At 63.4% G+C, this 55,689-nt stretch carries 52 protein-coding genes (1 of these 52 only partly in view); 23 read left to right on the top strand and 29 right to left on the bottom strand.

Going from position 1 to position 55,689, the window contains the following annotated elements:
• The 6 genes from nth to metG all read right to left on the bottom strand — a co-directional run.
• On the bottom strand, window positions 1-554 hold the 5' portion of the coding sequence (gene nth, locus ACNQPL_RS23980) for an endonuclease III (protein WP_346614425.1). It extends 85 nt beyond the left edge of the window; the window shows 554 of its 639 coding nt (coding positions 1-554); the start codon lies at window positions 552-554; the stop codon falls past the left edge of the window.
• Between the two features lie 4 nt (window positions 555-558).
• Window positions 559-1,083: an Rnf-Nqr domain containing protein gene (locus ACNQPL_RS23975; protein WP_416468078.1), complete on the bottom strand. Its 525-nt coding sequence runs from the start codon at window positions 1,081-1,083 to the stop codon at window positions 559-561.
• Window positions 1,076-1,678, bottom strand: coding sequence for an RnfABCDGE type electron transport complex subunit G (locus ACNQPL_RS23970; RefSeq protein WP_416468077.1), 603 nt, complete (start codon window positions 1,676-1,678; stop codon window positions 1,076-1,078). The genes ACNQPL_RS23975 and ACNQPL_RS23970 overlap by 8 nt, the downstream gene beginning before the upstream one ends.
• Window positions 1,675-2,649: an RnfABCDGE type electron transport complex subunit D gene (locus ACNQPL_RS23965; RefSeq protein WP_416468076.1), complete on the bottom strand. Its 975-nt coding sequence runs from the start codon at window positions 2,647-2,649 to the stop codon at window positions 1,675-1,677. The genes ACNQPL_RS23970 and ACNQPL_RS23965 overlap by 4 nt, the downstream gene beginning before the upstream one ends.
• A 9-nt stretch (window positions 2,650-2,658) precedes the next feature.
• Complete coding sequence (locus tag ACNQPL_RS23960) at window positions 2,659-3,207, bottom strand: Rnf-Nqr domain containing protein (RefSeq protein ID WP_346614421.1); 549 nt, start codon at window positions 3,205-3,207, stop codon at window positions 2,659-2,661.
• 90 nt (window positions 3,208-3,297) lie between these two features.
• On the bottom strand, window positions 3,298-5,343 hold the full coding sequence (gene metG / locus ACNQPL_RS23955) for a methionine--tRNA ligase (protein WP_346614420.1): 2,046 nt from the start codon (window positions 5,341-5,343) through the stop codon (window positions 3,298-3,300).
• Window positions 5,344-5,499: 156 nt separating this feature from the next.
• Between metG and apbC the strand changes: the two genes are divergently transcribed.
• Window positions 5,500-6,594, top strand: coding sequence for an iron-sulfur cluster carrier protein ApbC (gene apbC / locus ACNQPL_RS23950; protein WP_346614419.1), 1,095 nt, complete (start codon window positions 5,500-5,502; stop codon window positions 6,592-6,594).
• 197 nt (window positions 6,595-6,791) lie between these two features.
• Here apbC and ACNQPL_RS23945 read toward each other — a convergent pair whose 3' ends face one another.
• On the bottom strand, window positions 6,792-7,001 hold the full coding sequence (locus tag ACNQPL_RS23945) for a cold-shock protein (RefSeq protein WP_016488765.1): 210 nt from the start codon (window positions 6,999-7,001) through the stop codon (window positions 6,792-6,794).
• Between the two features lie 329 nt (window positions 7,002-7,330).
• Here ACNQPL_RS23945 and dcd point away from each other — a divergent pair, with 329 nt between their 5' ends.
• On the top strand, window positions 7,331-7,897 hold the full coding sequence (dcd, locus tag ACNQPL_RS23940) for a dCTP deaminase (protein ID WP_012313046.1): 567 nt from the start codon (window positions 7,331-7,333) through the stop codon (window positions 7,895-7,897).
• Between the two features lie 98 nt (window positions 7,898-7,995).
• A complete protein-coding gene (locus ACNQPL_RS23935; RefSeq protein ID WP_346614418.1) occupies window positions 7,996-8,223 on the top strand; it encodes a hypothetical protein in 228 nt (75 codons plus the stop codon).
• Window positions 8,224-8,236: 13 nt separating this feature from the next.
• Here the strand turns inward: ACNQPL_RS23935 and pdeM are convergent, their stop codons facing one another.
• From pdeM to ACNQPL_RS23885, 10 genes are all read right to left on the bottom strand, one after another.
• A complete protein-coding gene (gene pdeM, locus ACNQPL_RS23930; protein WP_416468080.1) occupies window positions 8,237-8,845 on the bottom strand; it encodes a ligase-associated DNA damage response endonuclease PdeM in 609 nt (202 codons plus the stop codon).
• 44 nt (window positions 8,846-8,889) lie between these two features.
• Window positions 8,890-11,343: a ligase-associated DNA damage response DEXH box helicase gene (locus tag ACNQPL_RS23925; protein ID WP_416468075.1), complete on the bottom strand. Its 2,454-nt coding sequence runs from the start codon at window positions 11,341-11,343 to the stop codon at window positions 8,890-8,892.
• Between the two features lie 68 nt (window positions 11,344-11,411).
• Window positions 11,412-12,527, bottom strand: coding sequence for a succinylglutamate desuccinylase/aspartoacylase family protein (locus ACNQPL_RS23920; protein ID WP_346614416.1), 1,116 nt, complete (start codon window positions 12,525-12,527; stop codon window positions 11,412-11,414).
• Between the two features lie 106 nt (window positions 12,528-12,633).
• Window positions 12,634-14,292: an ATP-dependent DNA ligase gene (locus ACNQPL_RS23915; RefSeq protein ID WP_416468074.1), complete on the bottom strand. Its 1,659-nt coding sequence runs from the start codon at window positions 14,290-14,292 to the stop codon at window positions 12,634-12,636.
• On the bottom strand, window positions 14,289-15,305 hold the full coding sequence (locus ACNQPL_RS23910; protein ID WP_346614414.1) for a ligase-associated DNA damage response exonuclease: 1,017 nt from the start codon (window positions 15,303-15,305) through the stop codon (window positions 14,289-14,291). The genes ACNQPL_RS23915 and ACNQPL_RS23910 overlap by 4 nt, the downstream gene beginning before the upstream one ends.
• Window positions 15,306-15,509: 204 nt before the next feature.
• On the bottom strand, window positions 15,510-17,951 hold the full coding sequence (locus ACNQPL_RS23905; RefSeq protein WP_416468073.1) for a penicillin acylase family protein: 2,442 nt from the start codon (window positions 17,949-17,951) through the stop codon (window positions 15,510-15,512).
• 180 nt (window positions 17,952-18,131) lie between these two features.
• A complete protein-coding gene (locus ACNQPL_RS23900) occupies window positions 18,132-18,335 on the bottom strand; it encodes an SEC-C metal-binding domain-containing protein (RefSeq protein WP_012313055.1) in 204 nt (67 codons plus the stop codon).
• 7 nt (window positions 18,336-18,342) lie between these two features.
• The gene (locus ACNQPL_RS23895; protein WP_346616054.1) at window positions 18,343-18,819 is read right to left on the bottom strand and encodes an LEA type 2 family protein; all 477 of its coding nucleotides are present in this window, start codon (window positions 18,817-18,819) and stop codon (window positions 18,343-18,345) included.
• A 2-nt stretch (window positions 18,820-18,821) separates the two neighbouring features.
• Window positions 18,822-19,298 carry a YchJ family protein gene (locus ACNQPL_RS23890; RefSeq protein WP_416468072.1) on the bottom strand — a complete coding sequence of 159 codons (477 nt, stop codon included), beginning with the start codon at window positions 19,296-19,298 and terminating at the stop codon, window positions 18,822-18,824.
• A 2-nt stretch (window positions 19,299-19,300) separates the two neighbouring features.
• Window positions 19,301-19,795, bottom strand: a complete 495-nt coding sequence (locus ACNQPL_RS23885; RefSeq protein WP_387532935.1) for a DUF6231 family protein — start codon at window positions 19,793-19,795, stop codon at window positions 19,301-19,303.
• A 159-nt stretch (window positions 19,796-19,954) separates the two neighbouring features.
• Between ACNQPL_RS23885 and ACNQPL_RS23880 the strand changes: the two genes are divergently transcribed.
• The 3 genes from ACNQPL_RS23880 to ACNQPL_RS23870 all read left to right on the top strand — a co-directional run bounded on the left by ACNQPL_RS23880 (window position 19,955) and on the right by ACNQPL_RS23870 (window position 21,747).
• Window positions 19,955-20,653, top strand: coding sequence for an OmpA family protein (locus ACNQPL_RS23880; protein WP_346616051.1), 699 nt, complete (start codon window positions 19,955-19,957; stop codon window positions 20,651-20,653).
• 87 nt (window positions 20,654-20,740) lie between these two features.
• Window positions 20,741-21,454, top strand: a complete 714-nt coding sequence (locus tag ACNQPL_RS23875; protein WP_346616050.1) for an OmpA family protein — start codon at window positions 20,741-20,743, stop codon at window positions 21,452-21,454.
• Window positions 21,455-21,474: 20 nt separating this feature from the next.
• On the top strand, window positions 21,475-21,747 hold the full coding sequence (locus ACNQPL_RS23870) for a DUF1145 domain-containing protein (RefSeq protein ID WP_346616049.1): 273 nt from the start codon (window positions 21,475-21,477) through the stop codon (window positions 21,745-21,747).
• Between the two features lie 16 nt (window positions 21,748-21,763).
• On the opposite strand, the gene ACNQPL_RS23865 is transcribed toward ACNQPL_RS23870, so the two are convergent.
• Window positions 21,764-22,228: a CopD family protein gene (locus tag ACNQPL_RS23865; protein WP_346616048.1), complete on the bottom strand. Its 465-nt coding sequence runs from the start codon at window positions 22,226-22,228 to the stop codon at window positions 21,764-21,766.
• Window positions 22,229-22,326: 98 nt separating this feature from the next.
• On the opposite strand from ACNQPL_RS23865, the gene dinG reads away from it, so the two are divergent.
• From dinG to ACNQPL_RS23835, 6 genes are all read left to right on the top strand, one after another.
• A complete protein-coding gene (dinG, locus tag ACNQPL_RS23860; RefSeq protein WP_346616047.1) occupies window positions 22,327-24,471 on the top strand; it encodes an ATP-dependent DNA helicase DinG in 2,145 nt (714 codons plus the stop codon).
• An 81-nt stretch (window positions 24,472-24,552) separates the two neighbouring features.
• Window positions 24,553-26,820, top strand: a complete 2,268-nt coding sequence (locus tag ACNQPL_RS23855) for a beta-galactosidase (RefSeq protein WP_416468071.1) — start codon at window positions 24,553-24,555, stop codon at window positions 26,818-26,820.
• 106 nt (window positions 26,821-26,926) lie between these two features.
• Window positions 26,927-28,072, top strand: coding sequence for a serine hydrolase domain-containing protein (locus ACNQPL_RS23850; RefSeq protein WP_416468070.1), 1,146 nt, complete (start codon window positions 26,927-26,929; stop codon window positions 28,070-28,072).
• Between the two features lie 99 nt (window positions 28,073-28,171).
• On the top strand, window positions 28,172-29,161 hold the full coding sequence (locus tag ACNQPL_RS23845) for an OmpA family protein (RefSeq protein WP_416468069.1): 990 nt from the start codon (window positions 28,172-28,174) through the stop codon (window positions 29,159-29,161).
• 19 nt (window positions 29,162-29,180) lie between these two features.
• A complete protein-coding gene (pdxH, locus tag ACNQPL_RS23840) occupies window positions 29,181-29,828 on the top strand; it encodes a pyridoxamine 5'-phosphate oxidase (RefSeq protein WP_416468068.1) in 648 nt (215 codons plus the stop codon).
• Between the two features lie 197 nt (window positions 29,829-30,025).
• Entirely contained in the window at window positions 30,026-30,490 is a 465-nt protein-coding gene (locus tag ACNQPL_RS23835) for a glycine zipper 2TM domain-containing protein (RefSeq protein WP_033702633.1), read from the top strand.
• Between the two features lie 73 nt (window positions 30,491-30,563).
• On the opposite strand, the gene ACNQPL_RS23830 is transcribed toward ACNQPL_RS23835, so the two are convergent.
• The 7 genes from ACNQPL_RS23830 to ACNQPL_RS23800 all read right to left on the bottom strand — a co-directional run bounded on the left by ACNQPL_RS23830 (window position 30,564) and on the right by ACNQPL_RS23800 (window position 38,086).
• On the bottom strand, window positions 30,564-32,171 hold the full coding sequence (locus tag ACNQPL_RS23830) for an NAD(P)/FAD-dependent oxidoreductase (RefSeq protein WP_346616042.1): 1,608 nt from the start codon (window positions 32,169-32,171) through the stop codon (window positions 30,564-30,566).
• Between the two features lie 103 nt (window positions 32,172-32,274).
• On the bottom strand, window positions 32,275-32,949 hold the full coding sequence (locus tag ACNQPL_RS23825) for a COG3650 family protein (protein ID WP_416468067.1): 675 nt from the start codon (window positions 32,947-32,949) through the stop codon (window positions 32,275-32,277).
• 193 nt (window positions 32,950-33,142) lie between these two features.
• Entirely contained in the window at window positions 33,143-33,844 is a 702-nt protein-coding gene (locus tag ACNQPL_RS23820) for an ABC transporter ATP-binding protein (protein ID WP_016498257.1), read from the bottom strand.
• Window positions 33,845-34,612 (bottom strand): high-affinity branched-chain amino acid ABC transporter ATP-binding protein LivG, encoded by a 768-nt coding sequence (gene livG / locus ACNQPL_RS23815; RefSeq protein ID WP_019473322.1) that lies wholly within the window; start codon window positions 34,610-34,612, stop codon window positions 33,845-33,847.
• On the bottom strand, window positions 34,609-35,865 hold the full coding sequence (locus ACNQPL_RS23810; RefSeq protein WP_346616040.1) for a high-affinity branched-chain amino acid ABC transporter permease LivM: 1,257 nt from the start codon (window positions 35,863-35,865) through the stop codon (window positions 34,609-34,611). Before ACNQPL_RS23810 ends, livG begins: the two co-directional genes overlap by 4 nt.
• A complete protein-coding gene (gene livH, locus ACNQPL_RS23805; RefSeq protein ID WP_003254876.1) occupies window positions 35,862-36,785 on the bottom strand; it encodes a high-affinity branched-chain amino acid ABC transporter permease LivH in 924 nt (307 codons plus the stop codon). The genes ACNQPL_RS23810 and livH overlap by 4 nt, the downstream gene beginning before the upstream one ends.
• A 185-nt stretch (window positions 36,786-36,970) precedes the next feature.
• Complete coding sequence (locus ACNQPL_RS23800; RefSeq protein ID WP_132846872.1) at window positions 36,971-38,086, bottom strand: branched-chain amino acid ABC transporter substrate-binding protein; 1,116 nt, start codon at window positions 38,084-38,086, stop codon at window positions 36,971-36,973.
• A 359-nt stretch (window positions 38,087-38,445) separates the two neighbouring features.
• On the opposite strand from ACNQPL_RS23800, the gene ACNQPL_RS23795 reads away from it, so the two are divergent.
• Together ACNQPL_RS23795 and ACNQPL_RS23790 are read left to right on the top strand one after the other, a co-directional pair.
• Window positions 38,446-38,757, top strand: a complete 312-nt coding sequence (locus tag ACNQPL_RS23795; protein ID WP_416468066.1) for a DUF2288 domain-containing protein — start codon at window positions 38,446-38,448, stop codon at window positions 38,755-38,757.
• A 166-nt stretch (window positions 38,758-38,923) separates the two neighbouring features.
• Window positions 38,924-39,811 carry an NAD(P)-dependent oxidoreductase gene (locus ACNQPL_RS23790; RefSeq protein ID WP_416468065.1) on the top strand — a complete coding sequence of 296 codons (888 nt, stop codon included), beginning with the start codon at window positions 38,924-38,926 and terminating at the stop codon, window positions 39,809-39,811.
• Here the strand turns inward: ACNQPL_RS23790 and ACNQPL_RS23785 are convergent.
• Window positions 39,711-41,975, bottom strand: a complete 2,265-nt coding sequence (locus ACNQPL_RS23785) for a putative bifunctional diguanylate cyclase/phosphodiesterase (protein WP_416468064.1) — start codon at window positions 41,973-41,975, stop codon at window positions 39,711-39,713. The genes ACNQPL_RS23790 and ACNQPL_RS23785 overlap by 101 nt on opposite strands.
• A gap of 198 nt (window positions 41,976-42,173) precedes the next feature.
• On the bottom strand, window positions 42,174-45,020 hold the full coding sequence (gene rapA / locus ACNQPL_RS23780; protein ID WP_416468063.1) for an RNA polymerase-associated protein RapA: 2,847 nt from the start codon (window positions 45,018-45,020) through the stop codon (window positions 42,174-42,176).
• Window positions 45,021-45,151: 131 nt separating this feature from the next.
• On the opposite strand from rapA, the gene ACNQPL_RS23775 reads away from it, so the two are divergent.
• From ACNQPL_RS23775 to ACNQPL_RS23740, 8 genes are all read left to right on the top strand, one after another.
• Complete coding sequence (locus ACNQPL_RS23775; RefSeq protein WP_416468062.1) at window positions 45,152-45,847, top strand: M949_RS01915 family surface polysaccharide biosynthesis protein; 696 nt, start codon at window positions 45,152-45,154, stop codon at window positions 45,845-45,847.
• A 108-nt stretch (window positions 45,848-45,955) separates the two neighbouring features.
• Complete coding sequence (locus tag ACNQPL_RS23770; protein ID WP_346616033.1) at window positions 45,956-46,288, top strand: aspartate-semialdehyde dehydrogenase; 333 nt, start codon at window positions 45,956-45,958, stop codon at window positions 46,286-46,288.
• A gap of 89 nt (window positions 46,289-46,377) precedes the next feature.
• On the top strand, window positions 46,378-46,539 hold the full coding sequence (locus ACNQPL_RS23765; protein ID WP_387532984.1) for a hypothetical protein: 162 nt from the start codon (window positions 46,378-46,380) through the stop codon (window positions 46,537-46,539).
• Window positions 46,540-46,674: 135 nt separating this feature from the next.
• The gene (gene ccoM, locus ACNQPL_RS23760; RefSeq protein WP_008097462.1) at window positions 46,675-46,791 is read left to right on the top strand and encodes a cytochrome c oxidase subunit CcoM; all 117 of its coding nucleotides are present in this window, start codon (window positions 46,675-46,677) and stop codon (window positions 46,789-46,791) included.
• A gap of 180 nt (window positions 46,792-46,971) precedes the next feature.
• On the top strand, window positions 46,972-48,960 hold the full coding sequence (locus ACNQPL_RS23755) for an FUSC family protein (protein WP_416468061.1): 1,989 nt from the start codon (window positions 46,972-46,974) through the stop codon (window positions 48,958-48,960).
• Entirely contained in the window at window positions 48,947-49,153 is a 207-nt protein-coding gene (locus ACNQPL_RS23750; protein WP_346616030.1) for a DUF1656 domain-containing protein, read from the top strand. The genes ACNQPL_RS23755 and ACNQPL_RS23750 overlap by 14 nt, the downstream gene beginning before the upstream one ends.
• An 11-nt stretch (window positions 49,154-49,164) precedes the next feature.
• Complete coding sequence (locus tag ACNQPL_RS23745; RefSeq protein WP_346616029.1) at window positions 49,165-50,031, top strand: HlyD family secretion protein; 867 nt, start codon at window positions 49,165-49,167, stop codon at window positions 50,029-50,031.
• A 138-nt stretch (window positions 50,032-50,169) separates the two neighbouring features.
• Window positions 50,170-50,490 carry a DUF2025 family protein gene (locus ACNQPL_RS23740; RefSeq protein WP_416468060.1) on the top strand — a complete coding sequence of 107 codons (321 nt, stop codon included), beginning with the start codon at window positions 50,170-50,172 and terminating at the stop codon, window positions 50,488-50,490.
• Between the two features lie 40 nt (window positions 50,491-50,530).
• On the opposite strand, the gene ACNQPL_RS23735 is transcribed toward ACNQPL_RS23740, so the two are convergent.
• On the bottom strand, window positions 50,531-53,116 hold the full coding sequence (locus ACNQPL_RS23735) for an EAL domain-containing protein (RefSeq protein WP_416468059.1): 2,586 nt from the start codon (window positions 53,114-53,116) through the stop codon (window positions 50,531-50,533).
• A 225-nt stretch (window positions 53,117-53,341) separates the two neighbouring features.
• Between ACNQPL_RS23735 and ACNQPL_RS23730 the strand changes: the two genes are divergently transcribed.
• Window positions 53,342-54,436, top strand: a complete 1,095-nt coding sequence (locus tag ACNQPL_RS23730) for an MBL fold metallo-hydrolase (protein ID WP_416468058.1) — start codon at window positions 53,342-53,344, stop codon at window positions 54,434-54,436.
• A 3-nt stretch (window positions 54,437-54,439) separates the two neighbouring features.
• Here ACNQPL_RS23730 and ACNQPL_RS23725 read toward each other — a convergent pair whose 3' ends face one another.
• Window positions 54,440-55,336 carry a formate/nitrite transporter family protein gene (locus tag ACNQPL_RS23725; RefSeq protein ID WP_346616025.1) on the bottom strand — a complete coding sequence of 299 codons (897 nt, stop codon included), beginning with the start codon at window positions 55,334-55,336 and terminating at the stop codon, window positions 54,440-54,442.
• Window positions 55,337-55,689: the final 353 nt, after the last annotated feature.

Here is a 55,689-nt window from a genome sequence, read left to right as displayed (position 1 = left end):
TAGCGCCCATGCAGGATGAGCCAGTGGTGCGCATCGAGCAGGTAATCCTTGGGCACGAACTTGAGCAATTTCTTCTCGACCTCCAAGACCGTCTTGCCAGGTGCGATACCTGTGCGATTGCTCACCCTGAAAATATGCGTATCGACTGCCATGGTGGGCTGGCGGAATGCGGTGTTGAGCACCACGTTGGCGGTCTTGCGGCCCACGCCCGGCAGCGCCTCCAGTGCTTCGCGGGTCTGCGGCACTTCACCGTCGTGGCGCTCGATCAGCAAGCGGCAAGCTTCAATGACGTTCTTCGCTTTGCTGTTATACAGCCCGATGGTCTTGATGTACTCGCTCAAACCTTCGACGCCGAGCGCGTAGATGGCTTGCGGGGTATTGGCAACCGGGAACAGGCGGGCGGTGGCCTTGTTGACGCCGACATCGGTGGACTGTGCAGAGAGGGTAACGGCGACCAGCAACTCGAAAGGCGTCGTATAAGCCAGTTCCGTTTTGGGGTCGGGGTTATCTTCGTGCAGCCTGCGAAAGATCTCCAGGCGTTTGGCGGCATTCATGGGGTCAACGCTTTCCTTGACGACGTGAGGGGGCTGGGCCCGGACGCAGGCGATTGTACAAGGCCAACAGCAAACCGAGCAGTAGTAGCGCGCCAGGCGCCAGGCTGGCGATGTGCAGGTTCAGGCCATTTTCCAGCCATTGGCGGCTGGCACCGAGCAACAGGCACAGGCCCAGCAAGCCAGCCAGATGCATACTCAGATGGCGCCAGCGGCCCTGCTCAGGCAGCAGGCGGTCCATAGCCAGGCATTGAAGGCAGATCAGTGCCGGGAAGTCGCCGAGCACCAAGGCAAGCGGCAGCGCCCAGGCGCGCAGGGTCAGTTGCAGGCAACAGGCCACGGCAGCCACCATCAGCAGGCTCGCCAGCCCATACATCGCTCTGTCGAGCCTTGGCCGAAGAGGGTGCAGCATCGTCTGGTGCAGCACTGTCAGCAGCAGCATGCTGATGCCGATGACCGCTGCTTGCATGAATGTCCGGGTAGCGCCCAGCAGCGGCGCAAGGCTTGCCACCAGCAAGTAGAACCTAGTCATGTCCAGGCCCCCCGAGCAGCTGCGTGCGATGTTGATCAACGTAGCGCAATGCGTCGTGCTGTGCCTCGATGACCGCGCGCGAGGTGACGGTGGCTCCCGCCAATTGATCGAAGTCGCCCTGGTCGCGCTTGAGTGCCCAGCGGGCATCAAGCCGACGGTTGGCGAACTGCGCCAGCCAATTCACCTGCGGGTCACTGATGCGCCCACCCAGGCCGGGGCTCTCCTGTTGATCGATCACTCGGGTGCCGATCAGGCGGCCATCCGCAGCGATGGCAATGCTCAGCCGTATGGGCCCGGCATAACCCTGTACCTGGCTCACCAGGATCAACGCTGTAGCCGCCGTGCCACGGGTCGCACGATACGCGGCCAATATACGGCTCTTCGGTGGCTGCGCCCCCGACAGCGGCAGAGGGTTGCTCAATGGGCTGTTGTCGTAGCTTTGGCCAGGCAGAACAGCGAGCAACTGGCGGGCTTGCAGTTGCTGTTCGGCATCGGCAATGGGCTTTCGGGTAAATTGCTGCCAGGCAACCGTGGCCAGCAAAGCCAGCCCCCCGACCAGCAACACCCACAATGCGCTGCGCACAGGGCGGTTCATGGTGCGGCCTGCTGTTGCCGGGTGGCAAGCCGGTCGAGCGCCGGGGCTGCAAGGTTCATCAGCAGAATGGCAAACGCAGTGCCATCCGGGTAACTACCCCAGGTACGGATCACGTAGATCAGCGCGCCGGCGCCAACGCCGAACATCAACTTTGCCAAACCGGCCTTGGGGCCGGACACCGGTTCGGTGGCAATGAAAAATGCCGCCAGCATGGTCGAGCCCGAGAACAGGTGCAGCAGTGGCGAGCCATTGGAGTCCGAGCCTGAGCCATTCCAGCCCAGCAAGCTGAACACGAACAACGCGGCCAGCAGGCCTGCCGGGGCATGCCAGCTGCAGACCTTGCGCTGTATCAGAAACATCCCGCCCAGAAGAAACGCCAGGTTCACCCATTCAATGCCGCGGCCGCCGAAATGGCCGAAGCCCGGGTGATGGGCGAACAGTTCATCGATGGTCAGGCTGAGGTTGTGGCGAAGGCCATCGAGCACGGTCGGCCCGGCCCATGCATCAATCTGTTCGCGACTGCCAAACACCAGGTTCAAGCTGTCGAAAAAACCTGGCGACTGCGCGGGCCAATGGCTCATCTGCAGCGGGAAGCTCAGCAGCACGAAGGCATAGCCGACCATCGCCGGGTTGAACGCGTTGCGTCCCACGCCGCCGAAGGCTTGCTTACCCAGGCCAATAGCGATGGTGGCGGCAATCACCGGTAACCACCAAGGCGCCTGGGTGGGCAGGGCGAGCGCCAGCAGTACTGCGCTCACCAACGCGCTACCGTCGCTCAGTGCCGTTGCCACAGGCCGGCCTCGAAGCGTCAGGCACGCAGCTTCGCAGCAGGCTGCAGCGAGCATGCACAGCAGCAGGCTGAACAGCAGGCCCCACCCCAACAGCCAGAACGATGCCAGCAAACCAGGAAGACAGGCCAGCAGCACCAGGCCCATTGCGTCGCGCAGCAGCCGTGGGTCAGGTGTGGTCATGAGCCAGTCTCACTGCCCGAGTAAGCCGTTGAGGCCCGAGATCGCGAGGGCCATGACACCTGCGCAGAGCAAAGTGACAGGCAGGCCGCGCAATGCGTTCGGCACGTCAGGGTGTTCGCACCGCTGCATCAGGTCAGCAAAAAGCACCAGGGCCAGCCAGAAACCCATCCCGGCGACTGAGCCGTAACCCAGCGCGGCAAGCCATCCACGGTGCTCGCCGATGACCTGCAATGCAAGGCCCAGCAGCAAGGCATTGGTTGCTATCGGCCAGGCCAGGTCTGCTGTTGGCCAATCAGGCCGTAACCTTGCCAGTGTTCGCGTTACACCCCAGGCGAGCAGTGCCATCCAAGGCAGCAGCAGGAACAAGCGCAGGTTCTGCAATTGCCAAGGCACCACGAGCAGACGCTCGAGCAGTTGCCCCCCGGTGACCCCAAACACGATCGACAAGGCGCACGCCAGGCCGCACACGTGCAGGCGCAGTCGTGAGGCCGGCTGTTGTTGCAAAAGCAGATGGCTGAGCAGCGCTGCGCTGACCAGAACCAGGGCATGGTCATTCATGCCAATGACGATAGCCGGGAATCGCTGGCGATGTCCGGTAATGCGCGAGGGGATGAAAAAGCCCCGGCACTGAGGCCGGGGCGGGGGAGGTTACTTGATGCGCTGGCCAGGCTTGGCGCCGCTGTCCGGGCTGAGCAGGTAGATCTCTTCACCGCCAGGTCCTGCCGCCATGACCATGCCCTCGGACACACCGAAGCGCATTTTGCGTGGCTTGAGGTTGGCGACCATCATGGTCAGGCGGCCTTCAAGCTTGGATGGGTCGGGGTAGGCCGACTTGATGCCCGAGAACACGTTGCGGTGTTCGTCACCGATATCCAGGGTCAGCTGCAGCAGCTTGTCGGCACCCGGCACCGCTTCGGCCTTGACGATCAGCGCTACGCGCAGGTCGACGGCGGCGAAGGTGTCGAATTCAATTTCCGCCGACAGCGGGTCCTTGGCCAGTTCGCCGTTGCCGGCGGGTGCCTGGGCCTGGCCGCCAGCTGCCAGCAAGTCTTCCTTGCTGGCGGCGATCATGGCTTCGACCTTGGCCGGTTCGATGCGGCTCATCAGTGCCTTGAACGGGTTGAGCGTGTGGTTTTCCAGGCGCGACTGGTGGTCGTTCCAGTGCAGCGGCGCGACATTGAGGAACGCCTCGGCGTCGGCGGCCAGTACCGGCAGGACCGGCTTGAGGAAAATCACCAGTTGGCGGAACAGGTTGATGCCCTGAGCGCAGATTGCCTGGACTTCGTCCTGCTTGCCTTCCTGCTTGGCCAGCGACCACGGAGCCTTGTCGGCGATCCAGGCATTGGCACGGTCAGCCAGGGCCATGATTTCGCGCATGGCACGGCCAAAGTCACGGGCCTCGTAGGCTTCGGCGATGGACGGGGCCGCAGCGAGGAACGCTTCGCTCAGCTCTGGCGCAGCGTCGCCGGCAACCATCACGCCGTCATTGCCCTTGTGAATGAAGCCGGCGCAGCGGCTGGCGATGTTTACCACCTTGCCAACCAGATCCGAGTTGACCTTCTGCACGAAGTCTTCGAGGTTCAGGTCCAGGTCATCGACGCCACGGCCGAGCTTGGCGGCGTAGTAGTAACGCAGGTATTCAGGCTGCAGGTGGTCCAGGTAGGTGCGGGCCTTGATGAAGGTGCCGCGCGACTTGGACATCTTGGCGCCGTTGACGGTCAGGTAACCGTGCACGTTGACCGCGGTCGGCTTGCGGAACCCTGCGCCTTCGAGCATGGCTGGCCAGAACAGGGCGTGGAAGTTGACGATGTCCTTGCCGATGAAGTGGTACAGCTCGGCTTTCGAGCCTTCGTTCCAGAACGCATCGAAGTCCAGCTCAGGGCGGCGTGCGCACAGGTTCTTGAAGCTGGCCATGTAGCCGATCGGGGCATCCAGCCACACGTAGAAGTACTTGCCAGGCTCGCCCGGGATCTCGAAGCCGAAGTACGGCGCGTCACGCGAGATGTCCCATTCCTGCAGGCCGGCGTCCAGCCATTCGGCCAGCTTGTTGGCCACGGCGTCCTGCAGCGTGCCGCTGCGGGTCCACTGCTGCAGCATGGCCTGGAAGTCCGGCAGCTTGAAGAAGAAGTGCTGCGAGTCGCGCAGCACCGGCGTGGCGCCGGAGATTGCCGACTTGGGGTTCTTCAGCTCGGTCGGCGCGTAGGTGGCACCGCATTTTTCGCAGTTGTCGCCGTACTGGTCTTCGGCCGCGCACTTGGGGCAGGTGCCCTTGATGAAGCGGTCGGCCAGGAACATGCCCTTCTCAGGGTCGAAGTACTGGGTGACCGAACGGGTGGCGATGTGCCCGGCGTCGCGCAGACGCGAGTAGATCATGCCCGACAGTTCGCGGTTTTCGTCGCTGTGGGTGGAGTGGAAATTGTCGAAATCCACCAGGAAGTCGGCGAAGTCGCTGCTGTGCTCGGCCTGGACGTTGGCGATCAGCTGCTCCGGGGTGATGCCTTCCTTTTCGGCGCGCAGCATGATGGCCGAACCGTGGGCGTCGTCGGCGCAGACATAGATGCACTGGTTGCCGCGCATTTTCTGGAAGCGAACCCACATGTCCGTCTGAATGTACTCAAGCATATGGCCAAGGTGGATGGACCCATTGGCATAGGGCAGGGCGCTGGTGACGAGAATCTGGCGTGGCTCGGACATGGTGGCTCGGCTACTTATATGGCTCGGGTAAAAATGAGGGTGATCGGCCACTATAAAGGGCCGGCGAATATATTTCACCCCATGGACGCAACTGCTGACGATTGACGGGTTAGGATAGGCGTCTGTTTGACTATCCGTTTGCCAATGGGAGCCTCCATGAGTGCCGTCACCCGTGCCGCCGTCGAAGGCGTGCTTCGCCAGTACACCGACCCTTATCTGAACCAGGACCCGGTCAGCGCCGGCTGTGTGCGCGCCATCGATATCCAGGGCGGGCAGGTCGCTGTGCAGTTGCAACTGGGGTATGCCGCTGGTCTGTTCAAGAACGGCTGGGCCCAGGTGTTGCAGACCGCGATCGAGAACCTCGACGGTGTCAGTTCGGCCCAGGTATCGATCGACTGCGTGGTCGCCGCGCACAAGGCCCAGGCCCAGGTGCCGGCCATGGCCAACGTCAAGAACATCGTCGCCGTGGCCTCGGGCAAGGGCGGTGTCGGCAAATCGACCACGGCCGCCAACCTGGCCTTGGCCCTGGCCCGCGAAGGGGCCCGGGTGGGCATCCTCGACGCCGATATCTACGGCCCCAGCCAGGGTGTGATGTTTGGTATCGCCGAAGGCACCCGGCCGCAGATTCGCGAGCAGAAGTGGTTCGTGCCGATCAAGGCGCATGGTGTCGAGGTCATGTCGATGGCATTTCTCACCGATGACAACACGCCGATGGTATGGCGTGGCCCGATGGTGTCTGGTGCGCTGCTGCAATTGGTCACCCAGACGGCTTGGGACGACCTCGATTACCTGGTTATCGACATGCCGCCGGGTACCGGCGATATCCAGCTGACGCTGGCGCAGAAGGTCCCGGTGGCGGGTTCGGTGATCGTGACCACGCCGCAGGACCTGGCGCTGCTGGATGCGAAGAAAGGCGTGGAGATGTTCCGCAAGGTCAACATCCCGGTGCTGGGCGTGGTCGAGAACATGGCGGTGCACATCTGCTCCAACTGCGGCCATGCCGAGCACCTGTTCGGTGAAGGTGGCGGCGAGAAGCTGGCGAGTCAGTATGGCGTCGACTTGCTGGCATCGTTGCCGTTGTCGATGCTGATCCGCGAGCAGGCCGACAGCGGCAAGCCCACGGCGATTGCCGAGCCGGAAAGCCAGATTGCCATGGTCTACCAGGAACTCGCCCGCCAGGTGGGTGCACGGATCGTCTTGCAAGAAGCGGCGGCACCCGCTATGCCGAGCATTACCATCAGCGAAGACTGACGCATTTTTTGTGGGAGCGGCCTTGTGCCGCGAAAGGGCCGCAAAGCGGCCCCAGCACTATGTGGTTGGATCACATCGCTTGGGGGCGCTTCGCACCCCTTTCCGACCGGTCCGGTGCGCCGGCAAGGCCGCTTCTGGACAGGCATAAAAAAACCCGCCAGAGGCGGGTTTTTTTGAAAGCTAGGAAGCTAAATCGCTTAGGCGATTTGAACTTCTTCAGCCTGCATGCCTTTCTGGCCGCGGGTAGCGACGAAAGTAACAGCCTGGCCTTCTTTCAGGGTTTTGAAGCCGTCAGCTTGGATGGCTTTGAAGTGCACGAACAGATCGTCGCCCGACTGAGGGGTGATGAAGCCGTAGCCTTTCTCATCGTTGAACCACTTAACGGTACCGGATTGACGGTTGGACATTTTTCTGTCTCCTTGGACAAAGTAGATAACGGTCAGGAAAAACCCTGGCCGGGACTGAGTGCAAAGAGAGCAGAAAATTCAGCGATGGTGCGATCAGGATCGTGCATCAAACTAGAGATTCTCGGTGTCACGTGCAGCACAGTGGCGTCACCTTAACCCACTTTCCACGAGCTGCCAATCTCCAAAATAGCCTTTGATGAAATTCGGATCGGCGGCGGCCGCAAGCCCCGTCTGGCGCGGGATGCGGGATGGAACTTTAACCTGAGCGCGGGGACCGGTAAGATGCGCCTTTCGTTTTTTCACCTCGCAACTCTCAGGACACCCCCGCCATGAGCATCAAATCGGACAAGTGGATTCGCCGCATGGCGCAGGAACACGGCATGATCGAACCGTTCGTCGAGCGCCAGGTGCGCGGCGAGCACGACAGCCGGGTGATCTCGTTCGGCGTTTCGAGCTACGGTTACGACGTGCGTTGCGCCGACGAATTCAAGGTGTTCACCAACATCAACTCGGCCACCGTCGACCCGAAGAACTTCGACGCCGGTAGCTTCGTTGACGTCAAGAGCGATGTCTGCATCATCCCGCCGAACTCCTTCGCCCTGGCCCGTACCGTCGAGTACTTCCGCATCCCGCGCAACGTGCTGACCATCTGCCTTGGCAAGAGCACCTATGCGCGTTGCGGCATCATCGTCAACGTCACGCCACTCGAGCCGGAGTGGGAAGGCCACGTGACCCTGGAATTCTCCAACACCACCACACTGCCGGCGAAGATCTACGCCAATGAAGGCGTAGCGCAGATGCTCTTCCTCGAATCCGATGAAGAGTGCGAAGTGTCGTACAAGGACCGTGGCGGCAAGTATCAGGGCCAGCGCGGCGTCACCCTGCCACGCACCTGAGCCGACGAGCGCGGGGAATTAGTTCTCGCTTGGGCACTCCAAGTTACTGAACAGTGCTGCCATGCATGATGCGTGGCGGCCCTAGTCAGGAGTTACCCATGAAACTCGATCCCGCAATCAGTGCAAAGCTGGCTGTGCTGCAGCCCAACCATATCGGCATGCTGGCGTGGTCGCTGCTGGCCCATCCTGCGCCGATGCACCTTGGCGGCGTACCCGGTCAGCCTGGCCCGGATACCCCGCAACCCGCCCAGCCTGGGGATACCCCACCCATGGAACCGGGCGAGCCAACCCTGCCCGATGAACCGCCTCCTGCCCCTGTGGCCTGAACGGCCCGGTCGGTCAGAGCTGCAAGGGCCAGACCTGGTCCGCGCCGGCAAGGTAGATCCGGTTGCTCGGGTTCTGCTCGACATTCCAGCCGCCAGTGAATTCACCAAACGCCGGTAACAGGCTGACCTGACCCATGACGAAACAGGGCAGCCTCAGCCGCTGGCGGGCGCGACCACGCAGGACGTATACCGGGTGTACATGGCCTGACAGCACCGGGTGGTCCGGGTGTGTTTCAGGTTCGTGTTGCAGCGCGAACGGCGGCAGTACCCAAGGTTCATCCTGAACCTCGATGCCAAGCTGTGCAGGTGGATCACCTGCATGGCGATCGTGGTTGCCACGCACCAGCACGATGCGCAACCCTGCATGGCGCGCCCGCCAGGCCTGTAGCTTGGCCATCGTTGCCGCAGTGCGGCCCGTTCGCGCATGCAGGAAGTCGCCCAGCACGATCAACATCTCGCACTCACAGGCTGCAAGCAGTGCATCCAGGCGCTGGAGCGTGGCTTCGGTGGTGCCGCGTGGTACGGGTTGGTGCAGTGCGCGGTAACTGGCAGCCTTGCCGATATGCACGTCGGCTACCAGCAGTGCACGACGGGCTGGCCAGTAAAGCGCACGATCAGGCATCAACCACAGTGTTTGCCCGCAATGTTCGATGGCCAGGTGTTCACTCACGTCGTTCTGCTCGCGGCTTTTTCAAGGTCGGCGACCATCCGCGCAATGCGATCCGCCAGCTTCTCTGTGCTCAGGGTTTCTCGCATGCCTTCCACCAGCAGCGTGAACGCCAGTGGCCCGGGCCGTCGCAGTTCGCGCACGTCCAGGCGCAGCTGGCTCATTTTGGCCAATTGACTCTGCAATCGTTCGATTTCCAGTTCCTCTCGCAGCACTTCGTCCCGTGCCTGGCCCAGCAGCAGGTTGCCGGCATCATGCTTGCGAAAGACCTCGAAGAACAGCCCGCTCGACGCCTGGATCTGCCGGGTGCTCTTTTGCGCCGCCGGGTATCCGCCAAACACCAGCCCGGAAATCTGGGCGATTTCACGAAAGCGTCGCAAGGCCATTTCACTGGCGTTCAGGCTGGCCAGCACATCATCCAGCAGACCCTCGCCGGACAACGCCGCAGGCAGGTGGGTGGCCCAGTCCACGGGGCTAGGGCTGAGCAGCTCGAAGCCATAGTCACTGACGGCAATGGACACCGACAGCGGTTGCTGGCGGCTGATCCGCCAGGCGATCAGGTTGGCCAGGCCCAGGTTGGCCATGCGCCCAGCAAAGGGGTACAGAAACAGGTGTGAGCCTTGGCGTGTGGCAAGCGTTTCGGCCAATAGCGTCTGTGTGCTGGGCAAGGCCGACCACTGCCCCTGAAGCGTGAGCAATGGGCGCACCGCGCGCATCTCCGGGTCGTCGAAATGGCCGTGGGCGGCGGCATCGAGCTTTTCCACCAAGGCATCGGCCAGTTCGCTGGAAAGCGGCATTCGCCCGCCATTCCAGCGGGCGATGGCGGCTTTGCGGGCAGTGCTGCGGCGCACGTAGGCAGTCATGTTCTCTACGCGCACCAGCTCCAGTACACGCCCGGCAAAGACCAGGGTGTCGCCTGGGCGCAGGCGGGCGATGAACGCTTCTTCGACACTGCCCAGGTGTTTGCCGCCGCCACCTTTGCTCCAGTATTTGAGCTGCAGGCTGGCGTCGCTGACGATGGTGCCGATGCCCATGCGATGGCGCCGCGCCAGACGCTCGCTGGCGACCCGCCAGACACCATCGGCGTGGGCTTCGACGCGTTGGTAGTCAGGGTAGGCGCTGAGTGAGCTGCCGCCATGGCTGACGAAGTCCAGCGCCCACTGCCATTGGCTGTCACGCAGCTCGCGAAATGCCCAGGTGCTGCGCACTTCAGCAAGCAGTTCGGCTGGGCGAAACCCACTGCCCAGTGCCATAGAGACCAGGTGCTGGACCAGCACATCCATGCACAGGCGTGGCGAGCGGCGTGCTTCGATATGCCCCGCAGCCAAGGCGCTGCGCGCCGCTGCGGCTTCCACCAGTTCCAGGCTGTGGGTGGGCACCAGGGTGATCCGCGACTGACGCCCCGGCGCATGCCCGGAACGCCCGGCGCGCTGCATCAGGCGAGCGATACCTTTGGCCGAGCCAATTTGCATGACCCGCTCCACTGGCAGGAAATCCACCCCCAAGTCCAGGCTGGACGTGCAGATCACGGCCTTGAGCGCACCCTGTTTGAGGCTGAGTTCCACCCAGTCGCGGGTCGCGCGGGCCAATGAGGCATGGTGCAGGGCGATCTGCCCGGCCCAGTCGGGGCGGGCGTCGAGCAAGGCCTGGTACCACAGCTCGGCCTGGGCGCGGGTATTGGTGAACACCAGGCTGCTGGCACTGCCGTCGAGCTCACGGGCGACCGGCTCGAGCATTTTCAGGCCCATGTGGCCGGCCCAAGGGAAGCGTTCGATGGCCTCGGGCAGCAGGGTGTCGACAATCAGGCGTTTGTCCTGGCGGCCCCGCACCAACTGGCCGCCCTCGGGCAACAGCACCTCGAGCGCATGGGGCAGGTTGCCCAGGGTGGCCGAGAGCCCCCAGGTCACCAGGCGCGGGTGCCAGCGGCGCAGGCGGGCAAGGGCCAGTTGCAGTTGCACGCCGCGCTTGTTGCCCAGCAGTTCGTGCCATTCGTCCACCACCACCAGGCGCAGGTGGGCGAAGTCCTCGCAGGCTTGTGCCCGGGTCAGCAGCAGGGTCAGGCTTTCGGGGGTGGTGATCAACGTGCTCGGCAGGCGCCTGGCTTGCCGGGCGCGCTCGGCGCTGCCGGTGTCACCGCTGCGCACACCGACGCTCCAGTTCAGGCCGAGCTCATCCAGCGGTGCTTGCAAGGCCCGGGCGGTATCTGCGGCCAGCGCGCGCATGGGGGTGATCCACAGCACTTGCAACGGCGCGGGCTGGCGCCCTGGGGCAGGCTGGGCAAAGGCGCGCAGCGCCGCAAGCCATACCGCGTAAGTCTTGCCGGCCCCAGTGCTGGCATGCAGCAACCCCGATTCGCCGCGGCCGACCGCCGCCCAGACTTGCCGCTGGAAGGCAAAGGGCTTCCAGCCGCGTGCGGTGAACCAGGCATTGGCTAGGTCGGTTTGGGCGGGCATGCGGGCGCGGTGTCCTTCGAAGGCTGTGCTTATAAGGACCACCCGCCCGGTGCATTGGTTTTACCGAGTCAGTTCGCCAGCAGATAGCCGCTGCGGCACACCTGTTGACCTGCTACGTGGGCAATGACCATTCCAGCCGTGGCCATGCGCCGCACGCTACGGGCATACAGCAGGCCGGGCTGGCTGTTGCGCACGGCGGTCACCCGGTCGCTGAGCGGGTCGATGACTTCGGCGATAAGTTGGCCAGCCTCAAGCTGCTGGCCAGGCCGGGCGTGATACACCAGAAGCCCACCGAGAGGGGCCGATACCGGTTCGACAGCGGCCAGCGGGGTAGCGGGGCTGGGCAGTGCCGGCAAGGGCGCGGGTGTACCCGCTAGGACGCCCGCGTGGGTGAGGTAGTCAAGGATCGCCTGGCAATCCTTGCTCGCCAGGTCATGGCTGACGTCGGCCTGGCCACGCAGTTCGACGGTCACCGCTACGCTGCCCAACGGGATCGGGAAGCGCTTGCCGAAGCGTTGCTGCAACTGCCACCAGACCAGGCTGAAACACTCATCGAACGACTGCCCGCCGGAATCGGTGGCCAACAGGCTGGCCTGGGCCCCCAGGTAGCGGGCCAGGGGCTCGACCTGAGGCCAGGCTTCCGGGGTGGTATAGAGGTGTTCGACCGCCTCGAAGTCGCAGTGCAGGTCGAGGACCAGGTCTGCATCGCAGGCCAGCCGCTGCAGGATCAGGCGCTGAGACTGCAGCGGCGTAAGCGCCGGGTGGGCGTCCAGGCCGCGGCGCAGGTACTCGCGGATCAGCGCGAGGTTGTGCGCGGGGTCCTGGGTCAGATGCCCCTCGATCTGGTCGCCGATGCTGTCGGAAAGGTCGACGAAATTGCGGTTGAAGTTCTCGCCACTTTGCAGCTCGAAACGGCCCAGCGGCGCATCCAGCATCACCTGCTCCAGGCCCACCGGGTTGGCCACGGGCACCAGGATGATTTCGCGGCGCAGGCGCCCTTGCTGTTCCAGCTCGCCCAGGCGGCGCTTGAGGTGCCAGGCCACCAGCATGCCCGGCAGTTCGTCGGCATGCAGTGAGGCCTGGATATACACCTTGGCGCCACCGCGCGGGCCGAAGTGGAAACTGTGCAGTTGGCGAGTGATGCCGGGTACGGGGGACAGCAAGTCGTGGGTCGAATGGTGCATGGTGGTCCTGATTACGTGGCGAAAACGGTCTGCGACACGGGTCGGCACAAAGCTAAGCATAATTTTGCCGGCTGTGCCTCTCTGCGCGTCTTGCCACGGTGTGCGGTCAGGTTAGCAGTGCTTGCAAGGTCGCCAGGTCGTCCGCCTCGGCGACCGGTTTGTCCTGGCGCCAGCGCAACATGCGTGGGAAGCGCACGGCGATGCCGCTCTTGTGCCGCTTGGACAGTGCGATACCCTCGAAGCCCAGCTCGAACACCAGCGTCGGGGTCACGCTGCGCACCGGGCCAAAGGTTTCTACCGTGGTCTTGCGGATGATGGCATCCACCTTGCGCATTTCTTCATCGCTGAGGCCCGAGTAGGCCTTGGCGAACGGGACCAACGCACGCTCCGGGCTACCGGATGGCGCGTTCCAGACGGCGAAGGTGTAGTCGCTGTACAGGCTGGCGCGGCGGCCATGGCCGCGTTGGGCGTAAATCAGCACCGCATCGACGCTGAACGGGTCGATCTTCCATTTCCACCACACCCCCATGTCCTTGGTTCGGCCCACACCGTACAAGGCGTCACGCTGCTTGAGCATGAGGCCCTCGACCCCCAGGCTGCGCGACTGTTCGCGCTGAACGGCGAGGTCCTGCCAGTCCTGCCCCTCCAGCAGCGGCGAAAGCAGCACGGGGGCCAGTGGGTAGTCGGTGACCAGGCGCTGCAATTGCTGACGGCGTTCATGTTGTGGCCGGTTACGCCAGTCCTCGCCTTGCCACTCCAGCAAATCGTACGCCTGCAGTACCACGGGCGTGTCGGTCAGCAGCTTCTTGCCCAGGGTCTTGCGGCCAATGCGTTGCTGCAGCAGGGCGAACGGTTGCACGGCCAGCGCTTCGGCGGTGGCGCCGGGTTTCCAGACCAGGATCTCGCCGTCGAGGACGACGCCGTCCGGCAGGCTCTGCGCCAGGCTGTGCAGCTCCGGGAAACGGTCGGTGATCAGCTCTTCGCCACGCGACCACACCCACACCTGGCCATCGCGCTTGACCACCTGGGCGCGTATGCCATCCCACTTCCATTCGATCTGCCAGGCGCTGGGGGGGCCAAGCAGGTCGTCGAACTGCTCGGTAGGGGCCTGGAGGGCATGTGCCAGAAAGAACGGGTAAGGCTGGCCGCCGCGCTGGCTGTGTTCATCAGCCGATTCGGCGGCGATCAGCTTCTGGTAGCTGTCGGCAGTAGGGCGATGGCTGATGTCGGTGTAGCCAACCAGGCGCTGCGCCACGCGCTTGGCATCCAGCCCGGCCAGCTGTGCCAGGGCGCGGGTGACCAACAATTTGGACACGCCGACGCGAAAGCTGCCGGTGATCAGCTTCAGGCACAGCATCAGGCTGGGGCGGTCCAGTTGTGCCCACAGGGGAGGCAGGCGCTGCTGCACTTCTTCGGCGGGCAGCCCGCGAAGGGGGAGCAGGTGGCCTTCAACCCAATGGGCCAGGCCGTCGTCGCTGCCGTGGTGATTTTCAGGCAGCAGCAGCGATATGGTTTCCGCCAGATCGCCCACCGCCTGGTAGCTTTCTTCGAACAACCAATCGGGCAGGCCGGCCAGTGCCGTCGCCAGTTCGCGCAGTACGCGGGTAGGCACCAGCTGGCGCGGCCGGCCACCCGACAGGAAATACACGGCCCAGGCCGCATCTTCGGCAGGGGCGGCGGCAAAATAGTCGCGCAGCGCTTCGAGCTTGGCATTGCTGGACGTCGTGGCATCCAGCCGCAGGTAGAGTTGGGCGAAGGCTCTCATGCTCCGGCTTCCGTCGCAGGGGCGTCATCTTCCTCGCCATACTCGGTCACGAAGGCGCGGGCATCGAGGCCCTTTTCATTGAGCAAGCGCACCAGCACATTGACCGAGCCATGGGTGACCATCACCCGTTCGGCACCGGTCTGCTCGATGGCCCAAAGCAGGCCTGGCCAGTCAGCATGGTCGGACAACACGAAGCCACGGTCCACGCCGCGCCGGCGCCGCGTGCCGCGCAGCAGCATCCAGCCACTGGCGAAGGCATCGCTGTAATCGCCGAAGCGGCGCATCCAGCTGCTGCCTGCGGCAGAGGGGGGCGCCAGAACGATGGCTTGGCGCATGAGCGGGTCGTTTCGGGGCACATCACCCGCATAGAGGGTTTGCGGCAGGTACACACCCGCCTCGCGGTATACCTGGTTGAGGGGCTCCACCGCACCGTGCACCAGAATCGGCCCGATGCTGCTATCCAGGCCGTGCAGAATGCGCTGAGCCTTGCCGAAGGCATAGCAGAACAACACGCTGGCCTTGCCCTGATCCCGGTTGGCCCGCCACCAGGCATTCACCCCGGCAAACACCTCGGCCTGGCTTGGCCAGCGGTAGATGGGCAAGCCGAAGGTCGATTCGGTGATGAAGGTGTGGCAGCGCACCGGCTCGAACGGGGCGCAGGTGCCGTCGGGCTCGACCTTGTAGTCACCGGAGGCCACCCAGACCTCGCCCTCATGTTCCAGGCGCACCTGGGCCGAGCCCAGCACATGCCCGGCCGGGTGCAGGCTGATGGTGACGCCGTGGTGACGGATGCGTTCGCCGTAGGTCAGCGTCTGCAAGTCGATGTCCTGGCCAAGGCGGCTGCGCAGGATACCGGCGCCAGGGGTGGCGGTCAGGTAATGCGCGTTGCCGCGACGGGCATGGTCGCCATGGCCATGAGTGATGATGGCACGCGCCACCGGCCGCCACGGGTCGATGTAGAAATCACCGGGCGGGCAGTACAGGCCTTCGGGGCGGGCGATGACGAGGTCCATGGCGTAGGCACTGGTGGTTGGGGTTACCAGTTAGGAGCGGTGCCAGGGTTGGGAAGTTCGCAGAGGTTTGAGTTTGAGGTTAAGGTGCCTGTCGCGAGTGCGGTGGCGCTCTTGCGATCGAGCGCCGCGCGGGCGGCGCTCGATCTCAAACCCCCTGGAAGGCCAAAGGCGAGCACATCACAGCCCTGCCGCCATTATTCCCAGTTACCTACCAGGCACCAACGTCAACCGCTGGCTCCCATAAGCCCGCGCAAAATTCTGCGGCTGCAACGGCAGGCTCATGAACCGCCCTTTGAACCAGGCATCCAGCCCATCACTGTAATGCCCGCTGGCCGGGTTGCCTGACTGGCCATTGCTGGTCAGCACCTGCAGCGGTTCGGCCTGGCCGAAGTCGACGATCATGCGTGCCGACGCCGGCAGGCGGGTGTCGAAATCGCTGCCCCAGGCATAAGGCGTCAGGGCCAGGGTGCTGAAATCACCGCCGGCCGCCAGCGCCGAGCGGCTGAGGGCATCGCCCAGGCCGTGGTAGGCCGGGGCTGGCCAGCGGTACTGGTGCAGCTTGCCCCATTGCCAGGCGCGGCGGTCGCTGCCCAGTTGGGCGGTACCTGCATCCACCGCCGCCGCCAGGCTACGGGCGAGAATGGCCGGTTTGTCTTCCTTCTGCGGCGTGTTGCGGTCATCCCAGAACGGGCTGTCCTCGCGGCCAAGCAAGTGGTCGGCCTGGGCCGAATAGGACAGCCGGGCGTTGCTGACGAACGCCTGCCAGGCTGGGCTGGATTCCGGGCCGAGGTCATCGAGGAAAGTCTGCCGCGCGACCTCCTGCAGGAACAGTTCATACAGCGCCGCATCTGCCGAGACCGGGCTCAGGCGGCCGTCGAACGCTTTCAATCGGGCCAGCGCATCGCGGGCCTTGTCGCGCTGGGCACCAGGCAGGGCGTCGATGGCCTGTTTGAGCGGCTGGGCCATGCCGGGCGCATCGAACATCTGCTTGAGCTTGTCGGCCAGCAGCGTCACCTGGTCGTTCTGCAGGGCCTTCAGGCTGCGGCTGTCGTGGCGGCCATTGCCGGCCAGTTGGCCCAGACGTTCGGCGCGCTCCGGGTAGTACCAGGTGTTGGACAGTTGCATGCCGTAGCCACGCGGCAGGCTGCGCTGATTGGCGTGGCCGATCCAGCCGGCTGGCGGGTCCTGGTCATAGGGGTGCAGCATCGGGTCGGCATAGCCGTCCCAGTCAAAACGCCCGTCCCAGCCAGGCGATGGCAGCAGGCCCTGGCCTTCGCGGCGGTTCGGGTAGCGGCCGCTGACCTGCCAGCCAATGTGTTCAGGTTCGGCGAACACGAAGTTGAGCGCGGCAGCACCGATCTCGCGCGTGCTGTCGAACGCGCGCTCGACGTTTTTTGCCCGGGTCAGGTCGAACAGCGCATCAAGGCTTCGGTCGCCCTTGAGCTGCGGCAGGTTCAGCGCCAGGCCCAGGCTGGCATTGCCCGGCTGCGAGAGCAGGGTGCCGTGGCGGGTGTCGTACATCACTTCGCGCTGCGGGCGTTGGCCGCGGACGAAAAAGGTTTCGGTGCGCGCGCGGGCGGGCAGCCATTTGCCATCGGCCAGGTAGCTGAGCTGGCTGCCCTGATGGCGCAGTTGTTCCAGGTACAGGTCCTGGTTGTCGGCCATCACCGCACTGCTGCTCCAGGCCAGTTTGCCGTTGTAACCTGCCAGGACGATGGGCAGCCCCGGCAGTGACAGCCCCGCCACCTGATACTTGCTGGTGTGGATCTGTACCGGGCTCAAGGCCCAGGCTGCCCGGCTGTCGCTGGCCAGCAGGCTCTTGCCGCTGCGGCTGCGTTGCGGGCCCAGTGCCAGGTTGGCCGAGCCGGGGCTGCCGAGCAGGTCAAGGTCGGCGAGCTTCTGGCTAGCCGCAGCGAGCGTAGCCAAGCCCGGCAGCTGGCTAGCCAGGTTCAGGCCTTTGAGTTTTTCCACCTCGGCGTCGGCAAGCGGTTCATCCGGTGCGCCGGGCAGCAACCAGGGTAATTTGTCGCTGCCCACCTTTTGCGCCAAGGTCAGGGCACTGAGCTCTTCCTGCAGGTTCACCGACTGGCTGAAGGCATACAGGCTGAAGATCAATGCCGAGTCTTCGGGCTTCCAGTATTCCGGGCGGTAGCCGCTGCTGGCGAGGTTGGCCGGCAACTTGTCGCGATAGCGGAACAGGTAGGCGTTGACGCCCCGGGCATAGACTTCGAAGAAGCGCTTGAGCCGTGGCGAGGCGTCCGCATACAGCTGGGTAGCATTCTGTTTGAGATTGGCGGCGCGCATCAGGCGGTCGATGTCCAGTGCGTCGCTGCCCGACATTTCTGCCAGGCGGCCTTGGGCGAGCAGGCGCATGGCGAGCATCTGCTCGATGCGGTCACCGGCATGCACGTAACCCAGGCTGAACAGGGCGTCGTGGAAGTTGCTGGTTTCGATCAGCGGCGCGCCCATGGCGTTGCGGCGAACCGAAACGTTTTGCGCCAGCCCTTTGAGCGGCTGCACGCCGGTTGTCGGTGGCACACTGTCCTGGTAGCCGCCCATCTGGCAACCGGCAAGCCCGAGCATGCCAAGCAGCGTGGCAGCGGTGGCGAACCGCGGGCGGAAGGGAGGAAGGACGGGGGCGGCCATGACAAGGGCTCCTGCAAGGCGAGGCGGGGGTTTTGATTGGCGCTAAGTTAGCATGCCGATGGGTTTTCGGCGCCTGGGGATTGGGGCTTTGGTGCTAGTCCTCGGTTGTTTTTTGTACATGAGATCGAGCGCCGCGCGGGCGGCGCTCGATTTACGCCGCACCGCAGCATTCAAGCCGTATCAAGCCCCGTGGCACTTCTTGAATTTCTTCTCGCTGCCACACGGGCATGGGTCGTTGCGGCCGACGTCCTTCAGGGCGTTGCGAACCGGCTCCTGGTGGCCGTGGTTGCAATGCGGGCCGTGCACATGGCCGTGGTCGTGATCGTGGTGATGATCGTGACCGTGGTTGCAGTCAGGGCCATGAACGTGGGGTTGTTGGGTCATTGCAGGGTTACTCCGGTATGAAATCGCCGGGCATTATCTCACCACTGCGCGATATGTGCAGGTCCCGGTGGATGAGCAGGCCGGTCGCCAGTTCACCCTGCAAGCGGTAGTGCAGCGTTTGCTCGCTTTTGAGCAACTTGGCCAACGGCTTGAGCTGTTTCCACAGGTTGGTCCGCGCGGTGATCTTGAAGGTGCGCCGGGCGTGGCCACCGACGCTGCGCCAGATGCTGGCCTGGTCTTCTGCCAGGAGCAGGTCGTTGAGCCAGATCGAATAGCTCAAGTTGCGAATGAACAGACGGCTGTCGTCAGGGTTTTCGATACGCACGTGCAACACGAATTCCTGCTCAAGCAAGCGCGCCTTGACCGTCTCGACCTCGACCAGATGCACCTGGGGCGCACGCCAGTCGTCGCCACCCCATAGTGCACAGCCCGTCTGCAGTGCCAGCAGGGTGCCAAGCATGAGCGTGCGGGCCAGGGCGATCATGGTCAGTTACCGACGTAGCTGGCGCAGCATTTCTTGAACTTCTGCCCGCTGCTGCAGGGGCAGGGGTCGTTGCGGCCCGCCTTGAGCTCGACCGTCGGGTCGATGAAGAACCAGCGCCTCTCGTGCTGCACGAAGGCGGACCGCTCGCGGTGCTGGTGGTCGCCCTCCTGGTCATGCCAGCGCGCAATGAAGGTGACGAAAGCATGCTCGGGTTGGCCTCCGAGTACCTCGGCGTTCTCCACTTCCAACCCCAACCAGGTGCTTTGCGCGCTCCAGGCGGCCATGGCGGCGCGGTCCAGCCCGGCCTGTTGGGCCGGCAGGGTGGTGGCGACCAGATAATCGATAAGGCCCAGCACGTAAGCGCTGTAGCGCGAACGCATCAATGTCTGCGCATCCGGTGCCGGGGTTCCGGCGTGGTAGTGCCCGCAACAGGCGTCCAGCAGGTTACCGCTGCCACAAGGGCAAACCGAGACACTCATCATCACCACCAGTACTTGCCGAAGTTTTCAGGGTTGGCCCAGAACCTGGCGTTCAACCAGTCCGGGACCTGCTTGTAATCATGTAGATCATAGGTGAACAAGCTGAGCACCTGCTCGTCGCGGCGGAATTTCTCGCTGGCCGACAGGGCCAGGGCAAAAAAATCGGTGTCCTGCCAGCCACTGGCACGCAGGTCGGCAAGCACCGCGACGCGGCTGGCGTTGAGGTTGCGGATGCCGCCCAGCAGTTCCAGGCCAGCCCGTTTGGGCAGGTGTTCCAGGCAGTCCACCAGCACGGCCAGGTCGAAGCGCTGTGCGGCAATGTGCGCCGGCAGAGCACCAGGCGAGCAGACCTCGATGGTTACCTGCGGATGGGCCTGGGCAAATGCGTCCAAGGCCGGGAAGCGGGTGCCTACCAGCAGCAGGCGTTGCGGGGTGAAGCGCTCGAGCAGGGCCGCCAGGGCCTGCTGCGGTGTGCGTTGGGAAAAACCGTCGGTCATTGCCATTCCTCGTTCAGGTATCTCAAGACTAACGGGCTGTTGGTCGCGGGCAAAGCGGCATGTGACCACGCTGTGGCTTATTGCTGGCAGGGATGAAAGGCACGGTCTTTACTCCCAGAGATCGGCCTTATGCCGATTCCCCCTAGGAGAAGCTACAAAATGAGCATAGTACGCACAGCGTTACCCCTGGTACTGCTCACCAGTGTGTTGACTGGTTGTGCAGGTTTGCAAAAAACCGACTGGCCGAAGTGTGCTGCCGTCGGGGGTGTGGGCGGTGCCGCGTTGGGCGCCATCGAAAGTTCCAGTTGGGCCGGTTGGGGCGCGTTGCTTGGCGGTGGCCTGGCTGCGGGCTATTGCTGGGCGCATGGCGACGGTGATGAAGATGGCGATGGCGTGCCGGACAGCCGTGACAAGTGCCCGGGTACGCCACGTGGCGTGCAGGTCGATGCCAATGGTTGCCCGCCTGAGCCGGCGCCGGCGCCAGTGGTCGAGGAAGTGGTGGTACAGAAGGAAGAAGTCATCGTCATCCGTGACGTGCACTTCGAATTCGACTCGGCACGGCTGACGGCAGCCGACAAGGAACGCCTGAACACCATCGCCACGCGCCTCAAACAGGAAGCACCGAGCGCCCGCCTGAGCGTTACGGGCCACACCGACAGCGTTGGCTCCGACAGCTATAACCAGAAACTGTCCGAGCGCCGTGCCCACTCGGTAACCGATTACCTGGTCCAGAGCGGTGTGCCGCGCGCCAGCTTCGTATCGGTGGTCGGCGCCGGTGAAACCCAGCCGGTGGCAGACAACGCCACAGCCGATGGGCGTTCGATGAACCGTCGCACCGAGATCAAGATCCAGCGCTGACGGCTTGCGCCCGCACCTTGAGAAGTGGCGCGGGCGCGTCTTTACTCCTGTAGGCCGGTTGCGGCCAACGACACAGGAGCATTCATCATGAGTGTCATGTCAAAGGCGGCGCTGCCGTTGCTGGTGGTTTCCAGCCTGCTTGCAGGCTGCGCCACCCACAGTGACGGCAGTGCGCCCCTCAATCAAAGGACTTGGCCCATCTGCAGCCTGCTGGGCGGCCTGGCGGGCGGTGGCCTGGGCGCCATCGAAAGCTCGAGCTGGGCTGCTGGAGGCGGCGCCCTGGGTGCGATCGCCGGGGGGTTGATCTGCTACGCCCAGGACGGTGACGAAGATGATGATGGCGTCTTCGACCGCCGAGACCGCTGCCCCGATACGCCAGCCGGCACAGCCGTCAACCACATGGGTTGCCCGCTGCCACAGTACCCGCCCAGCCAGCCTGCACCCGAGCCTCAGCCCGAAGTGATCTCCCTCGACGATCAGGGCCAGGTGATGTTCGCCTTCAATTCTGCCGACCTGACGACGGGCAGCCAGCAACGGCTGCAAAGCCTGCTGCCGAGGCTGAACGAGTTAGGGGTGTCGCGCATCAAGGTGGTAGGCCACACCGACAACGTCGGCTCGGCCAGTTACAACCAGGCACTCTCCGAGCGGCGTGCCGCCAGTGTCGCCGAATACCTGATCAGCCAGGGCCTGGCACCGCAGAAGGTCACCAGCGAAGGCCGGGGTGCAAGCGAGCCGGTAGCGGAAAACGACACCGAAGAGGGCCGCGCGCATAACCGGCGGGTAGACCTGCACCTCAATTGACGACGCAACAGGAGTGGCTGATGAAGTTCATTCTGGGCCTGGGCAAGTGCTTGACCATCGCTTTCTGGGGCGTGGTGCTGTTCAACCAGCTGATGCCGCAGCCGCTGCCCTTCAACCTGCTGATCAATGCGGCGGGCATTGCGCTGCTGGGGCTGCACGTGCTTGAAGTGCTGTTTTTCAACGGCAGTTTGCGTGGGCGCAGCCACCGTTGGTTTGACCGCCTGCAGATCCTGCTGACGGGGATATTCCATGTCATGTCCATACCGCGGCAGCCTGAGCTGTCGCGGCGCTGACACCGGTGTGGCCAGCCTAGAGCGGTAAGCGCAAGCTGGCCACTGCCACCACCGCCAAGCCCAGCAGGAGGTTGACGCCGACCATGCGCCGGATCCGCCCCAGCGCGGCAGCGCCTGCCGGCCAGTCCTCGGCCTGCACCGCTGCCTTGAGTTCTGGCAGCAACAGCGCCTGGATGCGCATGAACAGCGCGAACATCGCGATGCCGCCTCCCATCATCACCTGCACATAGCGGGGGGCGGTCTCGAAGCCACTGAATCGCATGTGCAACATGCCGATACCACTTATCGCCAAGATCGCCACCGCCAGCCAGACCCAGACGAAGAAGCGTCGGAAAACTTCCACCCACAGCCGCAGCCGGGCAGGCCCTTCAAGGGCCGCAACCGTTGCCGGGCGCAGCACCAGCCAGGCGAAGAACATGCCACCCACCCAGACCAGGGCGGCAAGAACATGCAGTGTGTAGGGCAGGGCAAAGGCAAGCATCCGGATCTCCATGCGGCACAAAGGGCAATAGCGGGGTATGATAGCCGCCCCATGCGAAACACTGAAAATATATCCAGCCCTTCGGGCGCCTGCAGACCATGATCAGCAACGAACTCAAAGCCACCATCCAGGGCGCCTACTCGCGTTTTCTCGAAGCCAAGAGCCTCAAGCCGCGCTATGGCCAGCGCCTGATGATCGCCGAAGTGGCCAAAGTGCTCGGCGACATCGCCTGCGACGATGAAGGCCGCCGCGCCGGCGAGCCTGCCGTGGTGGCCGTGGAGGCGGGTACCGGTACCGGCAAGACGGTCGCCTACAGCCTGGCCGCGATCCCGGCTGCCAAGGCTGCCGGCAAGCGCCTGGTGATCGCCACCGCCACCGTGGCGCTGCAGGAGCAGATCGTCTTCAAGGACCTGCCCGACCTCATGCGCAACAGCGGCCTGAACTTCAGCTTCGCCCTGGCCAAGGGGCGCGGCCGCTACCTGTGTCTGTCCAAGCTCGACGTCCTGCTGCAGGAGGGCCACGCACAATCGGCCACTGCCCAGCTGTTCGAGGAAGAGGGCTTCCACATCGAGGTCGACGAACGCAGCCAGAAGCTGTTCAACAGCATGATCGAGAAGCTCGCCGGCAACCGTTGGGACGGCGACCGTGACAGCTGGTCAGAAACCCTTGAAGACCAGGACTGGGCGCGCCTGACCACCGACCACAGCCAATGCACCGGCCGGCACTGCCCGAACTTCCAGCAGTGCGTGTTCTACAAGGCCCGTGAAGGCATGGGCAAGGTCGATGTCATCGTCACCAACCACGACATGGTCCTGGCTGACCTTGCACTGGGCGGCGGTGCAGTGCTGCCCGACCCGCGCGACACCATGTACGTGTTCGACGAAGGCCACCACCTGCCAGACAAGGCCATCGGCCACTTCGCCCACTATTCACGCCTGCGCTCTACTGCCGACTGGCTGGAGCAGACTGCCAAGAACCTGACCAAGCTGCTGGCCCAGCATCCGTTGCCGGGTGACCTTGGCAAGCTGATCGAGCAGGTGCCGGAGCTGGCGCGGGAAATCCGCACCCAGCAACAGTTCATGTTCACCTTGTGCGAACAAGTCGCCGACTTCCGCCCCAGCGAAGACGTCGAAGGCCGGGAGCGCCCGCGCTACCGCTTCGAGGGCGGCGTGGTGCCCGAGCAGATCCGCGAAGTCGGCATCGAGCTGAAAAAGGGGTTTTCTCGCCTCAACGACCTGTTTACCCGCCTGGCCGACCTGCTCAAGGAAGGTATGGACGGTGAGGTCAACATCGGTATCGCCAGCCATCAGGCCGAAGAGTGGTACCCCTTGTTCGGCAGCCTGGTGACCCGTGCTCAGGGTAACTGGGAGCTGTGGACCGCCTTTACTGCCGAAGACCCGGAAGACAGCCCGCCCATGGCCCGCTGGCTGACCCTGGCTGAAAGCGGTGCGCTGTTCGATATCGAGGTCAACGCCAGCCCGATTCTGGCAGCCGAGATGCTGCGCCGTAGCCTGTGGAGCGTTGCCCATGGCGCGCTGGTGACGTCGGCAACGCTCACCGCGCTGGGCAAGTTCGACCGTTTCCGCATGCGTTCGGGCCTGCCCCGCGACGCGGTAACCTGTGTGGTTCCCAGCCCGTTCGTGCATGGTGATGCCGGCCTGCTGCGCGTCCCCGACCTCAAGGCCGACCCGCGTGATGCGGCGGCGCATACTGCGGCGATCATCCGCGAGCTGCCGAACATCGTCGAGGACGCCCGCGGTGCGCTGGTGCTGTTTTCCTCGCGCAAGCAGATGCAGGAAGTGTTCGACGGCCTGGACCGTGACTGGCGCAAGCTGGTACTGATCCAGGGCAACCTGTCCAAGCAGGAAACCCTGAACAAGCACAAGGCGCGGGTCGACGATGGCCAGCACAGCGTGCTGTTCGGCCTGGCCAGTTTCGCCGAGGGTGTCGACCTGCCGGGCGCCTACTGCGAACACGTGGTGATCGCCAAGATCCCCTTCTCTGTGCCGGACGACCCGGTCGAGGCGGCCCTGGCCGAGTGGATCGAAGCCCGTGGCGGTAACCCGTTCATGGAAATTGCCGTGCCCGATGCCTCGTTGAAACTGATTCAGGCCTGCGGTCGCCTGCTGCGTACCGAGCAGGACCGTGGTGTCATCACCTTGCTTGATCGGCGTCTGGTCACCCAGCGCTACGGCAAGGCTATTCTCAATGCGCTGCCGCCCTTCCGGCGGGAGATTTCCTGACGGCCGGAGCACGAAGCGCCGGCCCGTTGTCCATCACTCTGTCGCGGGCTCATGAGGGCCTGGAAGGAGAGCCTGAACCCTATGATCCGCCGCACCTTGCCCGCTGTTCTCACTCTGTTGCTGAGCACACCCTTGCTGGCTGGGCAGCAGACGCTGTTCAGCTTCGTGCGCCCTGCCTCGGTCGTCAATGTGGCCACCGAGGGCACCGGCATGCCGCAGTACAACGCAGAACAGACCACCGAAGGTGAGGTGTTGCGGCGGGTGGTGTTCAACCCGGTCGAGCGACCGACCTTGCGCCTGAGCCCACAGAGCGGTGGCTGGGACTGGTCCGCCGGGCAGTTCCTGACCTTGCGCCTGCAAAGTGCCATGGACTGGGCGCTGACCGTGGATGTCACGGTGCAGAGCAGTGACGGCCGCACCCTGACCAGCCGCATCGACCTGCCGGCGGGGCCTGCACAGACGGTGATGGTGCCGCTCAAGGCCAGCTCGCCGCTGAGCCAGGGGATGCGCGCCGGCCCTCCGATGCCTTGGGTTCATGAAGGCCAGCGCGTGCTCTTGAGCAACAGCGCCGGGGAGGTCGACCTCAAGCAGGTGGCTTCGATCAGCCTGAGCATTCCCAGCCCCAAGGTGGCGCAGAACCTGCTCATCGAAAAGGTAGGCATTCAGGATGACAACCTCGCCTACCAGGCGGCCTATCAGCAATTGATCGACGGCTACGGCCAGTTCAGCCGTGGCCGCTGGCCCGAGAAGATCGTCAACGACGAGCAGCTCAAGGCCGCCGATAGCCGCGAGCAGCAACAGCTCAAGGCCTGGCTGGCCGAACGCGGCAAGCAGCCGCTGGACAGCTACGGTGGCCTGCTGGCAGGCCCGGCGTTCGAGGCCAAAGGCTTTTTCCGCACCGAGAAACGCGACGGCCGCTGGTACCTGGTAACCCCGGACGGCCATCCGTTCTACTCGCTGGGCGTGAATGCCGTGGCCGCCGATGGTGGGCGCACCTATGTCGCCGGCCGCGAGGGCATGTTCAGCAAGCTGCCGGGTGAAGGTGACGCACTGACGGCATTCTACGGCGAAGGCAATAACGACGACGGCAATGCTTCGTCGCAAGGGCGCAGCTTCAAGAAAGGCCGTTGGTTCGACTTCTACGCTGCGAACATTCAGCGCACCTATGGCAAGCCGTGCCCTGCTGCCGTCGAAGGCCAGCCTGCACCTCAGTGCCCGCCGCTGGTGCTGGATGCCGCCCGCTGGCAGGCGCACACGCTGGACCGTCTGCAGGCGTGGGGTTTCAACACCTTGGGTAACTGGAGCGATCCCGGCCTGGCCGAGGCCAAGCGCATGCCGTACACGCTGCCACTGTCGATCGTGGGTGACTACGCCAGCATCAGCACGGGCATGGATTGGTGGGGCCGCATGCCCGACCCGTTCGACCCGCGTTTCGCCATGGCCACCGAGCGCGCCGTAGCCATCGCTGCCCGCGATCACCGTGATGACCCTTGGCTGATGGGTTATTTCGCCGACAACGAACTGGCCTGGAGCGCACCGGGCAGCGACCCCAAGGCCCGTTACGGCCTGGCCTATGGCACCCTTCGCCTGACCACCGATGTGCCGGCCAAGCGCGCCTTCCTCAAGCAGTTGCGTGACAAGTACCGTAACCAGGAGGGGCTGTCCAAGGCTTGGGGCATCGACTTGCAGGCGTGGGAGCTGATGGAAGACCCAGGCTTCGAGGCGCCGTTGCCCAACCCCGAGCACCCGGAGATCGAGCGTGATTACCAGTATTTCCAGCAGGTGTTCGCCGAGACCTACTTCAAGACCATTGCCGACTCGCTGAAATGGCATGCGCCCAACCACCTGCTGCTGGGCGGTCGCTTTGCCGTGAGCACGCCAGAAGCGGTCAAGGCCTGCGCTGAGTTCTGCGATGTGCTGAGTTTCAACTTCTATACCCTCAAGCCTGAAGACGGCTACGACTTCACCCGCCTGGCCGAGCTGGACAAGCCGGTGCTGGTGTCCGAGTTCCAGTTCGGCTCCCGTGACAGCGGGCCGTTCTGGCCAGGCCCGGTGGAGGTGGCACGGGAAGAAGATCGTGGGCCGGCCTACGGTAACTTCCTCAAGGCTGCATTGGCGCAGCCCATGATCGTTGGGGCGCACTGGTTCCAGTACCTCGATCAACCGGCCAGCGGGCGCTTGCTCGACGGCGAAAACGGGCATCTGGGCTTGGTGGCGATCACCGATGTGGCGTACCCGGGGTTTGTCGAAGCGGTACGCAAGAGCAACCAGCAGGCCGTTGGTCAGTTGAGTGGTTTGTTGCACAAAGGGTCGTCTACCCCGGGCTCTGCGACCCGTGAGGCGCCCTGAAAAAGGTGCCTTTCTTCATCTCCAGACGGCCTCGCCCAGTAGGCAAAACCGCCAACTACTGAAACAATGCACGCCATTTTCGGCAAGGTCGTACGGAGAACAGCGGGTGCAGATCCAGGGTCACTATGAGCTGAAGTTCGAGGCGGTGCGCGAAGCGTTCGCGGCATTGTTCGATGATCCCCAGGAGCGTGGCGCAGCGCTGTGCATCCAGGTGGGTGGCGAGACCGTGATCGACCTGTGGGCGGGCAGTGCCGACAAGGACGGCCAGCAGGCCTGGCACAGCGATACCATCGCCAACCTGTTCTCCTGCACCAAGACGTTCACCGCAGTCACCGCGCTGCAGCTGGTGGGCGAGGGCAAGCTGGCCCTGGACGCGCCGGTGGCGCGCTACTGGCCCGAGTTTGCCCAGGCAGGCAAAGAGGCCGTCACCCTGCGCCAGCTGCTTAGCCACCGCGCCGGTTTGCCGGCCATCCGCGAGCTGTTGCCTGCAGAGGCCCTGTATGACTGGCAAACCATGGTCGATGCCCTGGCTGCCGAGACGCCGTGGTGGGCGCCGGGCACCGAGCACGGCTACGCCGCCATCACCTATGGCTGGCTCATCGGTGAGCTGATCCGTCGCGCCGATGGCCGTGGCCCGGGCGAGTCGATCGTTGCGCGCACGGCACGGCCACTGGGGCTGGACTTCCATGTCGGCCTGGCTGACCAAGAATTCGATCGCGTGGCGCATATCGCACGCGGCAAGGGCAATGCTGGCGATGCCGCTGCCCAGCGCCTGCTGCAGGTGACCATGCGTGAGCCAGAGGCGCTGTCGACCCGTGCGTTCACCAACCCACCGGCGATTCTCACCAGCACCAACAAGCCCGAATGGCGGCGCATGCAGCAGCCGGCGGCCAACGGCCATGGCAACGCCCGCAGCCTGGCGGGTTTCTACGCCGGCTTGCTCGACGGCAGCCTGCTCGAATCCGAACTGCTCGACGAGCTGACGCGTGAGCACAGCCTTGGCCAGGACCGTACCCTGCTGACCCAGACCCGCTTCGGCCTGGGTTGCATGCTTGACCAGCCCACCGTGGCCAACGCCACCTTTGGCCTTGGCGCTCGCGCCTTCGGGCATCCCGGGGCGGGTGGCTCGGTCGGTTTCGCCGACCCCGAGCACGACGTCGCCTTCGGTTTCGTGGTCAATACCCTCGGCCCTTACGTGCTCATGGACCCAAGAGCCCAGCAACTGGTGCGGGTGCTTGGCACTTGCCTTTGATCGGGTAATGCGGGTATTGCGCGACCCCTTTGACTATCCTCAATGCCAACGCCTCACATGTGTTGGCAAAATTCCTTTCTATTTCATGGTGTATCGCTGATGTCTTCACATAAAACCTTAGCTCTGGCCCTGTGCCTGACCGCCGTGACCGGCTGCGCCAGCCATTCTCAGGACGCTTCGAAGGGTGCCAGCAGCAGTTGGTGGCCGTTCGGTTCGGACAAGGTTGCCGAGCAGGAAGTGAAGCAGGCCGTCACCGAGAAAGTCGCCAAGGCCGACGCCAAATCCGAGAGCGCCAGCCGCTGGTGGTGGCCATTCGGTGGTGACGACAAGCAGGCCAAGGGCCCGGTCGTACCGAAAATCGACGAAAAGGCCACCCAGGCCTGGCTGGACCAGTACGAGCCCAAACTGCGCGAGGCGATCAAGGACAGCAAGCTTGAGCTCGAGCGCCGTGAGAACGTCCTGGTGGTCACCATTCCAGCCGACAGTTCCTACAACCCGGACCGTCCGAACATGCTGCTGCCGATGACCCTCGGCCCGATCACCCGCGTGGCCAAGGCCGTCGAGGGCGATACCAAGACGGCCGTGCTGGTACTGGGCCACGCCGACACCAGCGGTGCAGCCGCTGTCAACCAGAAGCTCAGCCTGGAGCGCGCCGCCTCGGTGTCGGCGATCTTCCGCTTGAGCGGCCTGCAGCGTGACCGCCTGTCGCTCAAGGGCATGGGCTCGGAAATGCCACGCGCCGCCAACGACAGCGCCGAAGGCCGTTCCCTGAACCGCCGGGTGGAAATGCTGCTGACGCCGCAGAACACCATGCTGGCATTGATGGCCAAATACCAGAAGGCCGCTCCGGCACCGACCCCGGCTTCGATGGTCGCTGTCCAGGATGCCAAGGCGCCTGCTGCCAAGGCCGCCGAGAGCAAGCCAGCCGCCAAGGCCGCCGCCAAACCCGCTGCGAAAAAACCAGCCGCCAAGGCCAAGGCGCCGGCCAAGACTGCTGCGAAGAAAAAGGCCGCGCCGGCCAAGCCTGCCGCCAAGAAAGCTACGGCTGACAAGAAAGTAGCTGTCAACACCCCTGCGAAGACCAACTGATCGTCAAGGAAACGCAGCCATGACCCAATCCCTGGCCGATATGCGCCGCGACTACACCCGTGATGGCCTGGCGGAAGCCCAGGCTCCGGGCGAGCCGTTCGCGCTGTTTCACCAGTGGTTCGCCGATGCGGTAAAGACCGAGCAGCCCCCAGTGGAAGCCAATGCCATGACCATCGCCACGGTTGATGGTGAAGGCCGTCCGCATTGCCGCGTGTTGCTGCTCAAGGGGCTCGATGAGCGAGGCTTCACCTTTTTCACCAACTACAACAGCGCCAAAGGGCAGCAATTGCAAGCCAACCCTTTCGCTGCCATGACCTTCTTCTGGCCGGCGCTGGAGCGCCAGGTGCGGATCGAGGGGCGGGTAGAGAAGGTCACGGCCAAGGAGTCGGATGACTATTACCAGGTGCGGCCGCTGGGTAGCCGCCTGGGCGCCTGGGCCTCCCCGCAGAGCCGGGTGATTGCCGGGCGCGAAGAACTGGAAGGTCTGGTGAAAGCCACCGAGGCTCGGTTCTCCGACACCCAGCCACATTGCCCGGAGCATTGGGGCGGCTATCGTCTGCTGCCCGAGCGCATCGAGTTCTGGCAAGGGCGGGCAAGCCGCCTGCACGACCGCCTGAATTATCGATTGGTCGAGGGGCAGTGGCTGCGCGAGCGTCTGGCCCCCTGAAATGCAAGGGGCTGCGCTGCGGCCCCATCCCCGCCTCAACACCGATGCAGTAATCCCCGACTATCCTCTGTCAAAGTCTTCAAGCCTGGCTCGAAGACTGTACCGTAGCTGAACGGAAATAATTTTATTGCTCCGATGCCGTGACAGCCGTCGAGGTGCAGCGTCTAATGGACACCTGACTTATGGAGACTTTACCCATGCGTAAATCCGCTTTGCTGGTGGCGACCTTCACCACCATGTCGTTGTTGCTGGGCGGCTGTGCCTCCAGCCTCACCGGCGACAGCTACTCCCGTGATGAAGCCCGTCGCGTGCAGACCGTACGCATGGGGACTATCGAATCGCTGCGCCCAGTCAAGATCGAAGGCACCAAGACGCCGATTGGCGGTGGTGCAGGCGCAATCGTCGGTGGTGTGGCCGGCAGCGCCGTCGGTGGCGGCCGCGGCAGTATCGTTGCGGCCGTGATCGGCGCCGTGGCCGGTGGCCTGGCAGGTTCCGCTGCTGAGGAAGGCATTACCCGCACCCAAGGTGTGGAGATCACCGTGCGTGAGGACGATGGCAGCATGCGCGCTTATGTGCAGGCCGTGCAGGAGAACGAAATCTTCCGCGTGGGTGAGCGCGTGCGCATCATGACCGTTGACGGTACCAGCCGCGTTTCTCACTGATAGCTGAATAAACAAAACCCCGAACCGGTCTCGCCAGTTCGGGGTTTCGTGTGTCTGTACCGGCGCTACAGGCTTAAAGCCCGAGCATATCCCGCGCGACCGCCTCGGCAATGCGAATGCCATCGACGCCGGCCGAGAGAATGCCACCGGCATACCCGGCGCCTTCGCCGGCCGGGAACAGCCCTTTGACATTCAGGCTCTGGTAATCGGCACCGCGGGTAATGCGCAGCGGCGAAGAGGTGCGTGTCTCGATCCCGGTCAGCACTGCATCATGCAGGTTGTAACCTTTGATCTGCCGATCGAACGCTGGCAGTGCCTCGCGGATGGCTTCGATGGCGAAGTCCGGCAGGCTCGGCGCCAGGTCGCCCAGCGTAACCCCGGGCTTGTACGAAGGCTCGACGCTACCGAGGGCGGTGGAAGGCTTGCCGGCAACGAAATCGCCGACCAGTTGCGCCGGTGCCTGGTAGTTGCTGCCCCCCATCACATAGGCATGTGCCTCCAGGCGTTCCTGCAGCTCGATGCCCGCCAGCGGGCCGCCCGGGTAGTCACGCTCAGGGTCGATGCCGACCACGATGCCGGAGTTGGCATTGCGCTCGTTACGCGAATACTGGCTCATGCCATTGGTGACGACGCGGCCGGGTTCACTGGTGGCGGCCACCACAGTACCGCCGGGGCACATGCAGAAGCTGTACACCGAGCGGCCGTTCTTGGCGTGGTACACCAGCTTGTAGTCGGCGGCGCCGAGCTTCGGGTGGCCTGCATACTTGCCTAGCCGCGCCTTGTCGATCAGCGTTTGCGGGTGCTCGATACGGAAGCCCACGGAGAACGGCTTGGCTTCCATGTACACGCCCTTGGCGTGAAGCATGCGGAAGGTATCGCGGGCGCTGTGGCCCAGGGCCAGCACCACATGGCGCGACTGCAGTTGCTCGCCGCTTTCCAGAACCACACCGCTCAGTTGGCCATCGGCCAGCAGCAGGTCGGTGACCTTCTGCTCGAAGCGCACTTCACCGCCCAGAGCGATGATGTCCTGGCGCATCTGCTCGACCATGCCGGTCAGGCGGAAGGTGCCGATGTGCGGTTTGTTGATGTACAGGATCTCGTCCGGCGCACCGGCTTTGACGAACTCTTCCAGCACCTTGCGGCCGTGGTGCAGCGGGTCCTTGATCTGGCTGTACAGCTTGCCATCGGAGAACGTCCCGGCGCCGCCTTCGCCGAACTGCACGTTGGACTCGGGGTTGAGCACACTCTTGCGCCACAGGCCCCAGGTGTCCTTGGTCCGCTGGCGCACTTCCTTGCCACGCTCGAGGATGATCGGCTTGAAGCCCATCTGTGCCAGCAGCAGGCCTGCGAAGATGCCGCATGGGCCGAAGCCGACCACGATCGGGCGCGCCTGCAGGTCGGCCGGCGCTTGCCCGACGTACTTGTAGGTGACATCCGGGGCGACACTGATGTTGTGATCGTCAGCGAACTTGCTCAGCAGCTCGGCTTCGTTGCTGGCTTCGAGGTCGATGGTGTAGATGAACAGCAGTTCGCTGTTCTTCTTGCGCGCATCGTAGCTGCGCTTGAACAGATTGAAGCTGAGCAGTTGCTCGTCGCTGATGCCCAGGCGCTGAACGATCGCTTCGCGCAGTGCTTCGTCGGGATGGTCCAGGGGCAGCTTCAGTTCGGTGATTCGTAGCATGGCAGGGTCCAGTATCCCGGCCATGGGCGGCCGGCGGCTTTACACAAACCGCCAAGTATAAGCTGTTCGCCGCCCTGACTGGCAGGATAAAAATGCCCGGCGATCAGTTGTCGCGTGCGCCGCCGTAATAACCGCAGCCCTTCAAGGTCTGGCCATCGATGCGCAGTTCGGCGCGCAGGTGGCGCACGGCACCGCTGGCACCATCGACGCAGCGCTGCGGAGCGACCCACAGCTCCACATGCTGGCCGTTGGCCTCGCTGCTCAAGGTCAGGCCACCGCCAGGCACTTCCTCTTCAAGGAAAGGCAGTGGCAACGGCTCTTTGCCCACGCGATTGAGGACCATGCCCTTGCCACTGGCCTTGATGTCCCACTCCGGCTCATGGCCACCGGCGCGCAGGGTCAACTGTTTGAAGTTAGGGTCTTCGCAGGCGCGGGTAGAGGGTTCCAGGCGGTACAGGCGGCTTACGTCCAGCTGGCCGTCGTTGTTGGCCTGCTTGCTGCCGGTGAGGCGCCCGCGCACGTCGGCGAACAGTTTGTCGCCGGCGTCGTCGGCCAGGTTGGCGGCTTCCTGCAGAATCCCGGTGCCGGCAACGTCCCTGATCACGAAGCGCCGGGGTTCGTTGCAGGGTTTGAACAGCAACTGGCCGCCACCTGCACTCAGTTCGCCCTGCATGCGCGTGGTGCCGATGTTCGGGTCGCTTGGCTTGTCTGCCAGCATTTGGCAGCCGGCGAACAGGGGCAGCAGGGCAGTGAGCAGCAGTGAAGGGCTGAGGCGCATGGGGCGGGCTCCGGGAATCTTGCAAAAGAGCTGGCCACGGTACTCAGGCTGGGTGGGGATCACAAGTCTTCGATTGCCTTATGGGCCTCTTCGCGGGCAAGCCCGCTCCTGCAGGGATCGAGCAAGTGGTGAAAACGGTGCCGTGTCACGGGCAGAAAAAAGGGCCCGAAGGCCCTTTCACGAGTGGCGATGATCAACCACCCAGGTAGGCGTCACGCACTTTCGGATCAGTCAGCAGTGCCTCACCAGTACCTTGCATCACCACCCGACCGTTCTCCAGCACATAGGCCCGGTCAGCGACTTTCAGCGCCTGGTTGGCGTTCTGCTCCACCAGGAACACCGTCACGCCATCGCGGCGCAGCTGTTCGATGATGTCGAAAATCTGCTGGATGATGATCGGTGCCAGGCCCAGCGACGGCTCGTCGAGCAATAGCAGCTTGGGCTTGCTCATCAGCGCCCGGCCGATGGCGAGCATCTGCTGTTCGCCGCCAGACATGGTGCCACCGCGCTGGATGTAACGCTCCTTCAGCCGCGGGAACAGCTGCAAGACCTTGTCCAGTTGCTCCTGATAGTCACCCTTGTTGGTGAAGAAGCCGCCCATGGCGAGGTTTTCCTCGACGGTCAGGCGGGCAAACACGCGGCGGCCTTCGGGGACCACGGCGATGCTCTTGCGCATGATGTGCGAGGACGGCTGGCCGACCAGCTCTTCACCCAGGTACTTGATGCTGCCGCTGTGCGCCTGCGGCGAGCCGCACAGGGTCATCAGCAAGGTCGACTTGCCGGCCCCGTTGGCGCCGATCAGGGTGACGATCTCGCCCTGGTTGATCTCGACGTTGACGCTGTGCAGCGCCTGGATCTTGCCGTAGAACGTGGAAACGTTTTCGAACTTCAGCATTTACGCTTCCCCCAGGTAGGCTTTGATCACGTCAGGGTTGTCGCGAATTTCCTCCGGCGTGCCGTTGGCCAGGGGCGTGCCCTGGTTGATGACGACGATGTGGTCGGAAATGCTCATCACCAGCTTCATGTCATGCTCGATCAGCAGCACGGTGACGTTGTGCGACTCGCGCAGGTAGGCGATCAGTGCCTTGAGGTCCTCGGTTTCCTTCGGGTTCAGGCCGGCTGCCGGTTCGTCGAGCATGATGATCCGTGGCTGGGTCATCATGCAGCGGGCGATTTCCAGGCGGCGTTGCTGGCCGTAGGCGAGGGTGCCGGCGGTGCGGTTGGCGAATTCGGTCAGGTTGACCTTTTCCAGCCAGTACTGGGCGCGCTCCATGGCCTCCTTCTCGCTGCGGCGGAAGCTCGGGGTCTTGAACAGGCCGGCGAAGAAGTTGGTGTTGAGGTGGCGGTGCTGGGCGATCAGCAGGTTCTCCAGCGCGGTCATCTCTTTGAACAGGCGCACGTTCTGGAAGGTCCGCACCACGCCCTTGCGGGCGATCTGGTGGCCGGCCAGGCCCTGGATAGGCTGGCCGTCGAGCAGGATGGTGCCACCGCTGGGCTTGTAGAAGCCGGTCAGGCAGTTGAATACGGTGGTCTTGCCGGCGCCGTTCGGGCCGATCAGCGCCACCACTTGCTTTTCCTTGACGGTCAGGGCCACGCCGTTGACCGCCAACAAGCCGCCGAAGCGCATGCTCAGGCCGCTGACTTGCAGAATTTCACGGCTCATCGATGCAGCTCCATGTGTGGACGTTGCATAGGCAGCAAGCCTTGCGGACGCCAGATCATCATCAACACCATCAGCGCACCGAACATCAGCATCCGGTATTCGCTGAACTCACGCATCAGCTCGGGCAGCAGGATCATCACGATGGCCGCGAGAATCACGCCCAGTTGTGAGCCCATGCCGCCCAGCACGACGATGGCGAGGATGATCGCCGACTCGATGAAGGTAAACGACTCCGGAGTGACCAGGCCCTGGCGCGCGGCGAAGAAGCTGCCGGCGAAACCGGCGAAGCAGGCACCGAGGGTGAAGGCCGAGAGCTTGATGATGGTTGGGTTCAGGCCCAGCGCACGGCAGGCGATCTCGTCTTCACGCAGCGCTTCCCAGGCACGGCCGATGGGCATGCGCAGCAGGCGGTTGATGACGAACAGCGCCAGCAGGGCCAGCAGCAGGGCCACCAGGTAAAGGAAGATGACCTTGTTGATCGAGTTGTATTGCAGCCCGAAGAACTCGTGGAAGGTCTGCATCCCCTCGGCTGCACGGCGCTCGAAGGTCAGGCCGAAGAACTCCGGCTTGGGGATGTTGCTGATGCCGTTGGGGCCGCCGGTCCAGTCGGTGAGGTTGCGCAGGAACAGGCGGATGATCTCACCGAAACCGAGGGTCACGATCGCCAGGTAGTCACCGCGCAGGCGAAGCACCGGGAAGCCAAGCAGGAAGCCGAAGGTGGCGGCCATCAGCCCGGCGATTGGTAGGCAGACCCAGAAGCTCCAGCCCAGGTAGTGCGAGAGCATCGCATAGCTGTACGCGCCCACGGCATAGAAGCCTACGTAACCCAGGTCGAGCAAGCCGGCAAGGCCTACCACGATGTTCAGGCCCAGGCCCAGCAGCACGTAGATCAGGATCAGTGTGGCGATGTCGACCGCACCGCGCGAGCCGAAGAACGGCCACACCAGGGCTGCGACGATCAAACCGATGATCACGTAGCGCTGGGTCCTGGGCAGGGTCAGGTAGTTGCTTACCGCCGGCGGGATCAGCTTGCGGTCCGAGCGGCGGCTCATCACCGAGCTCCACTGCTTGTCGAACAGCACGCGCAGGAACATCAGCACCGAGCACACGGCGATGATGCTGATGGTGAACGAGCCCTGGCTGTGCACCGCCAGGCTGATGCCGTCGATGCTCAGTTTCAGGCCCAGTACCGGGAAGGCCACGGCCCAGACCAGCAAGGCGCTGAAGAACGCCTGTTTGAGATTTCTGTTCATACTTTTTCAACCTCCGGGCGGCCCAGAATGCCGGTCGGCCGGAACAGCAGGACAAGAACCAACAGACCGAATGCCACCACGTCCTTGTACTGGTCGCCGAAGATGTCGGCGCCAAAGGCTTCGGCCACGCCCAGCACCAGCCCGCCGAGCATGGCGCCCGGAATGCTGCCGATGCCACCCAGTACCGCCGCGGTAAAGGCCTTCAGGCCCACCAGGAAACCGGCGTTGGGGTTGATCACGCCGTACTGCATGCTCAGCAGCACGGCCGCCACGGCCGCCAGCGCGGCACCGATGACGAAGGTCAGGGCGATGATGTTGTTGGTGTTGATGCCCAGCAGGTTGGCCATCTTGATGTCTTCGGCGCAGGCACGGCAGGCGCGCCCGAGGCGGGATCGGGAGATGAACAGGGTGAGCAGGGTCATGGCTACCAGGGTGACCACGAACACCAGAACCTGCATGTAGGAAATCAGGACTTCTTCAGCCCCGCCCGGCCCGAAGGAGAAGCTCCCGGGGATCAGGTTGGGGATGGATTTGTCCTTGGAGTCTTGCGAAAGCAACACGGTGTTCTGCAGGAAAATCGACATGCCGATGGCGGAGATCAGCGGGATCAGGCGGTTGCTGTTGCGCAGGGGGCGGTAGGCAACCCGTTCGATGCTGTAGCCATAGGCACTGGTGACGAAGATCGTCGCGACGAAGGCAACGGTCATCAGGATCGGCAGCGAATGGATACCCATCATGGCCAGGCCCGCCAGGGCGATGAAGGCCACGTAGGAACCGATCATGTACACCTCGCCGTGGGCGAAGTTGATCATGCCAATGATGCCGTACACCATCGTGTAGCCGATGGCGATCAAGGCATAGGTGCTGCCGATGGTCAATCCATTAACCAGTTGTTGGAAGAAATGGTAGATCTCAGGCATTACAGCGCTCCTAAAAACCTGATTTGCATTTCGCTGGCGGGGGTAGGCCAGGAAACCGCGGGTGACGGTTTTAAGATTTTCAGGTGGACTGGCCCCCGGATCGCGGGAATCAGGTCCATGAACCTCATAAAACAAAGCCCACTGCTCGCACAGTGGGCTCGTAGGTCAGCTATTTAGTCACGCAGTTACTGAGGGGAGACTTCGGTCTTCGGCTTGCCGAAGTGCCATTCGTAGACCACGAACTTGAAGTCTTTCAGGTCGCCTTTGGCGTCGTACGACAGCTCGCCGGTCGGAGTCTTGAAGGAACCGGCGTGGATGGCTTCTGCCACCTTCTCGGCGTCTTCGGACTTGGCCGCTTTGATGCCTTCGGCGATCAGTTGGACAGCCGAGTAGGCCGGGAACACGAACGGGCCGCTCGGGTCTTTGCCGTCAGCCTTGATGGCGTCGACGATGGCCTTGTTTTCAGGATCGGCGTCGAACGACTTCGGCAGGGTGACCAGCAGGCCTTCGGAGGCGTTCTGGGCGATCTGCGAGATCGAGTCGTTGCCTACGCCCTCTGGGCCCATGAACTTGGCTTTCAGGCCTTTTTCCTGAGCCTGGCGCAGGATCAGGCCCAGCTCTGGGTGGTAGCCGCCGTAGTAGACGAAGTCGACGTTGTTCTGCTTGAGCTTCTGGATGATCGAGGAGAAGTCCTTGTCACCGGCGTTCAGGCCTTCAAACACGGCAACCTTGGTGCCTTTGCTTTCGAGGGTCTGCTTGACCGCGGTGGCGATGCCTTCACCGTACTGCTGCTTGTCGTGCAGGACGGCAACGACCTTCGGCTTGACGTGGTCGGCGATGTAGTTGCCGGCCGCTGGGCCCTGGGCGCTGTCCAGGCCGATGGTACGGAAGATCATTTTGTAGCCACGCGCGGTGATTTCCGGGCTGGTGGCGGCGGGGGTGATCATGATCACGCCTTCGTCTTCGTAGATGTCGGACGCAGGCTGGGTAGAGCTGGAGCACAGGTGGCCAATGACGAACTTGACACCGTCGTTGACCACTTTGTTGGCGACTGCCACGGCCTGTTTAGGGTCGCACGCGTCGTCGTATTCCTTGGCTTCAAGCATTTTGCCATCGACGCCGCCCTTGGCGTTGATGTCCTTGATGGCCTGTTTGGCGCCGATGAACTGCATGTCGCCGTACTGGGTCACAGGGCCCGTCTTCGGACCGGCGATGCCGATCTTGATGGTATCGGCGGCAAACGAATGGCTGGCTACCCCTGCCAGAACCATTGCGGCGAACAGCTTGGAAATCTTGATCATAGTGCTCCACTCATTCTGTTGTAATTCTTATAGTCCTGGCGGCCAGGGCTACAGACCGGGCGGGATTTGCGGTATGGCCACGCCACACTGCATGCCCACCTTCCCCCGGAACATGTCCCGGAACTGTACCGGTACAGTGTAGAGCGCTGTTCGAGCGCTTGAAAAGCGGGCGAAAAGTGCCTATCTCCAGGGTTGTCGCATGATCGACACAAAGATACAGAATAGCGCCATCAATTTGCCTGCATCTTCGGCCCCACCCCACAAGTTATGGGCCAATCGACCAAATTACGTATTTGAAACCGGGTTTTTCTGCAAAAATGCCGGCCTTTTTATTGGCCGATTTTTACGGGTAAAAACCCATGACTGATCAAACAAGCACCCTCTATGCCAAATTGCTCGGCGAGACGGCAATTATCGAGTGGAAGGCTTTGGAGCGTTTCTGGGCCAAGGGTGACCTGATTTGGGTCGACCCCAGCCTGGACCTGATCGCCGTTGCCGAAGCAATGGCCGAGAATCGCGGCGAGATCTTCGCTAAATGGCGTAGTGATGGCACCGTCGGGCCGGTCACGGCCGAGCAGGCACTCGACCTGCAAACCCGCGATCCAGAGATCTGGGCAGTGGTGGTTTCACCGTTCATCGTGATTCAGCTGAAGGGCTTGAAAGAGGACTGATTGCTTTTAGTGCGCGAAAATGCGCAGCCGCCCCATTTTGGTGCTCGATGGCGTTCAGGGTGGGTAGAGGTAGGTAACAATTCGGCGTGGCGGTAACAGTTTACGGGATGCGTAATGGGGCCTGAGCAAAGGCCCGGATAGATATCGAATTAGCCAGGAGTCGTTCATGAGCACTGCACTACCTTCGCTTGGATTCGCCGGCATCGGCTTGATGGGCTTGCCGATGTGCCGGCGCCTGCTGGCGGCGGGCTACCCGCTGACCGTGTGGAACCGCAGCCCGGACAAGTGCGCCGAGCTGGTCGCTGCGGGCGCACGGCTGGCCGCGAGCCCTGCCGAATTGTGCCGAAGCAGCGACATGGTGTTGTTGTGCCTGGCCGACACGGCGGTGGTGCGCGAAGTGGTGTTCGGCGAGCAGGGCATTGCCCAGGGCGGGCGCAGCGGGCAGTTGCTGGTCGACTTCTCCAGCCTCGAGCCGACCGCCACCCGCGAGATGGCCGCCGAGCTGGCTGCCCTGTGCGGCATGGCCTGGCTGGATGCGCCGGTATCCGGTGGTACGCCGGGCGCCGAAGCCGGCACCCTGGCAATCATGGTTGGCGGCGAAGCTGCCGACCTGCAGCGGGCGCGCCCGGTACTGCTCACCCTCGGCCAGCGGGTGACGCACATGGGCGGCGTTGGGGCGGGGCAGGTGACCAAGGCATGCAATCAGATGATCGTGGCCTGTAATGCGCTGGTAATTGCCGAAGTGGTGGCACTGGCCGAGCAGTCTGGGGTCGATGCAACCTTGCTTGCCGAAGCGCTGGCGGGAGGCTTCGCCGATTCCAGGCCGCTGCAGATTCTGGCCCCGCAAATGGCCGAAAGCCGCTTCGAACCGATCAAGTGGCATGTGCGCACGCTGCTGAAGGATCTCGATGGTGCGGTCAAGTTTTCGCGTGAACAGGGCTCGGCGACGCCGCTCAGTGGTCTCGCCGCGCAACTGATGCGCCTGCACGGTAGCCAGGGCAATCTGCAAAAAGATCCGGCGACCCTGGTAGAGCTGTATCGCAACAAGCAATGAGCGCAGCTTCCTGGCGGTCGAGCCGGTCGAGGATCGGCCGCAGCTCCGCCAGTGGCACCGGGCGGCTGAGCAGGTAGCCCTGCAGGTAGTCGCAGCCGTTGGCGGCCAGGAACTCATGTTGCTCGACGGTTTCGACGCCTTCGCTGACAACCTGCAGGTGCAGGGTATGGGCCATCGCGATAATGGCCTGGACGATTTCCCGGTCCTTCAGGCTGGCCGGCACGTCCTGCAGGAAGCTACGGTCGATCTTCAAGACGTCCAGTGGCAGGCGCTTGAGGTAGGCCAGCGACGAATAACCGGTGCCGAAATCATCGATCGACAGGCTCACCCCTTGGCCACGAATGCGCTTGAGCAGGCTGACCGTGCGCTGGATGTCGCCCATCAGTGCGTTTTCGGTAACCTCCAGCTCCAGGTAGCGCGGCGCCAGGCCTGCGTGGAACAAGGCCATTTCCACTTCGTTGGGTAGCTCTTCATGGCCCAGGGTCACTGCGGAGCAATTGACCGTGAGCTTGAGGCTGGAAAAACCATGGCGATGCAACTGCGCCAGGTCTTCGCAGGCGTGGCGCAGCACCCACAAGTCGAGGTCGACGATCAGGCCATTGGCTTCGGCGATGCCGATGAACCGGTCGGGGCTCAGCAGGCCATGTTGCGGGTGCTGCCAGCGTACCAGCGCTTCTAGCTTGGCCACCTGGCCGCTGTGCAGGTCGTAGATGGGCTGGTAATGCACCCGCAAACCCCGCTCTTCGAGCAGGGCAATGCGCAGTTCCTCTTCCAGCTGCAGTTCGAGGGTGGCGCGGCTTTTAAGCCCGCTGTTGAAAAAATGCAGGCTGTTGCGGCCACTGCCCTTGGATTGGTAAAGCGCGAGGTCAGCGTGCTTGAGCAATTCTTCAGCGGTAAGCCCGTCGTCGGGGTAGATGCTGATGCCGATGCTGGTGGTCATGACCATGCGCCGGCCGCCCAGGTCGATCGGGTCTTTCATGCGCTGCATGATGCGCTGGGCCAGGTGGCGCGCCTCGTCGGGGCCATGCAGGGTGGTCACCACGCAGAATTCGTCACCGCCAAAGCGCGCCACCAGGTCCTGGCTGCGGGTGGCCGCCTTGATATGACTGGCAATCACCTTGAGCAATTCGTCACCCGCGTGATGACCCAGGCTGTCGTTGATCCGCTTGAAGTGGTCGATATCGAGGAACATCACCGCCAGCCGGTGTTCGCTGGCATCGAGCTCCGCCAGGCGTTCGGCGAACACCTGGTTGAAACCGCGGCGGTTGACCAGGTTGGTCAAGGCGTCGTAGTGCGCCGCTTGCTGCAGCGACGCGCGGGCCTGGTCCAGTTGGCTCAGCAGTACGCCATAACGGCGCAGGTCGTCTTCCTTGCTTTGCAGTTTCTTGTCGGCCAGGGCCGCGCTGATGCTGCTGCCGCTTATCAGCAAGGTGATGAAGGCGACCGTCAGGCCCAGTTGCAGGCTGTTGTCGCCCGATGGCAGGTTCAGGGCCGTATCGGCCGGGATCACCAGGGTCATGGCGGCCATTGCCGTGAAGTGCGTGGCGACGATGCCAGCGGCCATCAGCAGGCTTGCCCCGTACTTCATGGCCTGGTGCAAGGTGCCGCTGCCATTGCGGAAGTAGCGCGCCAACAACAGGGCGGCGAGGCTGGTAAGCAGGGCGATGGCCACGCTGACCAGTACCAGGCCGGTCTGGTAGTACTGCTGGGCGCCAGTCTGCAAGGCGGCCATGCCGACAAAATGCATGATCACGATGCCCATGCCGATCAGCAGGGCGCTTTGCAGGTAATGTTGCGGCCGCATGTGCTCGCGGTCGAGGCTGGTCATGGCCAGCCAGGCCACCAGCAGCGCAATCAATAGCGAAAGGCCGGTTAGAGAGGCGTCATAGTGCATTTCGACCGGGGCCTGGAACGCCAGCATGCTGATGAAGTGCATGGCCCAGATCCCACCGGCCAGGCAGCAGGCGCCGAGCATGCGCCATTGCCGCTGTGCGGCCGGGTGTTCGCTGTGGGATTGACGCTCGGTCATGTCGAGGGTGGCGAAGCAGGCTGCGCTGGCCACGGCAAAGGCGATGAGAATCAGCAGGGGTTCATGCCGGCAATCGATGACGGTCCGTCCGCTTGCCGGCAGTTCGGAGAACAGTTGCAGTCCCAGCCATTCCATTGCTTGCCCCATGGTCGAGTTCGCCCTGGTCTCCAATCAAGCCCCGAGGAGACTGTTCAGAAAGCAGTATAGAAACGGGTGTTTAAACCTTCCTGACTAATGGCGCTTTGATTGCAATGATTTGGTTATCGGACTGATAGCGTGGGGGAATAAGAGGGGAGGGAGGCGCGGCGCGCCTCCCAATCGGTTGCGCTGGCGTCAGCCGGCAACCAGCACGCGGATGGCCTCAAGGCGCAGGGCTGCCTTGTCCAGCATGGCCAGGCCATCTTCGCGCTGCTTGCGCAGGGCGTCGATTTCGCTGTCGCGCACACTCGGGTTGACCGCCTTGAGGGCGGTCAGGCGCGCGAGCTCTTCATCGGACTCGGCTGCCAGGCGGCGCTGCGCCTCGGCCACGCGTTCGACGTGGGTCGGCATGATCTTGGCCTCACCGCCGCTGATGCGTTGGGCCAGAACATCACGCTGAGCCTGCACGAACTTGTTGGCGCTGGCGCGTGGCACGCTTTCGAGCTGGTCGTTGAGCGTTTCGAAGGCGACCCGCGAAGCGAGGTCGTTGCCGTTGGTGTCGAGCAGGCAGCGCAGCGCCGCAGGTGGCAGGTAGCGGCCCAGCTGCAGGCTGCGCGGTGCCACCACCTCGCTGACGAACAGCAGTTCGAGCAGCACGGTGCCAGGCTTGAGTGCCTTGTTCTTGATCAGCGCAACGGCTGTGTTGCCCATCGAACCGGACAGCACCAGGTCCATGCCGCCCTGCACCATCGGGTGCTCCCAGGTGAGGAACTGCATGTCTTCACGCGACAGCGCCTGGGCACGGTCGTAGGTGATGGTGACGCCTTCGTCGTCGCCCAGCGGGAAGCTGGCGTCGAGCATCTTCTCGCTCGGCTTGAGGATCAGTGCGTTTTCCGAATGGTCTTCGCTGTCGATGCCAAAGGCGTCGAACAGGGTTTCCATGTAGATCGGCAAGGCGAACTGGTCATCCTGCTCAAGGATGGCCTCGACCAGCGTCTGACCTTCGCCGGCACCGCCGGAGTTGAGCTCCAGCAAACGATCCCGGCCACTGTGCAGCTCGGCTTCGAGACGCTCGCGCTCGCCTTTGGCCTCGACGACCAGCGCATCCCAGGCCTTGCTGTCGCCGCCTTCGAGCATCCCCAGCAGGCGCGGGCCGAACTGGTGCTGCAGGGCGTTGCCGGTCGGGCAGGTATTGAGGAAGGCGTTGAGGCCTTCGTGGTACCACTGGAACAGGCGCTCTTGCGGGCTGCTCTGCAGGTAAGGGATGTGCAGCTGGATGATGTGCTTCTGGCCGATCCGGTCGAGGCGGCCGATGCGCTGTTCGAGCAGGTCGGGGTGGGCCGGCAGGTCGAACATCACCAGGTGATGGGCGAACTGGAAGTTGCGGCCTTCGCTGCCGATTTCGGAGCAGATCAGCACCTGGGCGCCGAACTCTTCGTCGGCGAAGTAGGCGGCGGCGCGGTCACGCTCAAGGATGCTCATGCCCTCGTGGAAGACAGAGGCCGGAATGCCCGACCGCACGCGCAGGGCGTCTTCCAGGTCCATGGCGGTTTCCGCGTGGGCGCAGATCACCAGGACTTTGGTGCGCTTGAGCATCTTCAGGGTGTCGATCAGCCAGTCGACCCGTGGGTCGAAACGCCACCAACGCTCTTCCTCGCTGACGTCGCCTTGTGCCTGGAACGCGACTTCCGGGTACAGCTCGGCGTGCTCGCCGGCCGGCAGGTCACGGTACTGGTCCGGCAGGGCCAGCGGGTAAGGGTGCAATTGGCGCTCGGGGAAGCCTTGGATAGCCGCACGGGTGTTACGGAACAGCACGCGACCAGTGCCATGGCGGTCCAGCAGTTCACGGACCAGGCGCGCGCTGGCCTGGGTGTCGCCGTCGCTGACCGCAGCCAGCAGGGCTTCGCCTTCGGCACCCAGGAAGCCTTGGATGGTGGCATGGGCCTTGGGCGAAAGACGGCCTTCATCGAGCAGTTCCTGTACCGCTTCGGCCACCGGGCGATAATTTTCGCTCTCGGCACGGAAGGCGGCCAGGTCATGGAAGCGGTTGGGGTCGAGCAGGCGAAGACGGGCGAAGTGGCTGTCCTGGCCAAGCTGCTCGGGGGTGGCGGTGAGCAGCAGCACGCCCGGGATGACCTGGGCCAACTGCTCGACCAGGCCGTATTCGGCGCTTACCTGGTCTTCGTGCCAGACCAGGTGGTGAGCTTCGTCGACCACCATCAGGTCCCAGCCGGCGGCGAACAGCGCGTCCTGGGCCTTTTCGTCATCGACCAGCCACTCCAGGGCGACCAACGCCAGCTGCGCATCTTCGAACGGGTTGCTGGCATCGCTTTCGATGAAGCGCTCGGCGTCGAACAGCGCCACCTGCAGGTTGAAGCGCCGGCGCATTTCCACCAGCCACTGGTGCTGGAGGTTTTCCGGCACCAGGATCAGCACGCGGCTGGCGCGGCCGGTCAGCAGCTGGCGATGGATCACCAGGCCCGCCTCGATGGTTTTGCCCAGGCCCACTTCGTCGGCCAGCAGGACGCGTGGCGCGCTGCGGTCTGCCACTTCGCGGGCGATGTGCAACTGGTGGGCGATCGGTTGCGCGCGGCAGCCACCCAGGCCCCACAGCGACGACTGGACCTGCTTGCTGGTGTGCTGCAGGGTGTTGTAGCGCAGGCTGAACCAGGACAGCGGGTCGATCTGGCCGGCGAACAAGCGGTCGCTTGCCAGGCGGAACTGGATGAAGTTCGACAGCTGGGTTTCCGGCAGGGTGCGCGGCTGGTTCTGGCCGTCGAGGCCGTGGTAGACCATCAGCCCGTCGATATCATCGACTTCGCGGACCGTCAGCTTCCAGCCCTCGAAGTGGGTGATCTGGTCACCTGGCGAGAAGCGCACGCGGGTCAGCGGCGCATTGCGCAGTGAATACTGGCGGGTGTCGCCAGTGGCCGGGTAGAGCACGGTCAGCAAGCGGCCATCCTGGGCCAGGATGGTCCCCAGGCCGAGCTCCGCTTCGCTGTCACTGATCCAGCGTTGCCCCGGTTGATACTGCTGCGCCATACTGCCTGAACTCCCGCGATGAAAAAGCCGGCTATGTTAACGGATAGGCCGGTCAGACCATAGAGTAGAAGTCCAAGAGTCTAGCTGTTTCATCGCAGTTTACCGTCTTGCCGACGAGGGCTACGGACGATATGCCGCTCAAGCACCGCTGGTTGAATGCTTCCCTGGTTGTGAGCAGCCTCATGCTGCTGGCCGCTTGCGAACAGAAAAATTTCGAAAGCTTGCCGGCGATCCCGGTCGAGCAACTCGAGGTGTTGGGGGTGCAGACGCCGATCAAGAGCGTGCACTTTCGTGACCGCGACGGCGAAGGCCTGCTGGTGCTCAGCCGCAGCGACGGCCAGGCCGTGGATGCCGAGTCCGAGCAGGAAGTCGACAAGGTAGTGCTCAAAGCCACCTTGTATGGGCGTGCGAACGAGCGCGATGGCTTCAAGCCACGCTGGCAGATCGAACAGGAAACCACCTGCCCAGGGCTGGACCTGGATGTCGATTTCTACACCGATGTCAGTGATGTCGGCGACCTGAACAAAGACGGTATTGCCGAAGTGACGGTAGCCAGCCATGCCTTCTGTGGGGGTGGCATCGAACCGCATGATATTGCCATCGAAATGCGCGAAGGCCAGGCCAGCTACACCATCACCGGCCAGTCGCTGATTGCCCCGGCGGGCGAAGAGCCCATCGGCGGTGAGCGCGAAGACAGCGCCTCGCTCAAGAATGCCTCGCCGGTACTGCGCGAGCATATGGACGCGGTTTGGCAACAGGTCTACAAGCGGCCCTGGAGCGAGGCCAGCACACCCAGTAACGATGACCCTGACGACGAACCCGAATAGCCGCTGTCTATACTGGCATGACGCAGCCGGCACCGGCTGCATAACCTCGTTCGCCGACGCTCAAGGTGGCTGACACCCGGCCGATACAGTGGGCACAGGAGAATCCACATGCTGCCGCCGATCATTCCGCTCAGTGCTGCCCCCGTTACCTCGCAACAGGACCCGGTCAAACCGACACCGGACATCAAACCGGTGGTGCCTGCGCAGCCTGCCTCGGGTGAAAGCGCGATCGACCTCAAGCACCAGCGCGACCCGCAGGAGCAGGCCTTGCTGCTGCGCGATGAACAGCGCCGCCAGCAGCAGCGGCGCAACAGCAAGGGCGACGAGGAGCGCTATAGCGCTTTGCCGGGTGATGAAGTGAACGCCGACAACACGGTGCCGGTAGCGCCGTTGATGGGTGAGCACCAGCGCCAGGGCCTGCTGGTCGACATAGAGGTCTAGGGTTGCCAACCACTGCGTAGGCGCGGGGGCTGGTAACCATCAGCGCCTGGCTTCATCATGCAAGTCTCTGTTGATCGTCGAGCCCACCCATGAGCCAGGACAACCTCATCGACTTCGATGCCGAACGCGCCAAGCGCGTCCACGACATCAAGGAAAAACGCTTGAACGAAGTGCGTCAGGCGTTCGAGCAAGCCATGCCGTTGGGCAAGGCAAAGAAAAAGAAACCCAAGGGCAAGCCCAAGAAGCGCTGAAACTTGACGCAGGTCAAACCTGCGCCCCCCTCGCGTGCCCGGCCCCGGGCACCATTGACCTCGATCAATTTCCTTCTCCTCCATCTTCGTTACCTTGCACCCATCGGACAACGGCAAACGAAACGGGAGGCCGACATGTTCTTCGACAACGTGGTTATCGCTGGCGTGGTAACGGTCGGATTGATGTTCGCATTCTTTGCCGGTCTGGGCATTTTCATCTGGAAGGACTCGAACAAGCGCAAGCCGCGCTGACCTTTCAGGTTCACGAGCACGCAAGGCATTTAGGGCGACTTCGGTCGCCCATTTTTTTTGCCTGGCAAAAATCCAACCGTCGACCCATAAAGATGATTAGCTAGCTAATTATTCGTTTCAGCATTATCCTTCGCTTCATTGTCTATCGTTTACCTGACCATCCCCCGCAAGGTCCGATTCGTGCCTATCACTCTCCAGGCCCTGTTTGCACCCAGCAGCCTCGCCCTCAAATTCGCCATCAAGACCGTGCTTGGCGGCGGCCTGGCGTTGTGGCTGGCGATGCGCTGGGGGTTGGAGCAGCCGTCCTGGGCACTGATGACTGCATTCATCGTCGCCCAGCCCTTATCGGGCATGGTGGTGCAGAAGGGGCTTGCGCGGTTGGCCGGGACCTTGGTCGGTACCTGCATGTCCGTGGTGTTCATTGGGCTGTTCGCCCAGACGCCTTGGCTGTTCCTGATCACCTTGGCCTTGTGGCTGGCCCTGTGCACCGCGGCCTCGACGCAACTGCGCAGCGCCTGGGCTTATGCCTTCGTGCTCGCGGGCTACACCGCAGCGATCATCGCCTTGCCGGCCATCGCGAACCCGTTGCAGGTGTTCGACCAGGCGGTGGCGCGTTGCACCGAGATTTGCCTGGGCATCTTTTGCGCCACCGCGACCAGCGCCTTGCTCTGGCCGATGCGGGTCGAACAGCAACTGGCCGGGCAGGCGCGTCAGGCCTGGCAGAATGGCTTGCAGGCCGCCAGTGCGATGCTGGGTGGCGAGGACGAAGCACGCAAAGGCTTGTTGGAGATTCTAGGGCGCATCGTCGCCATCGATACCCAGCGCGAACACGCCTGGTTCGAAGGCCCGCGCGGGCGTCAGCGGGCCAGGGCCATCCGCGGGTTAAGCCAGAAACTGATGGTGCTGTTGCGCATCGCGCGTACGGTGCGTCGCCAGTGGCGCCAGCTCGATGAGCGCCAGGCCTCGCGCCTGGCTCCTTGGCTGGAAGAGGTAAGGGGGCTGTTGGCCAAGCCCGACCAGCCGAGCCTGCTGTTGCTGCGCCAGCGTATCTGGGACGCTGCGCATGACGAGCACATCAGCTCTGCCGAGCATTTCTGCCTGGCTCGCATGGCCTTGCTGCTGGACTACGCCATGGCGGCCACCCAGGCACTGGATGATGTCGAAGCGGGCAAGGCACCCAAGGATGTGGCGCAGGGCCTGGCGGCACACCGCGACTGGTCGCTGGCGTTGCTGTTCGGTTCACGTAGCGCATTGGCCTTTCTGGCCATGAGTGGCTTCTGGCTGGCTACTGCCTGGCCATCCGCGCCTGGTGGCCTGGTGCTGACCTGCGTGGTCTGCAGCCTGTTCGCCAGCCGTGAAAACGGTGCGCAGATCGGCCTCAGCTTCTTGCGCGGCATCCTCTTGGCGATCCCGGCAGCGTTGCTGGTCGGGCAGATCATCCTGCCGCAGTGGAGCAGCTTCGCCATGCTTTGCCTGGGCATGGGCGTGCCGTTGTTCTTCGGCGCTCTGGGCATGGCCCACCCGCGCACGGGGGCCACGGCCACTTCCTATTGCCTGCATTTCATCGTCCTGGTGTCGCCGCTCAACGCCATGCAGTTTGGTGTGGCGACCATGCTCAACAGTGCGTTGGCCATGCTGATGGGGGTCGGTGCCGCGGTGTTGGCGTTTCGCCTGTTGGTGTTCCGTCACCCGGCCTGGCTGGGCCGGCGCCTGCGGGCGGCGACCCAAAGCGACCTGGTGCGCCTGACCCGGCGCGACCTGCGCGGCGCCGACAGCTGGTTTGGCGGGCGCATGGCCGACCGCCTGATGCAGCTGGCGCGGCATGCCAGCGAACTGCCCGAGGCCCAGCGCAAGCGCTGGGACGACGGCCTGCACGGTCTGGATATTGGCGACGAACTGGTGCACTTGCGCATGTGCCTGGCAGTTGCCCAGGCGCCGTTGGGCGCTGCCGAACGTGAGTATCTACAGCAACTGGAAGCGGTATTGGCCAAGGGGCCGGCAGCCGGGCGCGGACAACGGCTGGATGCCGCCAGCGAACAATTCATTGCGGCCCTGCAGCGCCAGCCAGTGAGTGACCCGTTGCGCCTGGCCGAAGGGGCCGTGCTGCAGTTGCAGAAGAGCTGGCGCAAATGGTGCCGCTGGCAGGAGGAAGCCCATGGGCTTGCGTGAGTGGGCATTGGGCGGCGTGCTGCTCAGCCCTTTTCTGATCTACGTGCTGATGGCGCTGGTGCTTACCGGCGTGCTGCGCCTGGTGGTGCAGGCTACGCCGCTGGGGCGCTGGATCTGGCATGAAGCGCTGTTCGACACAGCGCTGTTCGTTTGTGTGCTGTACCTGGTAGTCCGCCTGCTGGGGCCTTTGTAAGGAGTGATTGAATGCGTGCTGTCGTCCGTATCCTGGTGACCCTGTGCGTGGTCGCCATTGCCGTGCTGGCAGGTTACAAACTCTGGCAGTACTACATGCTCACCCCCTGGACGCGTGATGCTCGGGTGCGTGCCGATGTGGTGGTGATTGCCCCTGACGTGTCCGGCTGGGTACGTGAGTTGAAGGTCCAGGATAACCAGCAGGTCAAAGCGGGCGATTTGCTGATGAGCATCGATCGTGAGCGCTTCCAGGCGGCTTTCGATCAAGCCAGCGCGGTGGCTGAAACGCGCGCCCAGCAGTTGCACCTGCGCGAGCGTGAGGCGGCGCGGCGCACGGCATTGGGGCCTGAGGCGATCAGTGCCGAGCTGCGCGAGAATGCGCAGATCAATGCCGCCATTGCCCGCGGCGAGCTGCATGAGGCGCAGGCTCAGCTGCAGGTGGCGAAGATCAACCTGGCACGCAGCGAAGTGCGCGCACCGCGCAGCGGGCATATCACCAACTTGCGCCTGGCCCAAGGCAACTATGTGAATGTCGGGCAGTCGGTGATGGCGCTGGTGGATGATTCGACCTTCTATATCCAGGCCTACTTCGAAGAAACCAAACTGCCCCGCATACGTGTGGGCGACTCGGTGAAGGTTTGGCTGATGGGGGCAGGGGAGGCGATGCAAGGGCATGTGGAAAGCATCAGCCGGGGCATCACCGACAGCAACAGCAACCCGGACAGCCAACTGCTGCCTGTGGTCGAGCCGACCTTCAACTGGGTGCGGCTGGCCCAGCGCATACCCGTGCGGATCAGGCTGGACCAGGTTCCGCAGGGCATGAACCTCAGTGCGGGCATGACGGCCAGCGTGCAGGTGCACGAAGACGCTCCCGAGTGAAAGCTGGCGCTGTTTGGTTGCTCTCGATCTATTGAAACGGCGGGCACTTGCGCTAGGCTGGGCCCCACGCGTTGCCCAGCAGAGGCGACCGTTGCCCGCCTGGCGTGCGTCACTTTCGTTCATTTGCGAGGTTACGTCATGGCCATTACATCCCAGGACATCTGCAGCGCCGCCGACCAGCTCAAAGGCTTCGTCGGTTTTCATGGCAAGCGCGGGGCCCATATCGTGCGGTTTTCCGAGGACGCGTTCGGCATGGACGTGGCGGACGAGAGCATCACCCCTTGCAACGAATTCGTCTGGCGGCCCGAGCCCGGTGCACGCATGGCGTTGTGCCGTGAGCGGTTGACACTGTTGATGGAGCAGCATGTGGATGATCGATTGAATATTGCCGAGGCGTTGCGCATTTACCTGCGGCGCCGTGATCTGCCGGAGATTGTGGCGCAGCGTACGTTGCGCTGAATGGCGTGCTGCCTGTACCCGCGACAGCGCCGGTGCAGGCTCAGGAAACCCCGGCTGATCGCCCGGGCCTTTGCTGCAACAGTTGCTCAAAGGCCAGCTTGTCCAACGGCCGGCTCAGGTAATAGCCTTGTACTTCGTGGCAGTTGTCCACTTCCAGCGCCTTCAATTGCTGCTCGGTCTCCACCCCTTCAGCCGTCACCGTCAGCCCCATGGCCTCACCCAGGTTGATGATCGCCTGCACCACGGCACGGTCGCTGCTGTTGGAGTTGCCTAGCCCGGCGATGAAACGCTTGTCGATCTTGATGCTGTCGAACGGGTAGGTGCGCAGATAGCCCAGTGACGAATAGCCGGTGCCGAAATCATCCATGTTCAGGCGTACACCCAGTTCTTTCAGCGCTTGCATGGTGGCCAAGGCACCCTCGATGTCGTTGAGCATGACGTTTTCGGTGATCTCCAGCTCCAGGCGCTGTGCGGGAAAGGTAGTTTCCAGCAGGATATCGCGCACATCGGCAACCACATCACTGCGCAGAAACTGGGCTGGCGAGAGGTTCACCGAGACCAGCAACTGCTCGGGCCAGCCCAGAGCGCTGCGGCACACTTCGCGCAACACCCAGCGCCCCAACGTGACGATCAAGTCGCTCTGCTCGGCCAGCGGAATGAACGTGTCCGGGCCAAGCAGGCCCTCCTGCGGGTGTTGCCAGCGCAGCAAGGCTTCCACCGATACGATGCGCAGGTCACCAAGGCGGTAGCGCGGCTGGTAGTACAGCACGAACTCTTCATTTCTCAATGCCCGGCGCAGGTCATTTTCCAGCTGGCGCCGGTACTGGATCTGTTGGTTCATCTCGGCGGCGAAGTAGCGCCAGGTGTTCTTGCCGTCGGCTTTCGCCTGGTACAGGGCGATATCGGCGCAGCGCATCAGCTCGCCGGCGTCGAAGCCCTGGGTGCGGGTTTGGGCGATGCCTAGGCTGGCGCCAATGTGCAGCACTTGGTCTTCGTAAGAGATGGGCTGCTGCAGCAGTTCGATCAGCCGTTTGCTCAGCCGGTCGATCTCGGTGCGGTTATCCATGCCTTCGAGCACCAGCACGAACTCATCGCCGCCCAGCCGTGCGACCAGGTCGCCTTCACGGGTGGTGTCGCGCAGGCGCGCGGCCACTTCCTGCAGCACCGCGTCACCGGCCGCGTGGCCAAGGGAGTCGTTGATCGGCTTGAAGTTGTCCAGGTCAAGCAGCAGCAAGGTCAACGGCGGCGAATCGCTGCCACGCAGCAGGGCATGCTCAAGATGGCGGGCGAGCTTGTTGCGGTTGGCGAGGCCGGTGAGCGGGTCATGCAAGGACAGGTGCTGGATGCGCGCATGGGCTGCGACTTCGTCGGTAATGTCGCTGGCGGTGCCGCGAAAACCGGTGAGCTTGCCATCGTACAGAATCGCCCGGGCCGAAATACGACAAAAGCGGTTCTGGCCATTGTGGTCGCGATAGGCGCAGCGCAAGTTGGCCGGTTGTTCCGTGTCGGCTTCGGCCTGGGCATCCAGCCACGGCGACAGCGGGGTGGTGTCACAACTGAGCAGTTGGTTGATCGGTTGCCCCAGCCAATCTTCGACTCGATCACCGGTGACCCTGACGAAGCGTTGCGACAAGTAGGTCAGCCGCTGTTGCCGATCGGTTTCCCAGATCCAGTCGGACGCGGCCTCGGCGACTGCGCGAAACCGTTGTTCACTGGCCTCCAGGGCTTGGTTGCTCTGCTGCAGGTGCAGAAGGCTCAGGTCAATGGCGCGTGAGCTGCGCAGGGCATGGCGTAACAGGTACAGCATCACCAGGCCCAGCACCAGCAACGCACAGAGCAATGGCGGCAGCACCGCCCAGAGCAGTTGGCGCCCCGGCAACGGGCTGGTCCAGGCAAGGTAGTAACCGGTGCCCCCCAGCGCGATCTGCTGATGGCCGTGCGCCCCGCCCTGGTTTTTTTCGATACGCATTTGCGCAAGGCCCACACTCGCGCCGAGGTTAGCAAGCTTCGCTTCGGTCAGTTGATCTATAAAGAGCATGATGGGGGCGTTGCTGACCTCTTCGGCCGTCACATCCCTGTCGGGGCGCACGGCGGCGGCGCTGAGGACGGCTGGCCAGCCGTTGAACAGCACAAAGTGCGTGACCTGCTCGCGTGCGCTGGCGGCTTGGCGCGCCTCGGCGATGATCGCTGGCAAGGGGGCATCGATGAAGCTGCTGGCGGCGGCTTCGGTAGGGTTGCCCTTGAACAAGGCATAAGTGGTGCGCTGGTCGTCTACGACGAACACACCTTCATAGCCGCTGGCGCTGTACAGCGACTCGCCAACATTTTTTTGCTGGTAAGCCCATTGCCAGTCCACCTTGCCAACCAGGTGCTCATAGGCGGCGTCCCACACGGCGTAGCTGGAAAGAAACTGCCGCGAGGCCAGCAGGCGCTGTTGCAATGCTTGATTGGCCTGGAACGCGCTGCGTTGCTGTTCCTGCTCATCCAGCGACGCGGCGATATTGAACAGTGCGCCGAGGGTGACCAGGCAGGCCAAGCCGAATACGGCGCAAAAGCCACCGATCAAAGTGCGAACGGGCAATCGGGGGGTAGGGCTGGCGTGCGTCAGTTTGGCGTTCCTGGCCATACACGAGCGACTCCTTCATGAGCTGCTGCCCCCCGCTGGTCAATCAGCGAGGAGATTCAGTCAGGATAGGCCAGCCTGAGCGTTGCGGCCTCGCTGTGGGCGAAATTGACCTCGGGACCGCGCCGTTTATCGCATAACCCGCGTGGACATTGTTCAAAAGACGGTCATCGACGAAAAATGACCTTACAAGCCAATTCACGGTTGGTGCGACCACTGTGGGGTAACATGAAGTCCTTCCTCATGCTTGGAGTGCTGCTGCTCATGATGCCCATGGCTAACCCCGCCGGCGAGCCGGCCCTACAGCGGGACGGACGCTTTCACAACCAGGCCAGCCTGCCCCAGGATGGCGTGCTGAAAAAACTGCGCATCGGCTTGAAGTACCTGTTCTTGCGCAAGCCACCAGAAACCCGGCCCGTCGCGGCCATCAGCATGCAGCCGATGACCCGCCAGCAGGTGCTCGATGCACCCGATCACAGCCTCTGGCGCCTCGGCCATTCCACGGTGTTGCTCAAACTGCGGGGGCGCTTCTTCATTACCGACCCAGTCTTCGCCGAGCGCGCCTCGCCGGTGCAATGGGCCGGGCCGTTGCGGTTCCATGCTCCGCCGCTGGCGCTGGATGACTTGCCGCCGCTGGCAGCGGTCATTCTCTCCCACGATCACTTCGATCATCTCGATGAACAGGCCATCCGCGTTCTGGCCTCGCGGGCCGAGCGCTTCCTGGCACCGCTTGGGGTGGGCGACCTGCTGATCGAGTGGGGGGTACCGGCAGCCAAGGTCACTCAGCTGGACTGGTGGCAGGAGAGCGAGGTTGGGGGTGTGCGTTTCGTCGCTACCCCGGCCCAGCACTTTTCCGGGCGTGGGTTGTTCGACAGCAACCGCACCTTGTGGGCCTCCTGGGTGATAATAGATGAGCAGCTGCGTATTTTCTTCAGCGGTGACACAGGCTACTTCGATGGCTTTGCTCAGATCGGCGAGCGCTATGGGCCGTTTGATCTGACCTTGATCGAGACCGGCGCCTACAACCTGGCCTGGCCCAACGTGCACATGCAGCCGGAGCAGAGCCTGCAGGCACACCTCGACCTGCAGGGGCGGTGGATGCTGCCGATTCATAACGGCACCTTCGACCTCTCCATGCATGGCTGGCAGGAACCGTTCGAGCGCATCGTTGCGCTGGCTGCGGCGGCACATGTGCGTTTGAGCACGCCGCAGATGGGCGAACGGGTCAGCCTCGACTCCCCTCATGAAGGGCAGAACTGGTGGCAGCCACGGCCAGTACGCGGGCGGAGCAGGGGGGCCGAACGTTCAGTCGCTGCGCGCTGAGCATCAGTCTTTATGGTCCCGCTCGCGGGGGGAGGGCTGCTTGTCCCCCTTCAATAGTTGCGAGGGCGGTTTGCCGCTGTCGCTGCGCACCTGGGCATGGCTGATCAAGGCGAAGATGAAGCTGCCCCCAATGATGTTGCCGGCCAGCGTCGGCAGTGCGAACTCCAGCCAGAAGCTGCGCCAGGTTTCGTCGCCCGCCCAGACCAGGTAGGACACCTCCACCGAACCGACGACGATATGGGTGAAATCACCGAGCGCCATCAGGTAGGTGATCATCAGGATGATCCAGATCTTGGCATGCTCCATGGACGGGATCATCCATACCATGGTGGCGATCATCCAGCCCGAGACGATGCCTTTGGCAAACATCTGGCTAATGTCGTTCTTCATTACCTTGCGGCCGATCTCCAGGAAGGCCACATCCGTCTTGCTGTCGAAGATCGGCAGCTCGAGCATGACCCAGGCCACCAGCAAGGTGCCCGCGAGGTTGCCGACCAGCACCACGCTCCACAGGCGCAGCAGGCGCCCGAGGTTGGTCAGTGTCGGCGTGGTCATTATGGGAAGCACCGCGGTCAGTGTGTTCTCGGTAAACAATTGCTGACGCGCCAGAATCACCGCAAGAAAACCAGCGCTGTAGCCGATGCTGGCGATCACCTGGGCACTGTCGCCGTCCGGCAGGCGGGCATAGAAGAGCCCCATGGCCATTAATGAAAGGCCCATGGTCAAGCCTGCTGCCAGCGCGGACCACCACAGTGCCGCCAGGGTGCGCTCGAGTTCCTGGTCACCCTGGAAGCGAATGATCTCGTGCAGTACCGCCGCCCGCGGAGGCTGGTTATGGCTGACTTCCTTTTCCTCATCCGCCGACAGGCCGGGGGTCTTGTCGCTCTGTGCGTCGCTCATGGCCGCTGCCTCCTCGGAGTGTTTCTCTACAGAGCGGCGGTTCATGCATTTAGTTGCCAGGTGGCTGTGAAATGCAGTTTGAAAGTTTTTTCAGATCAAGGTGTTGACTCTGATTTCAAACCGCGTATTATTCGCCTCCTCGCAGCGATGAACGCAGCGGGGCAAGCGGTAAGTTGTTGAGGTTAAAGGCTTTTGAAAGAAAGCTGATTCAAAAAACTTCAAAATTAACGCTTGACAGCAAATGAGGAAAGCGTAGAATGCGCGCCTCGGTTGAGACGAAAAGCTCTTAACCAAACGCTCTTTAACAAATTGAATCAAGCAATTCGTGTGGGTGCTTGTGAGTACGGACTGAT

Origin of the sequence: Pseudomonas sp. LFS044 (assembly GCF_047978245.1) — a bacterium.
In the GTDB taxonomy this organism is placed as follows: Bacteria; Pseudomonadota; Gammaproteobacteria; order Pseudomonadales; family Pseudomonadaceae; genus Aquipseudomonas.
This window is presented reverse-complemented; position numbering and strand designations above follow the sequence as displayed.

Bases quoted from the DNA above. Each gene is read 5' to 3' on its own strand.
- livG (WP_019473322.1), bottom strand. From the start codon at position 34,612: ATGAGCCGTGAAATTCTGCAAGTCAGCGGCCTGAGCATGCGCTTCGGC.
- ACNQPL_RS23970 (WP_416468077.1), bottom strand. From the start codon at position 1,678: ATGAACCGCCCTGTGCGCAGCGCATTGTGGGTGTTGCTGGTCGGGGGG.
- ACNQPL_RS23750 (WP_346616030.1), top strand. From the start codon at position 48,947: ATGGGCTTGCGTGAGTGGGCATTGGGCGGCGTGCTGCTCAGCCCTTTT.
- ACNQPL_RS23885 (WP_387532935.1), bottom strand. From the start codon at position 19,795: ATGACCGACGGTTTTTCCCAACGCACACCGCAGCAGGCCCTGGCGGCC.
- ACNQPL_RS23890 (WP_416468072.1), bottom strand. From the start codon at position 19,298: ATGAGTGTCTCGGTTTGCCCTTGTGGCAGCGGTAACCTGCTGGACGCC.
- ACNQPL_RS23925 (WP_416468075.1), bottom strand. From the start codon at position 11,343: ATGCCCGCCCAAACCGACCTAGCCAATGCCTGGTTCACCGCACGCGGC.
- livH (WP_003254876.1), bottom strand. From the start codon at position 36,785: ATGCCTGAGATCTACCATTTCTTCCAACAACTGGTTAATGGATTGACC.
- pdxH (WP_416468068.1), top strand. From the start codon at position 29,181: ATGACCCAATCCCTGGCCGATATGCGCCGCGACTACACCCGTGATGGC.
- ACNQPL_RS23835 (WP_033702633.1), top strand. From the start codon at position 30,026: ATGCGTAAATCCGCTTTGCTGGTGGCGACCTTCACCACCATGTCGTTG.
- ACNQPL_RS23830 (WP_346616042.1), bottom strand. From the start codon at position 32,171: ATGCTACGAATCACCGAACTGAAGCTGCCCCTGGACCATCCCGACGAA.
- ACNQPL_RS23880 (WP_346616051.1), top strand. From the start codon at position 19,955: ATGAGCATAGTACGCACAGCGTTACCCCTGGTACTGCTCACCAGTGTG.
- ACNQPL_RS23725 (WP_346616025.1), bottom strand. From the start codon at position 55,336: ATGAGCGACGCACAGAGCGACAAGACCCCCGGCCTGTCGGCGGATGAG.
- ACNQPL_RS23810 (WP_346616040.1), bottom strand. From the start codon at position 35,865: ATGAACAGAAATCTCAAACAGGCGTTCTTCAGCGCCTTGCTGGTCTGG.
- ACNQPL_RS23735 (WP_416468059.1), bottom strand. From the start codon at position 53,116: ATGGCCAGGAACGCCAAACTGACGCACGCCAGCCCTACCCCCCGATTG.
- ACNQPL_RS23910 (WP_346614414.1), bottom strand. From the start codon at position 15,305: ATGGACCTCGTCATCGCCCGCCCCGAAGGCCTGTACTGCCCGCCCGGT.
- rapA (WP_416468063.1), bottom strand. From the start codon at position 45,020: ATGGCGCAGCAGTATCAACCGGGGCAACGCTGGATCAGTGACAGCGAA.
- dinG (WP_346616047.1), top strand. From the start codon at position 22,327: ATGATCAGCAACGAACTCAAAGCCACCATCCAGGGCGCCTACTCGCGT.
- ACNQPL_RS23945 (WP_016488765.1), bottom strand. From the start codon at position 7,001: ATGTCCAACCGTCAATCCGGTACCGTTAAGTGGTTCAACGATGAGAAA.
- ACNQPL_RS23935 (WP_346614418.1), top strand. From the start codon at position 7,996: ATGAAACTCGATCCCGCAATCAGTGCAAAGCTGGCTGTGCTGCAGCCC.
- ACNQPL_RS23795 (WP_416468066.1), top strand. From the start codon at position 38,446: ATGACTGATCAAACAAGCACCCTCTATGCCAAATTGCTCGGCGAGACG.
- ACNQPL_RS23820 (WP_016498257.1), bottom strand. From the start codon at position 33,844: ATGCTGAAGTTCGAAAACGTTTCCACGTTCTACGGCAAGATCCAGGCG.
- ACNQPL_RS23915 (WP_416468074.1), bottom strand. From the start codon at position 14,292: ATGAGAGCCTTCGCCCAACTCTACCTGCGGCTGGATGCCACGACGTCC.
- ACNQPL_RS23895 (WP_346616054.1), bottom strand. From the start codon at position 18,819: ATGATCGCCCTGGCCCGCACGCTCATGCTTGGCACCCTGCTGGCACTG.
- ccoM (WP_008097462.1), top strand. From the start codon at position 46,675: ATGTTCTTCGACAACGTGGTTATCGCTGGCGTGGTAACGGTCGGATTG.
- ACNQPL_RS23740 (WP_416468060.1), top strand. From the start codon at position 50,170: ATGGCCATTACATCCCAGGACATCTGCAGCGCCGCCGACCAGCTCAAA.
- ACNQPL_RS23875 (WP_346616050.1), top strand. From the start codon at position 20,741: ATGAGTGTCATGTCAAAGGCGGCGCTGCCGTTGCTGGTGGTTTCCAGC.
- ACNQPL_RS23800 (WP_132846872.1), bottom strand. From the start codon at position 38,086: ATGATCAAGATTTCCAAGCTGTTCGCCGCAATGGTTCTGGCAGGGGTA.
- ACNQPL_RS23965 (WP_416468076.1), bottom strand. From the start codon at position 2,649: ATGACCACACCTGACCCACGGCTGCTGCGCGACGCAATGGGCCTGGTG.
- metG (WP_346614420.1), bottom strand. From the start codon at position 5,343: ATGTCCGAGCCACGCCAGATTCTCGTCACCAGCGCCCTGCCCTATGCC.
- ACNQPL_RS23920 (WP_346614416.1), bottom strand. From the start codon at position 12,527: ATGCACCATTCGACCCACGACTTGCTGTCCCCCGTACCCGGCATCACT.
- dcd (WP_012313046.1), top strand. From the start codon at position 7,331: ATGAGCATCAAATCGGACAAGTGGATTCGCCGCATGGCGCAGGAACAC.
- ACNQPL_RS23790 (WP_416468065.1), top strand. From the start codon at position 38,924: ATGAGCACTGCACTACCTTCGCTTGGATTCGCCGGCATCGGCTTGATG.
- ACNQPL_RS23770 (WP_346616033.1), top strand. From the start codon at position 45,956: ATGCTGCCGCCGATCATTCCGCTCAGTGCTGCCCCCGTTACCTCGCAA.
- ACNQPL_RS23975 (WP_416468078.1), bottom strand. From the start codon at position 1,083: ATGACTAGGTTCTACTTGCTGGTGGCAAGCCTTGCGCCGCTGCTGGGC.
- ACNQPL_RS23865 (WP_346616048.1), bottom strand. From the start codon at position 22,228: ATGCTTGCCTTTGCCCTGCCCTACACACTGCATGTTCTTGCCGCCCTG.
- ACNQPL_RS23905 (WP_416468073.1), bottom strand. From the start codon at position 17,951: ATGGCCGCCCCCGTCCTTCCTCCCTTCCGCCCGCGGTTCGCCACCGCT.
- pdeM (WP_416468080.1), bottom strand. From the start codon at position 8,845: ATGCCTGATCGTGCGCTTTACTGGCCAGCCCGTCGTGCACTGCTGGTA.
- ACNQPL_RS23745 (WP_346616029.1), top strand. From the start codon at position 49,165: ATGCGTGCTGTCGTCCGTATCCTGGTGACCCTGTGCGTGGTCGCCATT.
- ACNQPL_RS23855 (WP_416468071.1), top strand. From the start codon at position 24,553: ATGATCCGCCGCACCTTGCCCGCTGTTCTCACTCTGTTGCTGAGCACA.
- ACNQPL_RS23785 (WP_416468064.1), bottom strand. From the start codon at position 41,975: ATGGAATGGCTGGGACTGCAACTGTTCTCCGAACTGCCGGCAAGCGGA.
- ACNQPL_RS23845 (WP_416468069.1), top strand. From the start codon at position 28,172: ATGTCTTCACATAAAACCTTAGCTCTGGCCCTGTGCCTGACCGCCGTG.
- ACNQPL_RS23870 (WP_346616049.1), top strand. From the start codon at position 21,475: ATGAAGTTCATTCTGGGCCTGGGCAAGTGCTTGACCATCGCTTTCTGG.
- ACNQPL_RS23900 (WP_012313055.1), bottom strand. From the start codon at position 18,335: ATGACCCAACAACCCCACGTTCATGGCCCTGACTGCAACCACGGTCAC.
- ACNQPL_RS23825 (WP_416468067.1), bottom strand. From the start codon at position 32,949: ATGCGCCTCAGCCCTTCACTGCTGCTCACTGCCCTGCTGCCCCTGTTC.
- ACNQPL_RS23765 (WP_387532984.1), top strand. From the start codon at position 46,378: ATGAGCCAGGACAACCTCATCGACTTCGATGCCGAACGCGCCAAGCGC.
- ACNQPL_RS23730 (WP_416468058.1), top strand. From the start codon at position 53,342: ATGAAGTCCTTCCTCATGCTTGGAGTGCTGCTGCTCATGATGCCCATG.
- ACNQPL_RS23960 (WP_346614421.1), bottom strand. From the start codon at position 3,207: ATGAATGACCATGCCCTGGTTCTGGTCAGCGCAGCGCTGCTCAGCCAT.
- ACNQPL_RS23775 (WP_416468062.1), top strand. From the start codon at position 45,152: ATGCCGCTCAAGCACCGCTGGTTGAATGCTTCCCTGGTTGTGAGCAGC.
- apbC (WP_346614419.1), top strand. From the start codon at position 5,500: ATGAGTGCCGTCACCCGTGCCGCCGTCGAAGGCGTGCTTCGCCAGTAC.